This is a genomic window from Curtobacterium luteum (assembly GCF_014646995.1).
GTDB classification, from domain to species: Bacteria; Actinomycetota; Actinomycetes; order Actinomycetales; family Microbacteriaceae; genus Curtobacterium; species Curtobacterium luteum.
Genome location: NZ_BMOI01000006.1, coordinates 112,332 through 168,882, shown reverse-complemented (window position 1 = coordinate 168,882; position 56,551 = coordinate 112,332). Strand labels below are relative to the sequence as shown.

Annotated in this window: 53 protein-coding genes, 1 tRNA gene and 1 pseudogene (2 of these 55 only partly in view); 33 read left to right on the top strand and 22 right to left on the bottom strand. The window is 72.2% G+C overall.

The annotated features are described in order from the left end of the window. Positions 1 to 807 carry the 3' portion of a M23 family metallopeptidase gene (locus IEY20_RS08775; RefSeq protein WP_175327961.1) on the top strand. 471 nt of this gene lie to the left of the window's left edge, so 807 of the gene's 1,278 nt are visible here — the last part of the coding sequence; the start codon falls outside the window, past its left edge; its stop codon occupies positions 805 to 807. 34 nt (positions 808 to 841) lie between these two features. Further along, positions 842 to 2,296 (top strand): C40 family peptidase, encoded by a 1,455-nt coding sequence (locus tag IEY20_RS08770; RefSeq protein WP_175327960.1) that lies wholly within the window; start codon positions 842 to 844, stop codon positions 2,294 to 2,296. Positions 2,297 to 2,406: 110 nt separating this feature from the next. Here the strand turns inward: IEY20_RS08770 and IEY20_RS08765 are convergent, their stop codons facing one another. Further along, entirely contained in the window at positions 2,407 to 2,898 is a 492-nt protein-coding gene (locus IEY20_RS08765) for an inorganic diphosphatase (protein ID WP_022902808.1), read from the bottom strand. A 50-nt stretch (positions 2,899 to 2,948) separates the two neighbouring features. Between IEY20_RS08765 and tilS the strand changes: the two genes are divergently transcribed. The 16 genes from tilS to IEY20_RS08690 all read left to right on the top strand — a co-directional run bounded on the left by tilS (position 2,949) and on the right by IEY20_RS08690 (position 17,517). Then, a complete protein-coding gene (gene tilS / locus IEY20_RS08760) occupies positions 2,949 to 3,968 on the top strand; it encodes a tRNA lysidine(34) synthetase TilS (RefSeq protein ID WP_188889060.1) in 1,020 nt (339 codons plus the stop codon). A 9-nt stretch (positions 3,969 to 3,977) separates the two neighbouring features. After that, positions 3,978 to 4,529 (top strand): hypoxanthine phosphoribosyltransferase, encoded by a 552-nt coding sequence (gene hpt, locus IEY20_RS08755; RefSeq protein WP_031272831.1) that lies wholly within the window; start codon positions 3,978 to 3,980, stop codon positions 4,527 to 4,529. 135 nt (positions 4,530 to 4,664) lie between these two features. Further along, on the top strand, positions 4,665 to 6,650 hold the full coding sequence (gene ftsH / locus IEY20_RS08750; protein ID WP_175327958.1) for an ATP-dependent zinc metalloprotease FtsH: 1,986 nt from the start codon (positions 4,665 to 4,667) through the stop codon (positions 6,648 to 6,650). A gap of 6 nt (positions 6,651 to 6,656) precedes the next feature. After that, positions 6,657 to 7,652, top strand: a complete 996-nt coding sequence (gene folP, locus IEY20_RS08745) for a dihydropteroate synthase (protein WP_175327957.1) — start codon at positions 6,657 to 6,659, stop codon at positions 7,650 to 7,652. Then, positions 7,649 to 8,047 (top strand): dihydroneopterin aldolase, encoded by a 399-nt coding sequence (gene folB, locus IEY20_RS08740; protein WP_031273263.1) that lies wholly within the window; start codon positions 7,649 to 7,651, stop codon positions 8,045 to 8,047. Before folP ends, folB begins: the two co-directional genes overlap by 4 nt. Continuing rightward, positions 8,044 to 8,694 (top strand): 2-amino-4-hydroxy-6-hydroxymethyldihydropteridine diphosphokinase, encoded by a 651-nt coding sequence (folK, locus tag IEY20_RS08735; protein ID WP_175327956.1) that lies wholly within the window; start codon positions 8,044 to 8,046, stop codon positions 8,692 to 8,694. Before folB ends, folK begins: the two co-directional genes overlap by 4 nt. Further along, positions 8,691 to 9,179 (top strand): DUF3180 domain-containing protein, encoded by a 489-nt coding sequence (locus tag IEY20_RS08730; RefSeq protein WP_022903305.1) that lies wholly within the window; start codon positions 8,691 to 8,693, stop codon positions 9,177 to 9,179. Before folK ends, IEY20_RS08730 begins: the two co-directional genes overlap by 4 nt. 16 nt (positions 9,180 to 9,195) lie before the next feature. Next, positions 9,196 to 9,717, top strand: coding sequence for a PH domain-containing protein (locus IEY20_RS08725; protein ID WP_175327955.1), 522 nt, complete (start codon positions 9,196 to 9,198; stop codon positions 9,715 to 9,717). A gap of 9 nt (positions 9,718 to 9,726) precedes the next feature. Next, on the top strand, positions 9,727 to 11,490 hold the full coding sequence (locus IEY20_RS08720; RefSeq protein ID WP_175327954.1) for a PH domain-containing protein: 1,764 nt from the start codon (positions 9,727 to 9,729) through the stop codon (positions 11,488 to 11,490). After that, positions 11,487 to 12,179: a Rossmann-like and DUF2520 domain-containing protein gene (locus IEY20_RS08715; RefSeq protein WP_022903308.1), complete on the top strand. Its 693-nt coding sequence runs from the start codon at positions 11,487 to 11,489 to the stop codon at positions 12,177 to 12,179. The genes IEY20_RS08720 and IEY20_RS08715 overlap by 4 nt, the downstream gene beginning before the upstream one ends. Before the next feature lie 158 nt (positions 12,180 to 12,337). After that, positions 12,338 to 13,864, top strand: a complete 1,527-nt coding sequence (lysS, locus tag IEY20_RS08710; protein WP_175327953.1) for a lysine--tRNA ligase — start codon at positions 12,338 to 12,340, stop codon at positions 13,862 to 13,864. Between the two features lie 237 nt (positions 13,865 to 14,101). Continuing rightward, positions 14,102 to 15,322, top strand: a complete 1,221-nt coding sequence (gene fdhA, locus IEY20_RS08705) for a formaldehyde dehydrogenase, glutathione-independent (protein WP_175327952.1) — start codon at positions 14,102 to 14,104, stop codon at positions 15,320 to 15,322. 106 nt (positions 15,323 to 15,428) lie between these two features. Beyond that, positions 15,429 to 15,632: a hypothetical protein gene (locus IEY20_RS08700; protein WP_175327951.1), complete on the top strand. Its 204-nt coding sequence runs from the start codon at positions 15,429 to 15,431 to the stop codon at positions 15,630 to 15,632. A gap of 76 nt (positions 15,633 to 15,708) precedes the next feature. After that, positions 15,709 to 15,894 (top strand): hypothetical protein, encoded by a 186-nt coding sequence (locus IEY20_RS08695; RefSeq protein ID WP_175327950.1) that lies wholly within the window; start codon positions 15,709 to 15,711, stop codon positions 15,892 to 15,894. A 74-nt stretch (positions 15,895 to 15,968) separates the two neighbouring features. Beyond that, the gene (locus IEY20_RS17295) at positions 15,969 to 16,100 is read left to right on the top strand and encodes a hypothetical protein (RefSeq protein ID WP_268239151.1); all 132 of its coding nucleotides are present in this window, start codon (positions 15,969 to 15,971) and stop codon (positions 16,098 to 16,100) included. Positions 16,101 to 16,446: 346 nt separating this feature from the next. Beyond that, positions 16,447 to 17,517: a sigma-70 family RNA polymerase sigma factor gene (locus tag IEY20_RS08690; protein WP_175327949.1), complete on the top strand. Its 1,071-nt coding sequence runs from the start codon at positions 16,447 to 16,449 to the stop codon at positions 17,515 to 17,517. A gap of 171 nt (positions 17,518 to 17,688) precedes the next feature. Here the strand turns inward: IEY20_RS08690 and IEY20_RS08685 are convergent, their stop codons facing one another. Beyond that, positions 17,689 to 18,621 (bottom strand): NAD(+)/NADH kinase, encoded by a 933-nt coding sequence (locus IEY20_RS08685; protein ID WP_175327948.1) that lies wholly within the window; start codon positions 18,619 to 18,621, stop codon positions 17,689 to 17,691. Between the two features lie 70 nt (positions 18,622 to 18,691). Here IEY20_RS08685 and IEY20_RS08680 point away from each other — a divergent pair, with 70 nt between their 5' ends. Both IEY20_RS08680 and IEY20_RS08675 read left to right on the top strand, forming a co-directional pair. Next, complete coding sequence (locus IEY20_RS08680) at positions 18,692 to 19,183, top strand: Clp protease N-terminal domain-containing protein (RefSeq protein WP_175327947.1); 492 nt, start codon at positions 18,692 to 18,694, stop codon at positions 19,181 to 19,183. Between the two features lie 185 nt (positions 19,184 to 19,368). After that, complete coding sequence (locus IEY20_RS08675) at positions 19,369 to 21,867, top strand: ATP-dependent Clp protease ATP-binding subunit (protein ID WP_188889053.1); 2,499 nt, start codon at positions 19,369 to 19,371, stop codon at positions 21,865 to 21,867. 326 nt (positions 21,868 to 22,193) lie between these two features. On the opposite strand, the gene IEY20_RS08670 is transcribed toward IEY20_RS08675, so the two are convergent. The 5 genes from IEY20_RS08670 to IEY20_RS08650 all read right to left on the bottom strand — a co-directional run bounded on the left by IEY20_RS08670 (position 22,194) and on the right by IEY20_RS08650 (position 25,760). After that, entirely contained in the window at positions 22,194 to 23,219 is a 1,026-nt protein-coding gene (locus tag IEY20_RS08670) for a DUF8805 domain-containing protein (RefSeq protein ID WP_175327946.1), read from the bottom strand. Further along, on the bottom strand, positions 23,216 to 24,157 hold the full coding sequence (locus IEY20_RS08665; RefSeq protein ID WP_175327945.1) for a hypothetical protein: 942 nt from the start codon (positions 24,155 to 24,157) through the stop codon (positions 23,216 to 23,218). The genes IEY20_RS08670 and IEY20_RS08665 overlap by 4 nt, the downstream gene beginning before the upstream one ends. Further along, a complete protein-coding gene (locus IEY20_RS08660; RefSeq protein ID WP_175327944.1) occupies positions 24,154 to 24,612 on the bottom strand; it encodes a hypothetical protein in 459 nt (152 codons plus the stop codon). Before IEY20_RS08660 ends, IEY20_RS08665 begins: the two co-directional genes overlap by 4 nt. Continuing rightward, a complete protein-coding gene (locus IEY20_RS08655; RefSeq protein ID WP_175327943.1) occupies positions 24,609 to 25,082 on the bottom strand; it encodes a hypothetical protein in 474 nt (157 codons plus the stop codon). The genes IEY20_RS08660 and IEY20_RS08655 overlap by 4 nt, the downstream gene beginning before the upstream one ends. A gap of 225 nt (positions 25,083 to 25,307) precedes the next feature. Continuing rightward, positions 25,308 to 25,760: an SRPBCC family protein gene (locus IEY20_RS08650; RefSeq protein ID WP_175327942.1), complete on the bottom strand. Its 453-nt coding sequence runs from the start codon at positions 25,758 to 25,760 to the stop codon at positions 25,308 to 25,310. Positions 25,761 to 25,904: 144 nt separating this feature from the next. On the opposite strand from IEY20_RS08650, the gene IEY20_RS08645 reads away from it, so the two are divergent. After that, a complete protein-coding gene (locus tag IEY20_RS08645; RefSeq protein WP_175327941.1) occupies positions 25,905 to 26,447 on the top strand; it encodes an amino-acid N-acetyltransferase in 543 nt (180 codons plus the stop codon). A 51-nt stretch (positions 26,448 to 26,498) separates the two neighbouring features. Then, complete coding sequence (locus IEY20_RS08640) at positions 26,499 to 27,164, top strand: hypothetical protein (protein WP_188889051.1); 666 nt, start codon at positions 26,499 to 26,501, stop codon at positions 27,162 to 27,164. 216 nt (positions 27,165 to 27,380) lie between these two features. On the opposite strand, the gene cspE is transcribed toward IEY20_RS08640, so the two are convergent. After that, positions 27,381 to 27,587 carry a transcription antiterminator/RNA stability regulator CspE gene (cspE, locus tag IEY20_RS08635; protein WP_022904520.1) on the bottom strand — a complete coding sequence of 69 codons (207 nt, stop codon included), beginning with the start codon at positions 27,585 to 27,587 and terminating at the stop codon, positions 27,381 to 27,383. A gap of 277 nt (positions 27,588 to 27,864) precedes the next feature. On the opposite strand from cspE, the gene IEY20_RS08630 reads away from it, so the two are divergent. Continuing rightward, positions 27,865 to 28,248, top strand: coding sequence for an SseB family protein (locus tag IEY20_RS08630; RefSeq protein WP_022904519.1), 384 nt, complete (start codon positions 27,865 to 27,867; stop codon positions 28,246 to 28,248). A gap of 334 nt (positions 28,249 to 28,582) precedes the next feature. Here IEY20_RS08630 and radA read toward each other — a convergent pair whose 3' ends face one another. After that, entirely contained in the window at positions 28,583 to 29,944 is a 1,362-nt protein-coding gene (gene radA, locus IEY20_RS08625; RefSeq protein ID WP_175327939.1) for a DNA repair protein RadA, read from the bottom strand. Positions 29,945 to 29,954: 10 nt separating this feature from the next. Beyond that, a complete protein-coding gene (locus IEY20_RS08620; protein ID WP_175327938.1) occupies positions 29,955 to 30,920 on the bottom strand; it encodes an SGNH/GDSL hydrolase family protein in 966 nt (321 codons plus the stop codon). Between the two features lie 144 nt (positions 30,921 to 31,064). Here IEY20_RS08620 and IEY20_RS08615 point away from each other — a divergent pair. From IEY20_RS08615 to IEY20_RS08605, 3 genes and pseudogenes are all read left to right on the top strand, one after another. Then, positions 31,065 to 31,154 (top strand) — tRNA-Ser (locus IEY20_RS08615). A gap of 333 nt (positions 31,155 to 31,487) precedes the next feature. Next, positions 31,488 to 32,099, top strand: coding sequence for a DUF3887 domain-containing protein (locus IEY20_RS08610; RefSeq protein WP_175327937.1), 612 nt, complete (start codon positions 31,488 to 31,490; stop codon positions 32,097 to 32,099). Positions 32,100 to 32,128: 29 nt separating this feature from the next. Next, positions 32,129 to 32,698 (top strand): annotated as a pseudogene (locus IEY20_RS08605) (ABC transporter ATP-binding protein); the annotation flags it as partial. Between the two features lie 57 nt (positions 32,699 to 32,755). Here the strand turns inward: IEY20_RS08605 and IEY20_RS08600 are convergent. Continuing rightward, positions 32,756 to 33,610: a DedA family protein gene (locus IEY20_RS08600; protein ID WP_229727956.1), complete on the bottom strand. Its 855-nt coding sequence runs from the start codon at positions 33,608 to 33,610 to the stop codon at positions 32,756 to 32,758. A 265-nt stretch (positions 33,611 to 33,875) separates the two neighbouring features. Between IEY20_RS08600 and IEY20_RS08595 the strand changes: the two genes are divergently transcribed. The 6 genes from IEY20_RS08595 to IEY20_RS08570 all read left to right on the top strand — a co-directional run bounded on the left by IEY20_RS08595 (position 33,876) and on the right by IEY20_RS08570 (position 41,884). Next, positions 33,876 to 35,252 carry a purine-cytosine permease family protein gene (locus IEY20_RS08595; protein ID WP_175327936.1) on the top strand — a complete coding sequence of 459 codons (1,377 nt, stop codon included), beginning with the start codon at positions 33,876 to 33,878 and terminating at the stop codon, positions 35,250 to 35,252. Between the two features lie 184 nt (positions 35,253 to 35,436). Continuing rightward, on the top strand, positions 35,437 to 36,993 hold the full coding sequence (locus IEY20_RS08590; protein ID WP_175327935.1) for a hydantoinase/oxoprolinase N-terminal domain-containing protein: 1,557 nt from the start codon (positions 35,437 to 35,439) through the stop codon (positions 36,991 to 36,993). Next, positions 36,990 to 38,126 (top strand): S-methyl thiohydantoin desulfurase family protein, encoded by a 1,137-nt coding sequence (locus IEY20_RS08585; RefSeq protein WP_175327934.1) that lies wholly within the window; start codon positions 36,990 to 36,992, stop codon positions 38,124 to 38,126. The genes IEY20_RS08590 and IEY20_RS08585 overlap by 4 nt, the downstream gene beginning before the upstream one ends. Beyond that, positions 38,123 to 39,238, top strand: a complete 1,116-nt coding sequence (locus tag IEY20_RS08580; protein WP_175327933.1) for an S-methyl thiohydantoin desulfurase family protein — start codon at positions 38,123 to 38,125, stop codon at positions 39,236 to 39,238. The genes IEY20_RS08585 and IEY20_RS08580 overlap by 4 nt, the downstream gene beginning before the upstream one ends. 28 nt (positions 39,239 to 39,266) lie before the next feature. Then, complete coding sequence (locus tag IEY20_RS08575) at positions 39,267 to 40,346, top strand: DUF917 domain-containing protein (protein ID WP_175327932.1); 1,080 nt, start codon at positions 39,267 to 39,269, stop codon at positions 40,344 to 40,346. Further along, positions 40,343 to 41,884 (top strand): PucR family transcriptional regulator, encoded by a 1,542-nt coding sequence (locus tag IEY20_RS08570; protein ID WP_175327931.1) that lies wholly within the window; start codon positions 40,343 to 40,345, stop codon positions 41,882 to 41,884. The genes IEY20_RS08575 and IEY20_RS08570 overlap by 4 nt, the downstream gene beginning before the upstream one ends. A 154-nt stretch (positions 41,885 to 42,038) precedes the next feature. Here the strand turns inward: IEY20_RS08570 and msrA are convergent, their stop codons facing one another. The 9 genes from msrA to IEY20_RS08525 form a co-directional block, all read right to left on the bottom strand. Then, positions 42,039 to 42,560, bottom strand: a complete 522-nt coding sequence (gene msrA, locus IEY20_RS08565; RefSeq protein ID WP_175327930.1) for a peptide-methionine (S)-S-oxide reductase MsrA — start codon at positions 42,558 to 42,560, stop codon at positions 42,039 to 42,041. Positions 42,561 to 42,642: 82 nt separating this feature from the next. After that, positions 42,643 to 43,254 (bottom strand): biotin transporter BioY, encoded by a 612-nt coding sequence (locus tag IEY20_RS08560; RefSeq protein ID WP_229727955.1) that lies wholly within the window; start codon positions 43,252 to 43,254, stop codon positions 42,643 to 42,645. Between the two features lie 142 nt (positions 43,255 to 43,396). Continuing rightward, entirely contained in the window at positions 43,397 to 44,089 is a 693-nt protein-coding gene (locus IEY20_RS08555; protein WP_229727954.1) for a TetR/AcrR family transcriptional regulator, read from the bottom strand. A 23-nt stretch (positions 44,090 to 44,112) separates the two neighbouring features. Beyond that, on the bottom strand, positions 44,113 to 45,819 hold the full coding sequence (atzF, locus tag IEY20_RS08550) for an allophanate hydrolase (protein WP_175327928.1): 1,707 nt from the start codon (positions 45,817 to 45,819) through the stop codon (positions 44,113 to 44,115). Further along, positions 45,816 to 49,490 (bottom strand): urea carboxylase, encoded by a 3,675-nt coding sequence (uca, locus tag IEY20_RS08545; RefSeq protein WP_204620607.1) that lies wholly within the window; start codon positions 49,488 to 49,490, stop codon positions 45,816 to 45,818. Before uca ends, atzF begins: the two co-directional genes overlap by 4 nt. Further along, positions 49,487 to 50,179 (bottom strand): urea amidolyase associated protein UAAP2, encoded by a 693-nt coding sequence (locus IEY20_RS08540; protein WP_175327927.1) that lies wholly within the window; start codon positions 50,177 to 50,179, stop codon positions 49,487 to 49,489. Before IEY20_RS08540 ends, uca begins: the two co-directional genes overlap by 4 nt. Further along, positions 50,179 to 51,018 carry an urea amidolyase associated protein UAAP1 gene (locus IEY20_RS08535; protein WP_175327926.1) on the bottom strand — a complete coding sequence of 280 codons (840 nt, stop codon included), beginning with the start codon at positions 51,016 to 51,018 and terminating at the stop codon, positions 50,179 to 50,181. The genes IEY20_RS08540 and IEY20_RS08535 overlap by 1 nt, the downstream gene beginning before the upstream one ends. A gap of 77 nt (positions 51,019 to 51,095) precedes the next feature. Then, on the bottom strand, positions 51,096 to 52,706 hold the full coding sequence (locus IEY20_RS08530; RefSeq protein ID WP_204620608.1) for an APC family permease: 1,611 nt from the start codon (positions 52,704 to 52,706) through the stop codon (positions 51,096 to 51,098). 265 nt (positions 52,707 to 52,971) lie between these two features. Next, a complete protein-coding gene (locus tag IEY20_RS08525; RefSeq protein ID WP_175327925.1) occupies positions 52,972 to 53,793 on the bottom strand; it encodes an aldo/keto reductase in 822 nt (273 codons plus the stop codon). 69 nt (positions 53,794 to 53,862) lie between these two features. Here IEY20_RS08525 and IEY20_RS08520 point away from each other — a divergent pair, with 69 nt between their 5' ends. Then, a complete protein-coding gene (locus IEY20_RS08520) occupies positions 53,863 to 54,975 on the top strand; it encodes a 5-methyltetrahydropteroyltriglutamate--homocysteine S-methyltransferase (RefSeq protein ID WP_175327924.1) in 1,113 nt (370 codons plus the stop codon). Between the two features lie 75 nt (positions 54,976 to 55,050). On the opposite strand, the gene IEY20_RS08515 is transcribed toward IEY20_RS08520, so the two are convergent. After that, positions 55,051 to 56,247, bottom strand: a complete 1,197-nt coding sequence (locus IEY20_RS08515) for a hypothetical protein (RefSeq protein WP_175327923.1) — start codon at positions 56,245 to 56,247, stop codon at positions 55,051 to 55,053. 26 nt (positions 56,248 to 56,273) lie between these two features. Next, a protein-coding gene (locus IEY20_RS08510) for a metal ABC transporter substrate-binding protein (RefSeq protein WP_372379195.1) crosses the window boundary here: on the bottom strand, positions 56,274 to 56,551 show its final stretch. The gene runs 646 nt beyond the window's last position; only the last 278 of its 924 coding nucleotides appear in the window; the start codon falls outside the window, past its right edge — the gene reads right to left on this strand; the stop codon is at positions 56,274 to 56,276.

The window sequence follows — 56,551 nt, the reverse complement described above, 5'->3', positions numbered from 1 at the left end:
GAGCTCGGCGCGATGTCGAAGCTCAGCGAACAGGCCGACGGCATCTACGCCCAGGCCTCCCAGGACCGTGGGACCGCCCAGGGCCTCGCGGACAAGGCGGACGTCGCGAAGCAGGCGCTCGGCGCACTGGCCGCGACCGCGCGCTCGAAGATGCAAGAAGCGCAGGGCGCCGCCGAGGCCGCACAGGACGCCGTCAGCGCGCAGACGGACAACCAGACGCGACTCGAGGCCCAGCTGACGCTCCTCACCACGAAGCAACGGGGTGTCGAGGCCAGCTACAAGAAGGGCGTCGAGGAGGAGAAGAAGCGGCAGGCGCGCATCGCCGCCGCTGCCGCCCGTGCTGCCGCTGCCGCCGCCGCGACGAGCCAGGGTGGGACCGGGGGCGGCTCCCCGAACGCGTCGGGCTGGGTCCGACCCGCCGGCGGCTACCAGACCAGCGGCTTCGGCATGCGCGTCGACCCCTACACGCACGCCGTCGCGCTGCATGCCGGGGTCGACCTCGCGCCCGCCTGCTACGCACCCATCTACGCCGCACACGACGGCACCGTCGTCTTCGCCGGGAACGGCGGCGGCTACGGCAACGAGGTCGTGCTCGACAACGGCGGCGGCATCTCCACGGCCTACGGGCACATCGTCGACGGCGGGATCCTCGTCGCGAACGGCCAGCACGTCTCGGCCGGGCAGCAGATCGCGAAGATCGGATCGACCGGCTGGTCGACCGGGTGCCACCTCCACTTCGAGACCCGGATCAACGGCGCCGCCACCGATCCGGTCCCCTTCATGGCAGCGCGGGGGATCTCGGTATGACCACGAGCGTCGCCAGGAGGCGTTGACCCGACCCATGAAGCAGCCCGCTCGCACCCTCACCTGCACCGCGGTGGTCGCCGTCGTCGGCATCGGCCTGTCGATCGCCCTCGCCGGACCGGCGCAGGCGGCACCGTCGGCACCCAGCTGGGCCGACGTGCGAGCGGCGAAGTCGAACGCGGCTGCGGCGCAGCGGACCGTCGACGAGCTCGGGACGCGTCTCGACGCCCTGCAGACCAGTGCGGACCGGGCCTCCATCGTCGAGCAGCAGGCCGCGCAGACCTACGCGCTCGCCGCGTCCCAGCAGCAGCAGGCGCAGGCCGACCTCGACGACCTCGCGGACCAGTCGAAGCGGGCCAAGGCGACGGCTGAGGCCTCGGCGGGGCAGGTGGCCGGGCTCGTGGTCGAACTCGCCCGCACCGGCGGCGGGGACCTGTCGACGTCGATGCTCGTGGACGCCCGGGACTCGAAGGACCTGCTCTACCGGGTCGGGACGATGTCGCACCTCTCCGAGCGGTCGGCGAACGTGCTCGCGAAGGCCCAGGCCGACCAGAACACCGTGGACTCGCTCGCGGCCCAGCAGCGGCAGGCGACGACGGCGCTGGCCTCGGCGACGGCGACGACGAAGTCCGCGCTCGCCGACGCGAACGACGCCGCGTCCGCCGCGCAGGGTCGCCTGCAGCGCGAGCAGGACCAGCAGAGCCAGGTGCTCGAGCAGCTCGCGTACCTCAAGGGGACCAGCGTGGCGACCGAGACGGCCTACTGGAACGCCCAGCAGGCGAAGCAGGCCGAAGCGGCCCTTGCGTCGCACACGGGTGGGACCACCTCGTCCGGGCAGAACGCGTCCGGCGGGAGTGCAGACGGCGGGAGCGCGTCCGGCGGCGACACGTCCGGTGGGAGCACGTCCGGCGGGAGCGGATCCGGCGGGACGACCACCACGAACCCCGGCACCTCGACCAACCCGAGCCCGTCGAAGCCGAGCCCGAGCAACCCGACCCCGTCGCAGCCCACGCCGTCGAAGCCGAAGCCGACGACCCCGTCCCCCAAGCCGACCACCCCCACGCCGACGCCGACCCCCACCCCGGTCCCGAGCAGCCCGTCGAAGGCCTCGGGCGCGATCGCCTTCGCGAGGGCCCAGCTCGGTGACGCGTACGTCCTCGGCGGCGCCGGACCGAACACCTGGGACTGCTCCGGCCTCGTGATGATGGCCTACGGCTCCCAGGGCGTCGCGACCGGTGGGCACAACGTCGTCTGGCAGTACAACTACTTCGCCTCGATCGGCCGGCTCGTCCCGCTCTCGCAGCGCCAGCCCGGCGACATCCTCTTCTACTCGAGCAACGGAACCGCCAGCGGTGGTTACCACGATTCGATCTACACCGGGAACGGCCAGATGGTCGAGGCCGCGCGACCCGGCGTCGGCGTGGTCGAGCGTGCGGTCTGGCTGCCGAACCAGCTCCTGCCGTACGTCGCCCGTCCGACCGGCTCGCTCTAGCGCGACGCCGTTTCGCGCCCCCTGACGAAGAACGCGCCCCGCAGCAGCGGGGCGCGTTCTTCGTCAGGGGGCGCGACCGCGGTCTCGTGTCCGCGGCCCGCTGCCCGTCGTCAGTGACCGGCGGGCACGTACGCCTTCTGGCCGGCCTGCACGATCTCCTCGGCCTCGGCGGCGTCGCCCCAGCCGTCGGCCTTGACCCACTTGCCCGGCTCGAGGTCCTTGTAGCGCTCGAAGAAGTGCGCGATCTCGGCCTTCGTCTGCTCGTCGACGTCCGAGATGTCCTGGATGTGCTGCCAGCGCGGGTCCTTCGCGGGGACCACGAGCACCTTCGCGTCGCTGCCGGCCTCGTCGCTCATCTTGAAGACGCCGACCGGGCGGACCTTCACGCCCACGCCGGGGAACGCCGGGTACTCGAGGAGCACGAGCGCGTCCACCGGGTCGCCGTCCAGCCCGAGGGTGTTCTCGAAGAAGCCGTAGTCGGTCGGGTAGACGAACGACGTGAAGAGCACGCGGTCGAGGTAGACGCGACCGGTCTCGTGGTCGACCTCGTACTTGTTGCGGCTGCCCTTGGGGATCTCGATGACGACGTCGTACGCGGCCATGTGCACTCCTGGTCTGTCGGTGGTTCGGTGAGCGCGGCTAACGTTACCGGGTGAACTCCCCGCGTCCCCGGTTGGACCCTGCGACCGCCGAGACCCGCCGTGCGGTGCGGGTGCTGCTCGAGACGGCCCGTGCCGACGGCGTCGTCACCGACGGCGACCTCGTGCTCGTCGCGCTCAGCGGCGGTGCGGACTCGCTCGCGCTCGCGGCGGCGACCGCGTTCGAGGCGCCGAAGCAGGCGCTGCGCGCCGGCGCCGTGGTGGTCGACCACGCGCTCCAGGAGGGCTCCGCGGAGGTCGCGATCCGTGCCTCCCGGCAGGCCGCGTCGCTGGGTCTCGACCCGGTGACGGTCCGCAGGGTCGCGGTCGGTTCCGCAGGCGGTCCCGAGAACGCCGCCCGGGAGGCACGGCACACTTCGATCGCGGAGGTTGCGTCCGCGACCGGGTCGCCGCTGGTGCTGTTCGGGCACACGCTGGACGATCAGGCCGAGACGGTCCTGCTCGGGCTCCTCCGCGGGAGCGGGCCCGACGCCCTGTCGGGCATGCCGCCGCTCGCGCGCCGCACCGTCGGACCGGCCTACGGACGACCGCTGCTCGGCGTCCGCCGCCACACCACCCGCGCAGCCTGCGTCGCCGCGGGCCTCGCGCCGTGGGACGACCCGCAGAACGACGACCCCGCGTACGGCCGCGTGCGTGTCCGCACCGCCCTGATGCCCGCGCTGGAACGGGAGCTCGGCGCCGGTGTGCCGGAGGCCCTCGCCCGCACGGCCGACCAGCTGCGCGAGGACTCCGCGGCGCTCGACCACTTCGCCGAGGAGATGGCGGAGGACCTCGCCGAGCACTCCGAGGCCGGCATCTCGCTCTCCGTGCGGCAGCTCGCCGCGAACCCGCCCGCCCTCCGGCAGCGGCTCGTGCGGCTCGCGGTCGAGAGCGAGTTCGGGGTGACGCTCTCGCGCGTGCAGACCCTCGAGGTGTGCCGCCTCGTCACCGACTGGCACGGACAGGGGCCGATCGCCCTGCCCTGGGTCAGCGCGTCCCGCGACGGCGACCGCTTGGCCTTCGCCGCCGGTTAGAGTGCTGTGGTGGAACTCTCCGACGTCCAGGCAGACCTGTCCGAAGTGCTCTTCACCCCCGAGCAGATCGACGAGAAGCTCGCCGAACTCGCCGCGGTGGTCGACCGTGACTACGCGGGCAAGGACCCGCTGCTCGTCGGCGTGCTCAAGGGCGCCGTCATGGTGATGGCCGACTTCTCGCGCCACCTCAAGATGCAGGCGCGGATGGACTGGATGGCGGTGTCGTCGTACGGCTCCGGCACGAAGTCGTCCGGCGTGGTGCGGATCCTCAAGGACCTCGACACCGACCTGCACGGCCGCGACGTCATCATCGTCGAGGACATCATCGACTCCGGGCTGACGCTGTCCTGGCTCAAGCAGAACCTCGAGTCCCGCGGTGCCGCGAGCGTCGAGATCGTCGCGCTCCTCCGCAAGCCCGAGGCGGCGAAGGTCGAGGTCGACGTCAAGTACGCCGGCTTCGAGATCCCGGACGCCTTCGTGGTGGGGTACGGCCTCGACTTCGACGAGCGCTACCGCAACCTGCGCGGCATCGGCGTGCTCGCGCCGCACGTGTACTCCTGAGCGCGTTCGGCTGACCCCGGCGGATCGTGGAGTTCGCCCGCAGAGGACACCCATTCTCGCCACAGAATCGCGGCCGTATGCTGACCTGCACGCAACTTCGGCAGAGAAAGGTGTCGGGCTTCCTGCCCGGATCACATGGACTTCAAGCGAATCCTCCGCGGGCCGTACATCTACATCCTGATCGCGCTCGTGGGGATCTGGATCGGGTGGGCGGTCATCAGTCAGGCCGGCACCCAGCAGATCGACACCCAGAAGGGCCTGCAGCAGCTCGCCGACGACAAGGTCTCCTCCGTCGTCGTGAACTCCACCGAGCAGCGGGTCGACCTCAAGTTCAAGGACGGCGCGACCGAGCAGTTCTACTACGCGACCCCGCGTGGTGAGGACGTCATCAAGGCCGTCGACGCCGCGAACCTGCCGGACGGCTACACCGACCGCGTGCAGCAGGGGAACTGGTTCCTGTCGCTGCTCAGCGTCCTCCTGCCGTTCCTCATCATCGGCGCCCTGTTCTGGTTCCTCCTCGCGAACGCGCAGGGCGGCGGCTCGAAGGTCATGCAGTTCGGCAAGTCCCGCGCGAAGATGAACAACAAGGAGAACCCGCAGGTCTCCTTCGCGGACGTCGCCGGCTCGGACGAGGCGATCGAGGAACTCCACGAGATCAAGGAGTTCCTGCAGGAGCCGGCCAAGTTCCAGGCCGTCGGCGCGAAGATCCCGAAGGGCGTGCTGCTCTACGGCCCTCCTGGCACCGGCAAGACGCTGCTCGCGCGTGCCGTCGCGGGCGAGGCCGGCGTGCCGTTCTACTCGATCTCCGGTTCGGACTTCGTCGAGATGTTCGTCGGTGTCGGCGCGAGCCGTGTCCGTGACCTCTTCGACCAGGCGAAGCAGAACTCCCCGGCGATCGTCTTCATCGACGAGATCGACGCCGTGGGTCGTCACCGCGGCGCCGGCATCGGCGGCGGCAACGACGAGCGCGAGCAGACGCTGAACCAGCTCCTCGTCGAGATGGACGGCTTCGACGGCAAGACGAACGTCATCCTCATCGCTGCGACGAACCGTCCCGACGTGCTCGACCCTGCCCTCCTGCGCCCGGGCCGCTTCGACCGCCAGATCGGCGTCGACGCCCCGTCGCTCGACGGCCGCAGGCAGATCCTCGAGGTGCACGCGAAGGGCAAGCCGCTCGCCGCGAGCGTCGACCTCGGGCTGCTCGCCCGCAAGACGCCCGGGTTCACCGGTGCCGACCTCGCGAACGTGCTGAACGAGGCCGCGCTGCTGACGGCCCGCTCGAACGCGCAGCTCATCGACAACCGGGCCCTGGACGAGGCCGTCGACCGCGTCATGGCCGGTCCGCAGCGCCGGACGCGCATCATGTCCGACCAGGAGAAACTGATCACGGCGTACCACGAGGGTGGTCACGCCCTGGCAGCCGCGGCGATGCGCCACACCGACCCGGTCACGAAGATCACGATCCTGCCGCGCGGCAGGGCCCTCGGCTACACGATGGTGCTCCCGCTCGAGGACAAGTACTCCGTCACGCGCAACGAACTGCTCGACCAGCTCACCTACGCCATGGGTGGCCGCGTCGCCGAGGAGATCGTCTTCCACGACCCGACCACGGGTGCGTCGAACGACATCGAGAAGGCCACGTCGACCGCGCGCAAGATGGTGACCGAGTACGGCATGAGCCGTGCGGTGGGTTCCGTCAAGCTCGGGTCCGGCTCCAGCGAACCGTTCGTCGGTCGTGAGATGGGCGGCGGATCGGGCCGCGACTACTCGGAGAACATCGCCGAGACGGTCGACGCCGAGACCCGTGCGCTGCTCGAGGCCGCTCACGACGAGGCCTACCAGGTGCTCAACGACAACCGCGACATCCTCGACCGCCTCGCCGGCGAGCTCCTCGAGAAGGAGACGCTCGACGCGCCGGAGCTCGTCGAGATCTTCAAGGACGTCCGCAAGCTGCCCGAGCGCCCGCAGTGGCTGTCGAGCGACAAGCGGCCGGTGTCGAACCTGCCGGCGATCGAGTTCCCGGGCCGCGCGGCTTCGACCGCGGCCGAGCCGAGCGACACCGAGTCGTCGACGAAGCCCCGTCGTCGTCCGTTCGGCAACCCCGGTATCGCCCCCGCGTAGGCCGGCATGACCGACCTGCCGACGAGACGCTCGCGTCGCCTCGCCGAAGCGGACCGTGTGCGCGCCGAGGAACACCGGGCGCGCGCCGCCGCGGCGGAACCGCCGACGGTCGCGATCGACCTCCGTGCACCTGCCCCGGTGCCGGAGATCGTGACCGGCCGCCGGCGCGACCGCGAGCGCACCCAGACGCCGACCGACGGCACGCGGGTGATGGGCATCCTCAACGTCACCCCGGACTCGTTCAGCGACGGCGGTCTGCACCAGGCCTACGACGCCGCGCTTCAGCACGCGCGGGACCTCGTCACCGCCGGCGCCGACCTCGTCGACGTCGGGGGCGAGTCCACCCGCCCGGGTGCCGAGCGCGTCCCGGTCGAGGTCGAGCAGGACCGCGTGCTCCCCGTCGTGCGCCAGCTGGTGTCCGAGGGCATCACCGTGAGCGTCGACACGATGAACGCCTCGACCGCCGAGCGGGCCGTGGAGGCCGGAGCCGCGATCGTCAACGACGTGTCCGGCGGGCTGGCCGACGACGACATGGCGCGGGTCGTGCGCGACACCGGTGCCGGCTTCGTCGTGATGCACTGGCGCGGCCACAGCGACCGGATGTACCGGAACGCGGAGTACGCGCACGCGGTGGACGAGGTCCGCCGCGAGGTCGAGCACCGCGTCGCCGAACTCATCATCCTGGGCGTGCGTGAGGAGCAGGTGGTCATCGACCCCGGCCTCGGGTTCGCCAAGCAGGGAGTCCAGAACTGGGAGATCCTGGCGGGCTACGAGCGCTTCGCCTCGATCGGGTTGCCGGTGCTCGTCGCCGCCTCCCGCAAGCGGTTCCTCGACGGGGTCGGCAGCGCTGCCGGTGCCCCGCCGCGCGACCGCGACCTCGCCACCGCCGCCATCAGCCTGCTCGCCGCCGAACGCGGCGCGTGGGGGGTGCGCGTGCACGACCCCGCACCGACGCGTGCGGTGCTCGACGTCTGGGACGCCTGGAGGGCAGCACGATCGTGAACGACACCATCCGACTGACCGGGGTCCGCGCCCGGGGGAACCATGGCGTGTTCGACCACGAGCGCGCCGACGGGCAGGACTTCGTCGTCGACGTCGCCGTCGAGGTCGACGCCCGGGTCTCGTCCGGTTCGGACGACCTCGCCGACACCGTCCACTACGGCGTGGTCGCGGAGCAGGTGGTCGCCGAGATCGAACGCGACCCCGTCGACCTCATCGAGACGCTCGCCGAGCGCATCGCCGCAGCGGTGCTCACGCACCGAGCGGCCCGCGCGGTCGAGGTCACGGTGCACAAGCCGCAGGCGCCGATCACGGTGCCGTTCACGGACGTGTCCATCACGATCCGGCGGACCAGGGGCGGTGTACTGCCCGACGACCGCACCGAGGAAGAAGAGTGAGCCGCGCCGTCATCGCGCTCGGCGCCAACCTCGGCGACCGGGGGAGCACCCTCCGCGCAGCCGCGTCGGCGATCGCCGCGCTGCCCGGTGTCCGGCCCGTGGCGGCCAGCCGTGAGGTCGAGTCCGTCGCGGTGACGCTCGCGGGCCGGGACGAGTCGAAGCCGCGGTACCGCAACGCCGTGGTGGTGGTCGACACCGACCTGGAGCCGCAGGCCCTCCTCGACGCCCTCCACGGCATCGAGGACGAGCACGGCCGTACCCGCGAGGTCCGGTGGGGCGACCGGACGCTCGACCTCGACGTGGTCGCGATCGACGACCTCGCGCTCGACACGGACACCCTCACGGTGCCGCACCCGCGCGCGGCCGAGCGAGCGTTCGTGCTCGCACCGTGGGCGGACGCGGACCCGGAGGCCGTCCTGCCGGGTGCCGGACCCGTGGCCGAGCTGCTCGCCGCCCTCGGCGACGACACCGAGCGCGTCGACGAGCCCCGGCTCTTCGACGACGTGACCGGGCCGGACGACACGAGCAGGACCGACGACGTGACCGGGCCGGACGACACGACCCGCGCGAACGACGCGACCGGGCCGGACGACGCGACCCGCACGGTCGACCCGACCCGCGCCTCCCGGCCGGAGACGCGACCGTGAGACCGACCCGCGCCTCCGTCCTCGTGAGCGTGGCGGCCGTCGCCGCCGTCGCGGGCTTCGCGGTCGACGCCGTCCTGGCCTCCCGCGGGGCACCCACGCTCCTGCTGTCCGTCGCCCTCGGCCTGACCCTCGCGTTCATCGGCATCGCCGTCGTGCTCATGGCGCGTCCGGTCCGCCGCCACGCGAAGGAGGGCGTGCTGCGGCAGCGCCCGGTCGACCCGCTGTACGCCACGCGCGTGGTCGTGCTCGCGAAGGCCTCGAGCATCGGCGGCGCGCTCTTCGGCGGCTTCGGTGCGGGCCTGCTGGTGTACCTCCTGACCCGGAGCGTGACGCCTTCGCTAGGCTCGACCCTGCCGAACGCCGTGGCGTTCGGCGGTGCCGTCGTCCTGACGGTCTGCGCACTGGTCGCCGAACGCATGTGCATCGCTCCTCCGGGCGACGACGACCGCGACGACCACGGCGGCGGCTCGACGGCCACCAACTGAGGGAGCGGAGCCCGCGATGCCGAGAGAACGACTCGACGAGCCGGGCCTCGGCCTGACCGGGACCACTTGGACGCGGGTGTCGCCCAAGCTCGTGTGGACGGAGCTCGTCACCACGGTGCTGATCGGCGTCGTCGTCACCGCCGGCTGCGTGCTGCTCGGTGTCGTGAACGGCGGCTTCGGCCGACCTGCCGGGGTCGTCTGGACCTCGGTCGCGATCGTGATCGGCGTCGCAGCCCTGGCCACGGTCGTCCTGACCCCGCGCCGGGTCCGGTCGATCGGGTACGCGCTGCGCGACGACGACCTGGTGTTCCGGCGCGGCCTCATGTGGCAGCGCTTCACGGCCGTGCCCTACGGCCGCATGCAGCTCGTGGACGTCGCCCGCGGTCCGCTCGACCGCGCGCTCGGCATGAGCGAGCTCAAGTTCGTGACCGCGGCCGCCGCGACGAACGTCCGCATCCCAGGCATCCCCGCGGCCGACGCCGACGAGCTGCGAGACCGGCTGGTGGAGCTCGCCGAGTCCCGCCGCGCCGGGCTCTGAGGTGGTGTCGTGACCTTCCGCCCCGGCCCTGCGCTGCCGACCCCGCCGGGTCAGGTGGGCAACGCCGCCGCCGCCGCGCCCCTCACCGACGGCGAGTGGCACCGCCTGCACCCGCTGACCCCGCTGCTGCGCGGTGGCATCTTCCTCATCGTCGTGCTCGGGTACGTGCTCAACAGCCTGCGCGACCAGCTCGTCGAGTTCTTCATCCCCGGGGGCGGCCCGCAGGACGACGGCGACCCGGTGCGCTACGTGTACGAGCACGGCGCGGTGGGCTGGGTGCTGCTCGGCATCGTGGTGCTGCTCGTGGTGCTCATCGGGCTCTTCTACCTGTCCTGGCGCATGCACGAGTTCCGCGTCACGGGCGAGATCGTCGAGGTGCGTTCGGGCGTGCTCTTCCGCAACCACCGCAAGGCCCGCCTCGACCGCATCCAGGGCATCAACATCTCCCGGCCGATCGTGCCCCGGCTCCTCGGCACCGCGAAGCTCGAGATCGCCCAGGCCGGCAACGACGCCAACGTGCAACTCGCCTACCTCGGGTCGAAGCCCGCCGAGGACCTCCGGCGGCGGATCCTGGTGCTCGCCTCCGGTGCGAAGGAGGACGACCAGCAGGGTCCGGAGCGCGCCTCGTACGGTGTGCTGCAGGACCGGCTCGAGGAGGTCTTCTCGCCCGAGCTCGACCCCGAGGCCGTGCGCGCCACCCGGATCGTGAAGGTGCACCCGGGTCGCCTGATCGCGTCGATGCTGCTCTCGACGACGACGGTGTTCCTCGTGCTCCTCGTCGTCGCGATGGTCGTGAGCATCTCGGTGACCGGCGAGTACGGCATCCTCCTCGCGCTGTTCCCGGCGGTGATCGGTGCCGGCGGCTACTACGTCCGGAAGTTCTCCCGCTCGCTGCAGTACACGATCGCCGAGACCCGTGACGGCATCCGCATCGGCTTCGGCCTGGTCTCGACCTCGAACGAGACGCTGCCGCCCGGCCGGATCCACGCCGTGAGCGTCGCCCAGCCGCTGCTCTGGCGGCCGTTCGGCTGGTGGGACATCCGCATCAACCGGGCCACGAACGCCGGCAACGGCCAGTCGACGAACCAGCAGGCGTCGTCGATCGTGCTCCCGGTGGGCCGCGCCGAGGACGTCCGCGAGGTGCTCGACATCATCCTCCCCGGGCTCGTCGGCACGGCCGTCGCGGGACCGCGGGCGTCGCAGGAGCAGCTCCGCGAGGGCTCGGCCGAGGCCGTGGGGGTCGTCGACGACAGCCTCACGACGTCCGGCGACCGCGGCGGCTTCGTGCACTCGCCCGGTCGCGGCGCCTGGTTCCGGCCGCTCTCGTTCCGGCGCAACGGCTACCGCTTCGTGCAGGGCGCGGTGCTGTTCCGGCTCGGCGCCGTGTGGCGCTCCCTCGTCATCGTGCCGCTGCCGCGGGTGCAGAGCGTGAAGGTCTCCCAGGGCCCGCTGGAACGGGTGCTGCGGCTCGCCTCCGCCCACGTCCACACCGTCCAGGGGCCGGTCAGCGCGCAAATCGGCGCGCTGGACGCGCGCGACGCGCAGCAGCTGTGGTCGGAGACCGCTCGGCGCGCGGTCGAGGCGGCCGCCGTCGACACCTCCCACCGGTGGCGCGAACGGGAGGCGCGGCTCGCGTCCGCCACGGCCGCGGCGGGCGTCGACGGGGTCGCCCCCGGCGCCGCCCCGGCCACCGGCCCCGGTGCGCCCGCCTGGCGGGCGCAGGACGGGCCTCCCGGCTGGGACCACGCACCGGACCCCGGAGCGGTCCGGTGAGGGCAGGACGGCTCGGCGTCGGGATCGTCGGCGCCGGACGGGTCGGCCCGGTGCTCGGGGCCGCGCTCGCGAACGCGGAGCACGCGGTCGTCGGCGTGACCGCCGTGTCGGACGCGGGCCGCGACCGTGCCGAGGCGATGTTGCCGGGCGTGCCGGTCCTCGCGACGCCGGACCTCGTCGAGCGGAGCGAGCTCGTGCTGCTCGCGGTGCCCGACGACCAGCTCGCCGAACTCGTGCAGGGCCTCGCGGACGCGGGCATCTGGCAGCCCGGGCAGCTCGTCGTGCACACGAGCCCCGACCACGGCACCGAGATCCTCCGACCCGCGCTGGCGGCCGGCGCGATCCCGCTCGCGATCCACCCCGCGATGGTCTTCACGGGCACCAGCGTCGACCTCACCCGGCTGCGGGACGCGTACTGCGCCGTGACCGCGCCCGGGCCGGTGCTGCCGATCGCACAGGCACTCGTGGTCGAGATGGGCGCGGAGCCGTTCGTCGTCAGCGAGCGGGACCGGCCCGCCTACGCCGACGCCGTCCGGGCCGCCGCGAGCTTCTCCACCGCGATCGTCGAGCAGTCCGCCGGGACCCTCGACGGCATCGGGGTCGAGCACCCCGGCCGGGTCCTCGGCGCCCTCGTGCGGAGCGCCGTCGACAACGCCCTCGCCGCTGCGGACGGTCAGGCGCGGCTGTGACGGGAGCGGTCCCCGTCGGGACGCCGGCGGGAGGCGCGGCTGTGACGGGAGCGGTCCCCGGCGGGAGGCGCGGCTGCGACGGGCACGGTTCCCGTCGGGACGCCGGCGCCGGGTAGCATTTCCGCATCCCCCACGACCCCACCGGAGCCGCACCCTTCATGAGCGAAGCAACCGCCGCCGACGCCACGTCCGCAGACCTCGCCGCCGACCTCGAGGCCGCCGAGACCAGCGAGCAGCGGCAGGTCCGGCTCGACAAGCGCGCGAAGCTGCTCGACGCCGGGGTCGAGGCCTACCCCGCGGCGCTCCCGATCACGACGACGATCCCCGAGGTCCGTGCGCAGTACGCGTCGCTCGAGACCGGCGAGGAGACCCAGGACGTCGTGGGCCTCGCCGGGCGGATCGTGTTCTCGCGCAACACCGGCAAGCTCTGCTTCGCGTCGCTGCAGTCCGGCGACGGATCGCGAATCCAGGCGATGGTCTCCCTCGCCGAGGTGGGCGAGGACTCGCTCGCGCGCTGGAAGGAGTTCGTCGACCTCGGCGACCATGTCTTCGTGCACGGCCGGGTCATCTCCTCCCGTCGCGGCGAGCTGTCGATCATGGTCGACGACTGGCAGATCGCGGCGAAGGCGATCCTCCCGCTGCCGAACCTGCACAACGAGCTGAACGAGGAGACGCGGGTCCGCCAGCGCTACCTCGACCTCATCGTGCGCGAGGACGCCCGCAAGACCGTCCGCGCCCGTGCGGCCGTGATGGCCTCACTCCGGCAGACGTTCGCGTCCCACGAGTACCTCGAGGTCGAGACGCCGATGCTGCAGACCCAGCACGGCGGGGCCTCGGCGCGGCCGTTCGTCACGCACTCGAACGCCTTCGACACCGAGCTGTTCCTCCGCATCGCGCCCGAGCTCTTCCTCAAGCGGGCCGTCGTCGGCGGGATCGACCGCGTGTTCGAGGTGAACCGCAACTTCCGTAACGAGGGTGCCGACTCCACGCACTCGCCCGAGTTCGCGATGCTCGAGGCCTACCAGGCGTACGGCGACTACGAGCAGATGGCCGACCTCACGCAGGAGCTCGTGCAGAACGCCGCCCGCGCCGTGACGGGCGGGTCGCTCGAGGTCACCTGGGCCGACGGCACCACGTACGACCTCGGCGGCGAGTGGCCGCGCATCGACATGTACGGTTCGCTGTCCGAGGCGGCCGGCCGCGAGATCACCCCGGAGACGCCGCTGTCCGAGCTGCAGGCGCTCGCCGACGCCGAGGGTGTCGAGGTCGCCCACGCCACGCACGGCAAGTACGTCGAGGAGCTCTGGGAGCACTTCGTCATCGACTCGCTCGACCGCCCGACGTTCGTCATGAACTTCCCGGTCGACACCTCGCCGCTGACCCGGGAGCACCGGACGCGTCCGGGCATCGTCGAGAAGTGGGACCTCTACGTGCGCGGCTTCGAGCTCGCCACCGCGTACTCCGAGCTGGTCGACCCGGTCGTGCAGCGCGAACGGTTCGTCGAGCAGGCGAAGCTCGCCGCGGGCGGCGACCCCGAGGCGATGCGGGTCGACGAGGAGTTCCTCCGCGCGCTCGAGCACGCGATGCCGCCGTCGGGTGGCATGGGCATGGGCATCGACCGCCTGCTCATGGCCATCACGGGCCTGGGCATCCGCGAGACGATCCTGTTCCCACTGGTCAAGTGACCGCGAGGAGCGGGGGCCGCTCGCGGTGCGGTCTCCGCTCCCGGAGCTCCCGGAGCTCCCGGTCCGGCTGCCGTTCCTCGCGGTCCTGTTGCCGGTTCCCGCGCACGGAGGCCACACACCAGCGTCGCGCGTAGTGTCCGGGACACCGCCCCGTCGGAGACCACTCCCACGACGGCGTGGGTGCGACCGCTGGTCGGTCGTCGGCCCCGGGGCGCCAAGGGATCGAGGAGGATCACCATGGCAACGAACCACGCGGTCGCCTACAAGGGGCCCGGACAGGTCGAGGTCATCGAGACCGAGTACCCGACCTTCGAGCTCAAGGACGGACCCGGGGTCAACCCCGCGAACGTCGGGCGGAAGGTGAACCACGGCGCGATCCTGCGCACCGTGGCGACCAACATCTGCGGCAGCGACCAGCACATGGTCCGTGGTCGCACGACCGCGCCGTCCGACCTGGTGCTCGGGCACGAGATCACCGGTGAGGTGGTCGAGGTCGGTCCGGACGTCGAGTTCATCAAGGTCGGGGACCTCGTCTCCGTGCCCTTCAACATCGCCTGCGGGCGCTGCCGGAACTGCAAGGAGCGCAAGACCGGCATCTGCCTGAACGTCAACCCCGACCGGCCCGGGAGCGCCTACGGCTACGTCGACATGGGCGGCTGGGTCGGCGGCCAGGCCGAGTACGTCCTCGTGCCCTACGCCGACTGGAACCTGCTGAAGTTCCCGGACCGCGACCAGGCGCTGGAGAAGATCCTCGACCTCGCGATGCTGTCCGACATCTTCCCGACCGGGTTCCACGGCGCAGTGACCGCCGGGGTCGAGGTCGGCTCCACCGTGTACGTCGCCGGTGCCGGCCCGGTCGGCCTCGCCGCGGCCACCGGTGCCCTCCTGCTCGGCGCGAGCGTCGTGATCGTCGGGGACATGAACGCCGACCGACTGGCCCAGGCCCGGACGTTCGGCTGTGAGACCGTCGACCTCACCAAGGGCGACCCGGCGGACCAGATCGACCAGATCCTCGGCGAACCCCTGGTGGACTGCGGCATCGACGCGGTCGGCTTCGAGGCGAAGGGCCACGGCGCCGGATCGGACCACGAGGCCCCGGCAACCGTGCTCAACTCCCTGATGGACATCACGGCGGCCGGCGGCGCCCTCGGCATCCCGGGGCTCTACGTCACGGGGGACCCGGGCGGCATCGACGAGGCGGCGCAGAAGGGTGCCCTGTCGCTGAGCCTCGGGACCGGCTGGGCGAAGTCGCTGTCGTTCACGACGGGGCAGTGCCCGGTCATGAAGTACAACCGGCAGCTGATGATGGCGATCCTCCACGACCGCACGAGCATCGCGAAGAACGTGAACGCGAAGGCGATCGGTCTCGAGGACGCGCCGCGCGGCTACGCGGAGTTCGACCAGGGCGCGGCGACGAAGTACGTCCTCAACCCGAACGGACTCATCCCGGCTGCCTGATCGACAGCATCCGTCGGACGACGCAGCCGCGTGCCTGCGCCGTCCGACGGACCACGGCCCCACCGGGGACACCGTGCTCCACGGGGAGGGGCGTTAGGATGCTGCCGTGCCGCATGGAGTCGTGACCGGGATCATCTTCGCCCTGACGCCGACCGTCATCGTCGGCCTCATCTTCTGGTTCCTCATGCGCGCCATCATGCGGGCGGACCGCACGGAACGAGCCGCCTACGCCAAGGTCGAGGCGGAGGAGCGCGCCCGCTTCGAGCGTGAACACGGGCGCCCCGCGCCGTCCCCCGCCTCCGCCGAGTAGCGATCGAGTCGCTCCGCGCGCCGACCCGGCCGGGTCGGTTCACCGGTGGTTCACGCGCCGGTGCTGCACTGACGGCATGACCGCCGTCACGCCGGGCCCCGCCGACCGCGAGAACACCGACCGCCGTTCCGTCGTCGACGCGAACGACGTCGGCGATCTCGACGCGGTCGAACCCGAGGACGCGTTCGGCCACCCGGTGCTCGGCGACCCCGTGCGGGACGAGCCGTGGGCGGACGGCGACGAGGACGACGTCGACGTCTGACCGTCCGGGCATCGTCACCCGCCGTTCACCGGCCCGATGCGCGGCGGTCGCGTCCCGGGGCGACGATCGTCCGCATGCCCAAGACCCAGTTCCCCCTCGGCCGCAGCCTCGTCGGCGACATCGAGAGCGAGTACGACGAGTTCGACCGCGACGCCGACCTCGAGGTCTCGAAGCGCCGGGACGGGTGGGTCGAACCCTCCTGGTGAGCCCCATCTGATCGCTCTTCGGGGTACGACGTCCGGATGTCCACGATCCGGAACGCCGTACCCCTTTTCCGTGTCCACTGGGCGCTGCCGATCGGGGTACACCCTCGGAAACGGGGAAGAAACACCACTGCAACGGCGGAAACATCGCGCAATGCCCTTGATCTGGGGCCATCCGGCGGGCCAGACTGGCTTCACGCTGTACCCCGTGGGGGACGGTTCCGATGGCCAAGCACGGAGATCCCTGGGAATCGTTCGGATCGATTTGTGGGGTACACCTCGCAACCGCTTTACTCATCAGCACCCCCACCGAGGCCCCCATCACCGTCGAACGCAGGGAGAGAGTCAGATGACGATCGCAACGGCAGCACCGACCACGAACGGCACCAGCGCCCGCCGCAGCACGACGAAGAAGGCCGCAGCAGCGAAGGCCGCCGACGCGACCGTCGAGACGACCACCCTCGACACCGAGGTCGAGGCGGACGAGCAGCTCGCCGGTGTCCGCGGTGCATCCGTCGACCAGGTCGGCGACTACCTCCGGCACATCGGCCGGCTCTCCCTCCTCACCGCGGAGGAAGAAGCACAGATCGCCCGCCGCATCGAGGTCGGCCTCTTCGCGGAGGAGAAGCTCACCACCGAGCCCGGGCTCGACAAGACCCTGCAGCGTGAGCTGCGCTGGCTCGTCCGCGACGGTGAGCGCGCCAAGGAGCGCATGATCACGTCGAACCTCCGCCTCGTCGTGAGCATCGCGAAGCGGTACTCGCAGCGCGGCCTCCCCTTCATGGACGTCATCCAGGAGGGCAACCTCGGCCTGGTGCGCGCGGTCGAGAAGTTCGACTTCACGCAGGGCTACAAGTTCTCGACGTACGCGACGTGGTGGATCCGCCAGGCCATCTCGCGTGGTCTCGCCGACAAGGCGCGCACCATCCGCATCCCGGTCCACACCGTCGAGCTCATCAACAAGATCAGCCGCACCGAGCGCGACCTCACCGTCGACCTCGGCCGCGCCCCGATGCCCGACGAGGTCGCCGCGGAGCTCAGCATGAGCGTCGAGGAGCTCCTCGACCTCAAGGGCCGCTCGCACGAGCCCGTGTCGATCCACACCGTGGTCGGCGACTCGGACGACAGCGAGCTCGGTGACTTCATCGAGGACGAGGACGCCGCGAGCCCGAACGAGCTCACCGAGACGACCCTGCTGCACCGCGACATCCGGTCGATCGTCGCCGAGCTGCCGAGCGACGAGGCGAACGTGATCCGCATGCGCTACGGCCTCGACGACGACAGGCCGATGACGCTCGACGAGATCTCGAAGATCGTGCACACGACCCGTCAGGCCGTGAGCCGGGTGGAGTCGCGCGCCAAGCTGCGCCTGTTCGCCAAGGCGGTCTCGCAGGACATGCAGCTGTACCTGACCGACTGAGGTCAGTGGACTTCGGCCGGGGCGACAGCTCCGGCTCGGGGAACCGGGTCGTCCTGTGGGAAGGCGGCCCGGTGGGGTGATGGGAAGGCCCGTCCCGGCGATGCCGGGGCGGGCCACTCGTCGTTCCGGGGCGTCGGAGGCTCCGACCATCCCGTGGTCACCCCGCTCGGCTCACTCCTCGAGGTCGTGCGACAGCTTCTGCCGGAGGTCCTGCGGGATGAGCTCGATGAGCTGGTCCGGCCGCACGGGCAGGTCGAGCAGGCTGAGCTTCACCCGACCGGTCCGACCGTGCCGTGCCGCGTCGAGCCGGACGACGCTCGACGCGTCCTTGCGCAGTCGGACGTCGATCTGGGCGCCCGTCGCGACCTCGCCCACCACGAGCCCGTCGACCTCGAGCGCCGCGCTCCGGGTGCCCTCGGCGTTGTCGAGCCGGTAGCGCTCGCGCGCCGCGAGGACCACGGACCGGTCGATGCCCGCCATCGGGGCGACCGGCGTGACGACGGACCCGGACAGCGCGGGGGAGAGGACCGGGCCGCCCGCCGCGTAGTTGTAGGCGGTCGAGCCGGCCGGGGTCGACGCCACGATCGCGTCCGCGCGGTAGTAGCCGTACCCGAGCCCGCCGACACTGAGGTCCGCCGAGACCTGCCCGGCACCCGGGCGTCGGACCACGGTGAGGTCGTTGAACGCCAGGTACTCGGTCCGCGCACCGCTCCACGACAGCTTCGCCTCGAGGGCGTGGTGCGGTTCGAGCTGGTAGTCGCCGGCGGACAGGCGTTCGAGCGCCGCCTCGAGCTCCGGCGGCTCGATCTCCACGAGGAAGCCCACGTTGCCGTAGTTCACGCCGAGCACGGGCACCGGCCGCCGGGCCACGAGACGCATCGCGCCGAGCATGGTCCCGTCGCCGCCGAGCGCGACCACTAGGTCGACCCGATCGGTGAAGTCGTCCTCGTCGACGACGTCGATCGTGCCGCCGAGGCGCCCGGCGTCCGCCCGTCGCGCGATGAGCTCGCCGCGGCCGGAGGCGTTCCAGCGACGCAGGGTCTCGACGGACTCCTGCACGTTCTTGGTCGGGTGGACGACGAGGCCGACGACGGGCTGCTCCATGCCCGGATCGTACCGGGCGCCGCTGTCGAGTCGGCAATGCGATCAGTCGCTATGATATTCTAGATACATCATGTCGATCACGCTCTCGCCGCCCCAGCTGTCCGTCGCGCTGCCGACCGTCCGCCGGGGGCGTGAACTCGTCCTGCTCGCCGACCTCGAGGCGCACGAAGCCGGGTCACCCGTCGTCGACGTCGAGCACCTCCTGCTCGCCGCGGTGGTCCTCGCCCACGGCATGCCCCACTTCCGGCCTGTCCTCGACCGCTTCGGCGTCACCCCCTCGGCGGTCCGCGCGCGGATCACCGTGCCCGTCGCGGCACGGCACGCGTGCCCCGCCGAGCACGACCGGATCACGTGCACGGTCGCGGTCGAACGACTGCTCGCGCGCGCGACCGTGCTCGCCAGCCCGATCGACCGCGTCCGTCCGGTGCACCTCCTGCTCGCGGTCCTCGACGGCGACTCCGGGGCGGCGCTCCGCGCTCGGAGCACCCTGCTCGTCGAGCACCGTCGCTTCCGTCGCGCGCTGCGTCGTGCCGCCCGACGAGCGGGCCACACCAGCCGCTGACGGCCGGCGCGCCGCGGGGCGGACGGGAGGCACGCGGCGGCCCCGCCACGCGCCTGGCGTCCGCCCTGCGCGCACGAGCGCAACCGAGGTCACGCCCACGGCGAACAGGGGCAGACCACTCGGGGTCGGCTGGTTAGTCTCGATGTACGTCACCGGGCCAGTACCGGTCCGGCAAGGGAGAGCACATGTTCGAGAGATTCACCGACCGAGCCCGTCGTGTTGTCGTCCTCGCTCAAGAAGAAGCGAAGATGCTCAACCACAACTACATCGGCACCGAGCACATCCTCCTCGGCCTCATCCACGAGGGCGAGGGCTTCGCCGCGAAGGCGCTGGAGTCGCTCGGCATCTCGCTCGATGCCGTCCGCGAGCAGGTCCAGGACATCATCGGGCAGGGGCAGCAGCAGCCGACCGGGCACATCCCGTTCACGCCGCGCGCCAAGAAGGTGCTCGAGCTGTCCCTGCGCGAGGCGCTGCAGCTCGGCCACAACTACATCGGCACCGAGCACATCCTCCTCGGCCTCATCCGCGAGGGCGAGGGCGTCGCCGCCCAGGTGCTCGTCAAGCTCGGCGCGGACCTCAACCGCGTCCGTCAGCAGGTCATCCAGCTCCTGTCCGGCTACCAAGGCAAGGAAGCCGTCGCCGTCGGTGGCGAGCAGCAGCAGAATGCGCAGCAGGGTTCGCAGGTCCTCGACCAGTTCGGTCGGGACCTCACCCAGGCCGCGCGTGACGGCAAGCTCGACCCCGTCATCGGGCGCGAGAAGGAGATGGAGCGGGTCATGCAGATCCTCTCCCGCCGCTCCAAGAACAACCCCGTCCTCATCGGTGAGCCCGGCGTCGGCAAGACCGCGGTCGTCGAGGGCCTCGCCCAGGCGATCGTCAAGGGCGACGTGCCCGAGACGCTGAAGGACAAGCAGCTCTACTCGCTCGACCTCGGGTCGCTCATCGCCGGGTCCCGCTACCGCGGTGACTTCGAGGAGCGCCTCAAGAAGGTCACGAAGGAGATCCGCACCCGCGGCGACATCATCGTCTTCATCGACGAGATCCACACGCTCGTCGGTGCCGGCGCTGCCGAGGGCGCGATCGACGCGGCCTCGATCCTCAAGCCGCTCCTGGCCCGCGGTGAGCTCCAGACCATCGGTGCCACCACGCTCGACGAGTACCGCAAGCACTTCGAGAAGGACGCCGCACTCGAGCGTCGCTTCCAGCCGGTGCAGGTGAACGAGCCGTCGCTGCCGCACGCGATCAACATCCTCAAGGGGCTGCGCGACAAGTACGAGGCGTTCCACAAGGTGTCCATCACCGACGGAGCGATCGTCGCCGCGGCGAACCTGGCGGACCGCTACGTGCAGGACCGCTTCCTGCCGGACAAGGCCATCGACCTGATCGACGAGGCCGGCGCACGCCTCCGTCTGTCGATCCTGTCGGCGCCGCCGGAGCTCCGCGAGTTCGACGAGAAGATCTCGACGGTCCGCGGGTCGAAGGAAGCCGCGATCGAGGAGCAGGACTTCGAGAAGGCCGCGAGCCTGCGCGACGAGGAGAAGAAGCTCCTCGGCGAGCGTCTCCGCCTCGAGAAGCAGTGGCGTGCGGGTGACGTCGCCGCGTCCGGCACCGTCGACGAGGGCATCATCGCCGAGGTCCTGGCGCAGGCCACGGGCATCCCGGTGTTCAAGCTCACGGAGGAGGAGACCTCGCGTCTCGTCTTCATGGAGAAGGCGCTGCACGAGCGCGTCATCGGACAGGAGGAGGCCATCTCGGCCCTCTCGAAGACGATCCGCCGCACCCGTGCCGGCCTCAAGGACCCGAACCGTCCCTCGGGCTCGTTCATCTTCGCCGGCCCCACGGGTGTCGGGAAGACCGAGCTCGCCAAGGCGCTCGCGGAGTTCCTCTTCGACGACGAGGGCGCGCTGATCTCCCTCGACATGTCGGAGTTCGGTGAGAAGCACACGGTCTCGCGACTCTTCGGTGCCCCTCCCGGGTTCGTCGGGTTCGAGGAGGGCGGCCAGCTCACCGAGAAGGTGCGCCGCAAGCCGTTCTCCGTGGTCCTCTTCGACGAGATCGAGAAGGCCCACCCGGACATCTTCAACTCGCTCCTGCAGGTCCTCGAAGAGGGTCGCCTGACCGATGGTCAGGGCCGCGTCGTCGACTTCAAGAACACCGTCATCATCATGACCACGAACCTCGGTTCGCAGGGCATCGCCGGTGGCCCGGTGGGCTTCCAGGTCGAGGGTGATTCGGGCGTCGGCTACGACCGCATGCGCTCGAAGGTGAACGAGGAGCTCAAGAAGCACTTCAAGCCGGAGTTCCTCAACCGTGTCGACGACACGATCGTGTTCCCGCAGCTCTCGCAGGACGAGCTCCTGCAGATCGTGGACCTGTTCGTGAAGCGTCTGGCGGACCGCCTGCTCGACCGCGACATGACGGTGGAGCTCACGCTCGCCGCCAAGGAGCAGCTCATCAAGGTCGGATTCGACCCCGCTCTCGGTGCTCGCCCCCTGCGTCGCGCGATGCAGCACGAGGTCGAGGACCAGCTGTCCGAGCACATCCTGCAGGGTGAGCTCAACGCAGGCGACCACGTGAAGGTCGACTTCCACGACGGTGCGTTCCAGTTCGAGACCGGGCGTCAGCCGGGTCGCGAGGAGGTCCTCACCGGCGCTGCCGAGCCGGCCGGCGAGATCGAGTCCTAGGACGCGACCACCTGCTGACGGGAGGGCGGTGCCCAGCTGGCACCGCCCTCCCTCGCAGGCTCGGTCGGCGCGCCCCGCGCAACGCTTCGCGTTGCAGTCGAGCGGGGCGCGCCCGTCCGTCCGGCCGGTCACGGCCAGTCCGTATCCCGTCACGTCCTGCGGATTCGTCCCCACATCTGACGTCTCGGCGCGGTACGGTGGTTCCACATCCGAGGCGTTCCCCCCAGCTCCTCGGATGTGTGCGGTTCGACTGTTCCCCCCAACGTGTCGAACCGCTGACGGCCCCGGTCCTTCGGACCGGGGCCGTTCTCCGTTCCGGGGCGGCCTCAGGCCGGGAGGGACTCGGCGAAGGCGCGCACGGCCCCGTCGAAGCGCTCCGGGTCCTCGTTCCACTCGAGCGTGTGCGGCGCGGTGCGGAACGACACGACGGTCGAGCCCTGTTCCACCGCGTCCGCGACGTCGGCCGCGGCGACGAACGCATCGGCCGTCGAGCGGATCAGCAGTGTCGGGGTCCCGGACGGCTGCCACGTCGACGTCCGCACGGGCGACGCGGCGCCGGCGAGGCGCGACAGGGTCGGCGTGGTCGCGATGCGAGCGGCGACGCTCCCGACGAAGCGGGGGAGACGGAACGCCCCGACGGCACCCCGGAGGGCGGACCGGACGTCGAGCAGCGGCGCGACGCCGACGAGTCCGTCGACGGGGATCCGCGCTGCGGCGATCGAGCACGCGAGCGCACCCGCGGACCAGCCCTGGAGCACCACCCGGCGGGCGCCGCGGTCCCGCGCCGCGCGGACCCGGGCGACGATGCGGTCGGCTGCTCCGGGGTCGAGGGAGCGGAGCGGCAGGTCGGTCGTGTCCACGATCTCGGACGACGCGCCGAGGCCCGACCACACCGGGACCCCGCGAAGGACCTGCCGGGGGCCGAGGGACTGCCCGTGCACGTGGACCACGTGCGTGTCCGCGACCGCCTCGTCCGCTCCCGTGGCGGGACCGGGGAGGACCTCCGCGACGATGTCGTGCATGAGGGCGTCCCACGCCCAGTCGCCCGCGGCCGGCTCGGGACCGTCGACCAGGGCCCGACGGACGGCATCCGGCGCCGACCCGTCCTCGTCGCCGAGGACCGCACCGACCCGGACCGACGTGCTGCCGCGGGTGATCCGGTACGTCCCGGGGAGGCTGGTGTCGCGGGTGGCGGCGAACACGACCTCGGTCGGGGCGGCCGAGCGGACCGTGGCCGTCGCGGTGTACGGGGACGGGAACAGCAGGCGCCGGGCGACGAGCGCGCCGAGGCCGAACGTCCCCGCGGCGCCGACGGCGGTCCCGACGGCGGTGGTGCGTGCTCCGGTGGTCATCTCGCTCCTGACGTGTCGTGTTCGGCGGCCGCCGGGACGCTCAGGCCGGCCTCGCGGGCACGGTCCTCGATCTCGACGGCCAGGCGGTGCAGACGGCTCCGCCACTGACGACGCTGCCACACGATGGTGAAGTACAGGCCCTGGTTGCCCGAGGCGGACTCCAGCCGGTGCAGCTCCGGCTCGAGTGCCCGGAAGCGCCGACGGGCACGGCGCCAGTCGCGGAACTCCCGGACCGCGTCGGGCAGCACCCCGCCCGCCGAACCGAGTGCGAGCAGCACCATCGACCCGAGGAACACCGGGGTGTACACGACGGACAGCGCGCCGACCACGTCGTCCTGTCCGAGGACGTGCATCGCGTCCATCGCGACCGCGATCACCGCGAGCAGCACCATCGCGGCCGCTCCGACGACGAAGAGCCAGTACATGCGACCCATGTCCTCGCCCCGGCGGAACGCGGCGAGGACGGCGACCGCGGACCGGGCGATGACGACCGCGATGTAGGTCATCTCGACGGCCGAGTAGAGCGCGGTCGGGACCTGGTCGCCGTAGACGACCATGAACTGCGCCGTCGGGTGTGGGGCGTCGATCAGCGAGAACAGCACGACGAGCGTGACGAGGACCGCCACGCAGCCGATGATCCGGACCGGACGCAGCAGCCGGGCCGAGCGGGCCGCGGCCTCGACCGACTGGGCGAGCGCGAACATGCCGCACACCATCAGGCAGCGACCGATGACGTCCGCGATGTTCGGGACACCCGTGACCCGCGCCAGCACCGCGAGCACGTCGGGCTGGTTGATCGAGAGGCCGACGGCGACGAAGGCGCAGCAGACCGTCAGCCACGTCACGCTCGCGGACTGCGTGCGGACGACCCAGAGCCGCGCGAGCAGCACCACGAGGACGGCCCACACCGGCAGCGATCCCCAGACGTGCAGGGTCACCGGAAGATCCCGGGGGCACGCTCGTCGGGATCGAGGAGGCCGATGTGCAGCGCCAACTCGTCTGCAACGAGCTCGACCGTGTGCTCGTGCGGCGTGTCGAGGGACCGGGTGAACGCCGTCCGGCCGGAGAGGAGCCCCGTCCACGCCTCGTGGTCGCAGCCGTGGTCGGCGAGGAAGACGTGGGCGAGCTCATGCAGGACCGACGCCGTGCGCGACCGGTCGGACAGCCCCGTCCGGGTCTCGAGCAACGCGTGGTCCCGGCGCTGGATGAGCCGCGCCGAGAGGTCGCCCGGGAGGTCGGCCGTCCGGACCTCGATCCGCTTGCCGAGGGTCGCCTCCGCCCGCTCGACGAGCTGCGGGAGGGTCAGCCGCCGCGGCAGTCCGAGCTGCTGCACCCGCCGCCGGGCGTCGGCCTGGAGCCGGAGGGTCGCCGCCCGGTCGCGCGCGGTGCTCACGACGCGACCCCCGGGCCGTCGACCGCCCGCAGGTGCTCGGTGAACTCGCGGATCTCGTCCGCGGAGGCGAACTCGCCGAGCCGTCGGGTCGCGAACGCCACGACCTCGCGCTTGCGCAGCTCGAGCACGAGTTCGAGCTGCGCCTGCACCCGGGCCGGGACGTCGGTGCTGCCCGCGGCGTCGGTGAGGTACGCCGCCGGCACGCCGAAGAACACCGCGAGGGCCTCGAGCAGTCGCCGATCACGGACGGCCGGCCCGTTCCCGCCGAGCATGTAGCCCCAGCGCGGTCGGCTCATCGACGCACCCTGCGCCTCGATCTCCGCCGCGATCTCCTTGTACGACGGCCGCTGCCCCGAGTTCGCCTCCACCACGTCCATGAGGAGCTGCAGTTTCCGCGACAGCTCGCGACGGTGAGCGTCGTCGTCCGTGTACTCGATCACGAAGTCCCCTCCCATGCCTGTCTCAGACATGGTAAAACGGTCTCGGAAGGATCGACCGCTCGTTCTACCCTGCCACGGACGGCCGGTCCTGTCAGGTCGGCATTTCGTGGGGGGATGCCGAGCCGACCAGCGGACGGACGGGAGGCACGGTGCCAGCTGGCACCGTGCCTCCCGTCCGGATCGTGGTCGCGTCGCGACCCGCTGAGCCCGTCGTGGCCCGCCGGTCCCGTCGCGCCCGCCGGTTCCGTTCCAGGATCAGGCCGGGACGTCGCCGCGCCAGCCGGGCTCCGTCGGAGCCGACTCGACGCGCTCCTTGAAGTTCTGCAGGTCCTTCTTCACCGCGTGACCACCGACGCCGACCGCCGAGCCGAGCTTCTCGAGGAGGCCCGACGGCTGCCAGTCGATCTGCGCCGTCACCCGGGTCGTCGTGTCGGAGAGCTTGTGGAACGTCACCGCGCCGGCGTGGTCGGTGTCGCCGTCCTCGACGGTCCAGGCGACGCGCTCGTCCGGGTGCTGCTCGGTGATGACGGCGCGGAAGTCGCGCTCCTGGCCGGCGACCTCGACGGTCCAGCCCGTGGTGGTGTCGTCGACCTGGACGATCTTCTCGACCTCGTCGAGAAACTCCGGGAACTCCTCGAAGCGGGTCCACTGGTCGTAGGCCTGGCGGACGGGGACGTCCACGTCGACGGTCTCGATGATCTGGGGCATGGTGCTCCTTCTCGTGTTCGGTTCCGATTGCCCCCGTGACGGTAGGCGGGAGCCACTGGGTGTCCGTCCGGGTTCCGCGTCCCCCGGCTCGCTGCCCGTTCGGTGGTCGGGCCGCTCGCTGGCGGGGCCGCTATCGTGAGGTGGATGAGCGAACACGGCCGGCACGCCTTCCACGAACGCGACGAGCACGGGATCCTCGTGCGACCGGCCGTCGCCGCCGACGTCCCGCACATCCAGCGCCTCATCGCCCCGTACGTCGACCGCCGCATCCTCCTCGGCAAGGAGAACGTCGCACTGTACGGCTCGATCCAGCAGTTCCGGATCGCCGAGGGCCCCGACGGCGTGCCCATCGGGTGCGGTGCGCTCGCCGTGTTCTGGGACGACATCGCCGAGGTCCGCACCCTCGCGCTCGACGGCGACTGGATCCACAAGCGCGTCGGGCACCGGATGCTCGAAGCGCTCGAGCACGACGCCCGGGAGCTCGGGGTCGCGCGCATCTTCTGCCTCACGTTCGAGGTCGACTTCTTCGCCAAGCACGGGTACCTCGAGATCGGCGAGAGCGTGGTCTCCCCGGACGTCTACGCCGAGCTCGTCCGATCGTCGGACGAGGGGGTCGCGGAGTTCCTCGACCTCGCCCGGGTGAAGCCGAACACACTCGGCAACACCCGCATGCTGAAGATCCTCTGACGCGTCGCGCGGCATCCCGGCGCACGGGGCGGCCCGCCCTACCCTGTGCGCATGTCGTCGTTCCGTCACCCCGTCGGACCCGAACGTCCCAGCGTCTACTGGCGCCGTCGAGCCATCGCGCTCGGCGCGGTGATCGTGGTCGTGGTCGTCGTCGTGCTGATCGTCGTCGGTCGGGGGAACGGTGCCACCCCCGTGGCCGCGCAGTCGACGGCTCCGGCCGCACGGACCTCGGACCGCGCCACGGCCGCGTCGTCCTCGTCATCCGCCCGTCCGTCGCGCTCCCCGTCGCCGTCCGCGTCCGCTGCTGCGGACGGCGCGACGTGCACGAAAGACCAGATCGACCTCGAGCCCGTCGTCGACAAGACCTCGTACGGTCCCACCGAGGACCCGAAGATCGCGATGTCGATCACGAACACCGGGTCGAACTCGTGCCACATGGACCTCGGGTCCTCGCAGCAGGTGCTCACGATCAGCTCCGGCGAGGAGCAGTACTGGACGTCGAAGGACTGCCAGACGAACGGCACGAACCAGGACGTGACGATCAAGGCCGGGCAGAAGCTCACCACGCCGTCGATCGCCTGGGACCGCACCCGTTCGTCGACCGCCACGTGCGACTCGTCCCGGCCGTCGGTCACCGGCGGGGGAGCGAGCTACCACCTGCAGGTCGCGGTGGGGAACATCGAGTCCGCGAAGTCGGTGCAGTTCATCCTGCAGTAGCGACTGCATCGGGTGCATCGGGTGCATCGGGTGCTCGGGTGCCCGTGCTGGTGCGCGTGGTCTCGTCTCCGTGCCGGTGCCGGTGCCGGTGCCGGTGCCGGTGCGGGGGCCGGTGCGGGGGCCGTGGCGTGCTTGCAGCCGGTCGCTGCACGCTGCCCACATGCAGAACGGGCCCGCCGTACGGAGACGACGAGCCCGTTCAGGGTGTTTCGGTGATCAGCCGATGACCGAGATGTTCTCGGCCTGCGGGCCCTTGCGGCCCTCGGTGATCTCGAACTCCACCTTCTGGTTCTCTTCGAGCGACTTGTAGCCGTTGCCAGCGATCGCGGAGAAGTGGGCGAAGACGTCAGCGCTGCCGTCGTCCGGCGCGATGAAGCCGAAGCCCTTTTCGTTGTTGAACCACTTGACGGTCCCAGTTGCCATGATGGCGTTTCCTTACTTTCTTGCGGGGCGACAATTTCTGCCGCTGATCCGCCGACGGTCGTCGTCGGATCGATGCGTCCCGCGGGCATGGGCCGGCGGAACGGGTTCGGGGCCAGGCGACCTGGGAAGGTCAGTGACCGATGGCGCTCGAGGTGCGCTGCGCACCGGAAGAACGATGGACTCCCGCCGAAGCGGTTGGTACCAACCTACCGTGCTCTGGCCACAACGGAAGAGCAGAGGTCGCAATCGGACCCATGAATCTGGTGGACTAGGGGTGATGGCAGACAAGGAACAGCGCTTCCGGAGCGAACAGCTCGAGGAAGCCCTCGCGAAGCAGGACGTCGCAGCGGTGGCGTTCGCGCTCCGGAACGACATCGTGATCGTCCCCCGGCTCGTGACCGGCAAGAAGGACATGCAGGTGCGGGTGTTCGGGCGCGAGGGGTCCGACAAGCGCATCCTGCTGCTCTTCTCGTCCGCCGACGCGTACACGGCGATGGTGCCGAACGAGAAGATCCGGCAGGTGATGGTCTACGACGGCGCGCGCCTGGAGGCGTTCATCGCCGAGCACCTCGACTCGCTCGAAGGCGTGTTCTTCGACATCGCCGGGCCCAACACCATGCAGTCGACGCCGGAGGACCTGCTCGCCGCGCTGCGCGCGTAGCGGATCACCCGGCCTGGAGGCGCGGTTCGCCTCAGCCATGCCGCTCGCCTCCGCGATGGCATTCGCTGTCCGGTCCCGCCCGGCGGGGTGTGCTCGCGTCACGCGACGCGGTGGGGTCGCGGGACAGCGTTGCGGCGCGGTCGCGGTGCGTCGGAGCGTGGCCCGGCCGTGTCACGGTGCAGTGCCGTCGAGTGAAGCGGCGGCGGGGTGGCGCGACGTGGTGCGGTGCGGTGCGGTGCGGTGCGGTGCGGTGCGGTGCTGTCGCGTCGCGCGTTGCGCGTTGCGCGTTGCGCATCACGGTGCGGTCGCGACGTGGGGCGGTCGCCTGACAGCGTCAGAACGCGCGATCGAGTTCGCGCTCGCGCGCCGACTTCGTCATCGAGAACGCCACCCGGAGCGCTTCACGGAGGTGCTCTGCGCCGGAGCCGAGCACGGTCGTGAAGCCGAGACGCGAGGCCTCGCCCGCCCGCTGCTTCGCTCCTGTCGCCGGACGGATCTCGCCCGCGAGGCTGATCTCGCCGATCGCCGCCAGCGTGTGCGGGTACGGGCGGTCCCGTGCGGCGCTCGCGAGGGCCAGCGCGATCGCGAGGTCGGCGCCCGGCTCGGTCAACTTCATCCCGCCGACCGTGGAGACGTAGACGTCCGCGTCGGACAGCTTCAGCCCAGCGCGGCGTTCGAGGACCGCGAGCAGCATCGCCACACGGGAGGCATCGACCCCGTTCACGACCCGGCGTGGCTGCGGCGCCGAACTCGGGACGACGAGCGCCTGCACCTCGACCGGTAGTGCACGCCGGCCTTCGAGCGCCACCGTCACGCACGTCCCGGACACCGGCGCGCCGTTCCGGGACATGAAGAGGCCGCTCGGGTCCGGGACCTCGTGGATGCCGTCGCCGCCCATGTCGAAGCAGCCGACCTCGTCCGTCGGCCCGAAGCGGTTCTTGAGCGCCCGGACGAAGCGGAGCGCCGTCTGCCGGTCGCCCTCGAAGTGGCAGACGACGTCGACGAGGTGCTCGAGGAGCCGAGGCCCGGCGATCGTGCCGTCCTTCGTGACGTGGCCGACGATGAGCACCGGGAGCGCTCGCTCCTTCGCCACCCGGATCAGCGTCGACGCGACCTCACGCACCTGCGACGTCCCGCCCGCGATGCCGTCGATCGCGCCCGACGAGATCGTCTGCACGGAGTCCGCGATCAGGAGGTCGGGCTGCACCTGGTCGATCTGCCCGAGGATCACGCCGAGGTCGACCTCGCTCGCGAGGTAGAGGTCGTCGTGCATGGCACCCGTCCGCTCGGCCCGCAGCCGCACCTGGTCGACGGACTCCTCGGCACTGACGTAGAGGACCCGCTTGCCGGTCGCCGCAGCCCGGGAAGCGACCTCGAGCAGCAGTGTGGACTTGCCGACGCCCGGCTCGCCGGAGAGCAGGACGGCCGCGCCCGGCACGACCCCACCCCCGAGGACACGGTCGACCTCGCCGATGCCGGTCTGCCAGCGCTGGACGGACGTGCCACGGGCCTCCGTGATCGGGCGTGCGATCCGCGCACCGGCGACCGCGACTGCCGCGGTGCCGCGGGAGCTCGCCGACGCGGCCGCGGTGTCCTCGACCGTGCCCCACGACTGGCACTCGCCGCAGCGGCCGACCCACTTGATGCTGGTCCAGCCGCACTCGGTGCAGCGGTAGAGGGACTGGGGGCGCGCCATGGAGGTCAGGCTAGGCCGAGCCGCCGACATCGCCGGCGTGGCGCTCGGCATGATCCGGGAGTGGGACGGAGCCGGTCATGCGGCGTCGGAGGCGGTCCACGCGACCCGGGCGGTCGGCGTGGTCCAGCTCGCTGGCGTCGTCGGTGTCCTGCTCGGCGCGAGCGGCCGCGACCGCTCCAGCCCCGGTGCCGAGCTCTTCCGCCTCGCGCGCGGAGAGGTACTGCCGGATCGCGGCGACCGTGTCCACCCGGGCGTCCACCGCCGGTTCGAACGCGCTCGCCCAGATCTCGTAGCCCCGGTCGTTCGGGTGGAAGAGGTCGCCGTAGCTGTTGAAGAACGTCCGTCGGATGCCCACGCGCTTGGTGATGACGTGCAGCGGTGCGACGGTCAACCCGAACTCGGTAGCCACCCGGTGCACGATCTCGTTGGCGACCGCGACCTTGCGCTCCCGGTCCGGCACGAACATGCACGGCAGCTCGGCCACGATCGCGTGCGACGGCACCGCGCCGTAGATCTCACGGATGTTCCGCTCGAACTTGTCCGCGTCGAACTCGGCGATGTCGTTCGCCCCGATCGACACGGTGCAGATGTCGGGGGAGTACCCGCGCAGCTTCGGGAGCTGATCCTTCTTCGCCGCCCAGGTCGTGGCCCCGGACACGCTGAGGTTCACCACGCGGACCGTCATCCGCGACCGGTGCCGGATGCGTCGGGCCAGGAGCCCGACGTACCCGCGGTTCGGGACCGTCGCTCCGACCCCCTGTGCCGCGGAGTCGCCGATCGCGAGGTAGGTCAGCTGTCCGTCGTGCTGCAGGTGCTCGCGCCACCACTGGGCGTTCACGGGCAGCATGTCGACCACCCGCTGCGAGGCGGCCCGTTGCCCGCGGATCCCGGCCCGGGCGCCGAACAGCCCGGCACCGACGACCGTCAGTCCGCCGAGGATCGACGAGAGCAGGGCGACGATGGTGCGTGATTTCATGCCGTGGACGGTACGCGGGCCCGTTCGACCGTTCTCGGTGCGATGGCTGAACAGTGGATGAGTCCACCCGATCAGCCACCTGTGGAGGACGGGCGGACCTGCCGGTGGTGCGGCGGGCCTCCCGGATCGTGTAAACTCTTTCCCGGTACCGTGTCCGAGCGGCCGAAGGATCATGTCTCGAAAACATGTGTGGGGGCAACTCCACCGTGGGTTCAAATCCCACCGGTACCGCCAACGCGAAGAGCCCCCGGCCCAAGCCGGGGGCTCTTCTGCAGCTTCGGGGCTGTCCCGTTGCCAGCACTCGTGTTCGGGTAGCGGCGGGTCCCGACCGCGAGCCGGCGCGCTCGCTCCCGAAGCTCGTACGGGGACTGGCTTGCGGGCCTCCATCAGACCCGAGCGGAATCCGACGCCGGTACGGGTGGTACCTCTGATGGTTCCAAGGGCACGAGCTTCCGGGATGGCGGGTTCCACGATCGACGGGGTTCGTCGTTGCACCTTCGGCTGTCGCCCCGGGCGGTCGTCCAGGCTCCTTGACGAATCCTTGAACTGTCAAGGTAGCCTTCACAGGTGTCTGACGATCTCTACGAACTCGCTACGAGGCTGTACCGGGACGTCGGCGGGATCATCGCGTCTCCTGTGCTGCAAGAAGCCGATCAGCCGCTCGACCGGATCGCCGCGGTGCGGGCGCTCGGCGACCAGACCACGGCGATGCTGTCCGCAGCTGTCCTGGCCGCGCGGCGGTCCGGGGTCACCTGGCAGCAGATCGGCGAGGTCTTGGGAGTCAGCCGACAAGCGGCATTCCAGCGGTTCGGTCGACCCGAGCCGGTGTCGGGGCACGAAGCGGAGCCGCTGGCTGCTGCCGAAGGGGCTGCGGTCGAGCGTGCGACGGCGGTCGTCAACGAACTGGCCCGAGGTTCGTGGCAAGCCGTCGTCGATCGGTTCGACGACGCGATGCGTGCCCGCCTCTCGGTGGACGGCCTCGCTGCAGCATGGTCACAGGTGGTGGACGCTGTCGGTGCGTTCGATCACGGTGGTGAAACCCGGGTGTCACGCGCTTCCGGCTTCACGATCACGACCACGCCGCTCCGGTTCGAGCGGGACGAGTGCACCGCCCGGATCAGCTTCTGGGACGACGGTCGCATCTCGGGACTGTTCATCCTGGCGGGATCACCGTCGTGACCGATCAGCAGCGCAGTCGGGCGGAGCCGATGATCGACGTCGACAGGGTGGTGGTCGCTGTCGACGACATGGTCCTGCTGCCGCTGACCACTGTGTCCGTCGGTGCGGGGGAAGCGCTCGTGGTCAGAGGGCACAACGGGGCCGGCAAGTCCACGCTGCTCAAGGTGCTCGCTGGAGTGCGCATGCCGACGGGAGGATCGGTGACGATCGGGGGAGAACCGGTCGATCGGCGGGACCGGACCTTCCGACGACGCGTCGCGGCGCTCCTCGGGCTGCCACCGACCGCGCCGGACCTCACCGTCGAGGACCACGTGCGTCTCGTCTCTGCGACGTGGTTCCGCGAGCAGGACGTCGCTGAGGAGACTGCGCTCGGTGTGCTGGCGGAACTGGGGTTGAACGGGCTCCTCCGTCGGTTCCCGTACGAGCTCTCGTCGGGACAGCAGCAGCTCTTCGCGCTCGCGCTCGTGCTCGCGCGACCGTTCGACGTCCTCATCCTCGACGAACCGGAGCAGCGGCTCGACGACGAGCGCGTCGAGGTGGTCGGCGACGTGCTCACCCGCCGGCGGTCAGGTGGCGCTGCGATCGTCGTCGCGACGCACAGCTCGGCCCTGACCGAGCACCTCGCCGACCGGGTGCGCGCTGGTCGTGGTCGGCGGTCACGGGCGGGCGGTCCCTCCGGTCGGGGTGGCGGTGCGGGTGGAGCGGGTGGGACGGGCGAGCGCGGGTCGCGGAGCGGTCGCCCCGCGCCCACCGCCGGCGGCGACGTCGCCGTCGGTCCGGCCGGTGCCGTGGCCCGTGCGGGCTCGGCCGGTGCCGTCGACGGCGCTCGTTCCGCCAGTGCCGTCGCCGCTCGTCGCGTGGCCGGTGTCGTCGACACTGGCCGCGCGCCTCGCCGCCGCGGCCTCGCGTCTGCGGCCGATGCTACCGATCACCCGGTCGACCGCGATCCCGAGCACGACGGCGACGACCATCGACACGAGGGCCGACACGACGGGTTCGTGCAGCACGGACGAGGCGGCGAGGGCGATGCCCACGGAGGTGGCCGCCCAGGCGCTCCCGGCGACGGCGCTGATGCCGAGGAACCGGCGGTAGGGGAGCCCCGTCGCCCCCGCGGTGGTGTTCACCGCGACGCGGCCGACCGGGATGTACCGACCGATGAGGATGAGGCTCGCGGGACGCCGCTGCACCTGACGCTCGGCGAACGCGAAGGCCGCGGCGATCCTCGGCTGCCGTGTCGACGCGAGCCGCGTCGTCCCGAGGCGTCGCCCGAACCAGTACGCGACCGAGTCGCCGGCGACCGCTCCGGCGACCGCTCCGGCGGCCGCAGCGGCGAGCACGCCGAGGAGCGCGGGCTGGCCGGACGTGGCCGCGACCGCTGCGATCGCGACGAGGGCCGTCTCGCTCGGCACGGGCGGGAAGAAGCCGTCGAGCAGGCAGAGCGCGAAGAGCACGACGTAGACGAGCGGACTCGCCGCCATGTCGACGACGAACGGGGTGATCTGGTCGAACACGGTGCGTCTCCCTCCGCCGACGGCGCTCGTCGACGAGGACGACGCTACGGACCCCGGGCGCCGCTGCCATCCGACCGGGGGGTCGACTGGCCCCTACCCGGGTATGACATCCGGGCTGCCACGGCCGATGCCCCCCGCCTGTGCAGAGTGCACGAGTTCACATGCCCTTCACGACACTCTGCCCGTTCTGTGGATCCGTACCGCTCACTACCGTTGCCCCAATCCGGTCGCCCCGACCGGCTCCCCATCCCCCAGGAGCATCCCGATGGCCAGTGCAGCGTCAGCACCACCAGCCCCGTCCGTCGTCGTCGACGACTACTCCCTGTCCCGTGTCCCCCGCTCGGCCCGCTACGGCTGGTTCCAGGTCGCCGTCCAGCGCTTCGGCCAGATCTCCGCGCTCTCCCAGTTCCTGCTCGGCGCCACGCTCGGCTTCGGCATGGGCTTCTGGCAGGCCTTCTGGGCGATCACGCTCGGCGCGGTGATCCTCGAGGTCGTGTCCGTCTTCGTCGGCGTCATCGGCATGCGGGAGGGCCTCAACACCTCGGTCATCGCGCGCTGGACCGGGTTCGGCAAGGCCGGGTCGGCGCTCGTCGGGCTCGCGATCGGCCTCAGCCTGATCGGGTGGTTCGGCATCCAGTCCGGGGTGTCCGCGGCCGGGCTCGTGTCGATCCTGCCGATCCTCCCGGCATGGGCGTGGTCGCTCGTGTTCGGCCTGGTCGTGACCGCGATCGTGCTGCGCGGGTTCCACTCGATGCAGTGGCTGGCGAACGTCACGGTGCCGCTCTTCCTCGTGCTGGTCGGCTGGGCCGTCGTCGTCGAGCTGAGCCAGCACTCGATCGCCGAGCTCGTCGCCAAGGCCCCGGCCGGTCCCCAGCTGAGCTTCGTCGCGGGCACCACGCTCGTCGCCGGCGGCTTCATCGTCGGCGCGGTCATCACGCCCGACATGACCCGCTTCAACCGCTCGGTCGGCGACGTCGTCAAGCAGACCGCGCTCGGCGTCACGCTCGGCGAGTACGCCATCGGCCTGGCCGGCGTCCTGCTGGCACACGCGGTCGGGTCCTCGGACATCACCCGGGTCATCACGTCGAGCGTCGGTTGGGTCGGCATCCTCGTGATCCTGCTCGGCACGTTCAAGATCAACGACTGGAACATCTACAGCTCGAGCCTCGGCGTCACGAACTTCATCGACGTCGTGTTCGGCCGCAAGGTGAACCGGGGCGTCGTCACGCTCGTGCTCGGTGTCGTCGGGTCGGTGCTCGCCGCGGTCGGGTTCCTCGACGCGTTCACGCCGTTCCTCATCGTGCTCGGCGTCGTGTTCCCGCCGATCGCCGGCATCATGATCGCCGAGTACTTCGTCGTGAAGCGCTGGCGCCGCGAGCTGAGCGAGAGCGAGTCGCTCCCGGCCACGAGCCCGACCTGGGTCCCCGCGACCCTCGTCATCTGGGCGATCGCCGCGGTCGTCGGGTACTTCGTCACCGTCGGCATCCCGTCGATCAACTCGGTCGTGATCGCCTTCGTGCTGTACGTGGTCGCCGGCAAGGCCGGCTGGGTCCGCGGACTCGGCGTCAGCCGCACGGAGCAGCCCGCCGACACCGCCCCGGCAGCCGCCCCCGCCCCCGCCACCGCGCGCGCCGCGCAGTAGCCGCCAGACCGGCGGACGGGTCCCCCTCCCGGCCGCCACCCCCGGCCGGTCGTCCCGCCGCCACCTGATCCGGTGGCGGGGCGGCCGGTCCCCCCGGCAGGGACCGGCACCCCGGACACCACCGCCCCGCCCCGGACACCCCCGCTCCGCCCCGAGCATCCCCGCACCACCGGAAGGAACCCCCATGCGCATCGGCATCGACGTCGGCGGCACCAACACCGACGCCGTCCTCATGGACGGCAGCACGGTCGCCGCCGCCGTGAAACGGTCCACGAGCCAGGACGTCACCTCCGGCATCGTCGCGGCGCTCGCCGGCCTCCGCGAGCAGCGCGACTTCGGGTCGGCCGACGTCGACGGGGTCATGATCGGCACCACGCACTTCATCAACGCCCTCATCGAGGCGCGCGGCCTCGCACCGACCGCGGCCGTGCGGCTCGGCCTGCCCGCCACGGCCTCGCTGCCGCCGTTCACGGACTGGCCAGCACACCTCGTCGGAGCCGTGCAGGCCCGCGCGTTCCTCGCACACGGCGGACACGAGTTCGACGGCCGCGTGATCTCCGAGCTGGACCCCGACGAGCTGAAGCGCCACGCCGCGGCCATCGCCGCGGCGGGCATCCGCTCCGTGGCGATCTCGTCGGTGTTCTCGCCGATCAACGACGAGTTCGAGCAGCGCGCCCAGGAGATCCTCGCCGCCGAGCTCGGTCCGGACGTGGCGTTCTCCCTGTCGAGCGAGATCGGCCGCATCGGACTCCTCGAGCGGGAGAACGCGACGATCATCAACGCTGCGCTCCGGGAGCTCGCGGACGGCATCGTCGACGGCCTGTCCGCGTCGGTGTCGTCGAGCGGCATCGAGGCCCCGCTCTTCCTCAGCCAGAACGACGGCACGCTGATGGACGTCGAGTACGCCCGCCGCTACCCGGTCGCCACCTTCGCCTCCGGCCCGACCAACTCGATGCGCGGCGCGGCCGTGCTGTCCGGGTTCGACACCTGCGCGGTCGTCGACGTCGGCGGCACCACGAGCGACGTCGGCGTCCTGACCGGCGGCTTCCCGCGGGAGGCGACCGGCGAGGTGGCCGTCGCCGGCATCCGCACGAACTTCCGCATGCCCGACGTGCTGTCGATCGGCATCGGCGGCGGTTCCCGCATCCGCGAGGACGGCGCACTCGTGGGACCGGACTCCGTCGGGTACCGCCTCACCCAGGAGGGGCTGGTCTTCGGCGGCGACACCCTCACCGCCACCGACGTCGCCGTGCGCGGCGGGCGCGGGGTGATCGGCGACGCCTCCCGGGTCCGGGGCGTCCCCGCGGAGGTCGCCGAGCGTGCCCTCGCGGTGATCGCGGACCGCGTCGCGGACGTCGTGGAGCGGATGCGGACGTCGTCGGCCCCGCTGCCGGTCGTCGCGGTCGGCGGCGGGTCGGTGCTGCTGCCCGACGAACTGCCCGGGCTCGGCACGGTCCACCGCCCCGAGCACTACTCCGTCGCGAACGCCATCGGCGCCGCGATCGCGCAGGTCTCCGGCGAGGTCGACAAGGTCTACGCCATCAGCGACGGCAAGCGGGCGAGCGTCGTCGACGAGGCCCGGCAGGAGGCCGTCGACCGTGCGGTCGCCGCCGGGGCGGACCCGTCGAGCGTCGCGATCGTCGACTTCGACGAGGTCCCGATCCCGTACCTGCCCGGCAACGCGACCCGCATCCGCGCGAAGGCCGTGGGCGACCTCGCGCTCGGGGCTCTGGTCCGATGAGCACGACCGAGGCCGCTCCGGTCGTGGGAACACGCCGCCGCCTCACGGAGATCGGCCCGGACTGCTCGGCCCTGGCGCGCGGTGCCGCGATCCTCGGCACGGGTGGTGGCGGCGACCCCTACATCGGCCGCCTGCTCGCCGAGGCCGCTGTCCGCGAGCACGGGCCCGTCCCGGTCGTCGCGGTCGAGGACCTGCCCGACGACGCGGTCGTGCTCAACGTCGCGATGATCGGCGCCCCAACGGTGATGGTCGAGAAACTCCCCTCCGCCGGCCAGTTCGCCGAGGCGATCCGGAGCCTCGCGACGCACCTCGGGGTCACCCCGACGCACATCGCCTGCATCGAGGTCGGTGGCGTCAACTCCACCAGCCCGATCGTGGCCGCGGCCGAGCTCGGACTGCCCGTCATCGACGCCGACGCGATGGGCCGCGCCTTCCCCGAGGTCCAGATGGTCCTGCCGACCCTGTCCGGGATCAGCGCGACGCCGATGGCGCTCGCCGACGAGAAGGGCAACACCGCCGTCTTCGACACCGTCGACAACCGCTGGGCCGAGCGGCTCGCCCGGACCGCGACCGTCGAGATGGGCTGCTCGGCGATCACCGCGCAGTACGCGATGTCCGGCGCGCAGGTCAAGGAGTCGTACGTGCGCGGCAGCCTCTCGCGCTGCGTCGAGCTGGGCGAGGCCCTGGCCGACGCCCGCGCCGCCAACGAGGACCCGGTCGCCGCCGTCGCGGCGGTCCTCGGCGGCACCGTCGTCTTCGAGGGCAAGGTCGCCGACGTCGAACGGAAGACCGTGACCGGCTTCGCGCGCGGGACCGCCCGGATCGTGGGGTCGGGACCCGACACCGGCCTGGAGGCACGGCTCCGGTTCCAGAACGAGCACCTGCTGGTCGAGGTGGCCGGCTCGGTGCGCACCACGACCCCGGACCTCATCGTCACGCTGGACGCCGAGACCGGCGAGCCGATCACCACCGAAGGACTCCGGTTCGGCGCACGCATCCGCGTCGTCACCGCGCCGGCCGACGAGCGGTGGCACTCCGCCGGCGGCCTCGGCCTGGCCGGCCCGACCTACTTCGGCTACGACACACCGGCGGTGCGCCACGACGGCACCGTCAGCGAAGGAGCGACCCGATGAGCTGGACCATCGACGTGGACGACCTGCCCGACCTCGCCCGCGGCGCCGCGCTGCTCGGCACCGGTGGCGGCGGCGACCCGACCATCGGGATGCTGCTCGTGAAGGCGGCGATCGAGGAGCACGGGCCGGTCACGATCCTCGACCCGTCCGAGCTCGACGACGACGCGCTCGTCATCCCGACCGCCCAGATGGGGGCACCGACGGTCGTGCTCGAGCGGATCCCCGCCGGGCCGGAACCCCTCGGCGCGCTCCGGCGGCTCGAACAGCACCTGGGCCGGACCGCGACGGCGACCATGCCGATCGAGTGCGGAGGCATCAACTCGATGATCCCGCTGCTCGTCGGCGCCACCGGCGGGCTGCCCGTCGTCGACGCGGACGGCATGGGCCGGGCGTTCCCGGAGCTCCAGATGGAGACGTTCTCGGTGTACGGGGTGCCCGGCTCCCCGCTCGCGATCAGCGACGAGAACGGGCACGGCGTCGTCATCGACACCGGCCACGACAACCGGCAGATGGAGTGGCTCGCACGCGGTGTCACGATCCGGCTCGGCGGTGTCGCCTACATCGCCGAGTACGCGATGACCGGTCGGCAGGTGAAGGACACCGCCGTGCCGCGGACCCTCTCGCTCGCGCTGTCGGTCGGCCGTGCCGTCCGGCAGGCCCGCGAGGAGCACCGCGACCCGGTCGCCGCGCTCGCGGAGGCGTTCAGCCAGACCATCTACACGCACCTGCGGGAGCTGTTCGACGGCAAGGTCGTCGACGTCGAGCGGCGCACGGTCGACGGGTTCGCGAAGGGTCGTGCCGTCGTGCAGGGCGCCGACGGTTCGGCGCTCGAGATCGCGTTCCAGAACGAGAACCTCGTGGCGCGTCGGGACGGCCGCCTGGTCGCGGTGGTGCCGGACCTGGTCTGCGTGCTCGACGCGGAGACGGCGGAGCCGATCACCACGGAGCGCCTGCGCTACGGGCAGCGTGTCCGCGTGATCGGGGTCTCCACGCCCGACCTCATGCGCACGCCGGAGGCCCTCGCCGTCTTCGGCCCGTCCTGCTTCGGCCTCGATGACGCGTTCGTGCCGGTCGAGGACCTGCACGACCGGGTGCCGGCGGGGGCGCGCTGAGGCGCGCCGATGCGCGAGGATCGCTGGTGTGCACCAGGGTGAGCAGCGTGACGGCGGCGTGACGGGCCTCCAGGCCGGCGACGTCGAGGAGTTCGGCCGCGGCACCGCCCTGCTCGGGTGCGGTGGTGGCGGCCAGGTCGACCACATGGTGCACGTGCTCCGACGGGCGATCGGCGACGGACAGGTCCCGGTCATCGCCCTCGGACCGGCGACACGGTCCGTCGTGGCCGTCGGGCTCGTCGGGTCGACGACCGTGCTCGAGGAGAAGACGCCGAGCGGTCGTGAACTGCCCGACGCCCTCGCCGCCGTCGAACGGTGGACCGGTCGACGCGCCGACGCGGTCGTGGCGGCCCAGATCGGCGGGGTCACCGGGCCCGCCGCCGCCCTCACGGCCCACGCCGCCGGGCTGCCCCTCGTCGACGCCGACCTCGTCGGTCGGGCCACGCCGCGCATCGACCAGCTGTCCCTGTTCGTCGACCCGCTGCCCGCCGTCACGGCCGCAGCGGTGACCTCGAGCGGGCTCCGGATCGTCGTCGACGCGCCGGACCCGCGCGACCTCGAGACCGTCTGGCGCGAGGCCGTCTCGCACAGCGGCGGGTGGGCCGCCTTCGCGATCGGCCCGGTCGACCGCGACGTGCTCGCCGACCGGGCCGTCACCGGCAGCATCGGCCGGGCACTCCGCGTCGGTCGCGCGGCCGCGTCGTCGACCGGGGTCGACGACCTCGTGCGGCGGATCGGCGGGCGGCTCCTCGCCGAGGGCCGGGTGCTCGACGTCCAGCGCGGCGGCGACGCCGTGGCGTTCGTGCACGGGTCGATGGCGCTCCGCGACGCCCGCACCGGAGCCGTCGCGCGGATCGAGGCCGGCAGCGAGTGGGTCCACTGCCTCGTCGACGGCGAGCCGGTCGCGAGCACACCGAGCTGCATCGTCGTCGTCGACGCCCGGTCCCTGCGGCCCGTCTCGACCGATCGCGCACGGATCGGCGACGAGCTCGCCGTGCTCGTGCTCCCAGGGGCGCCGTGGTGGTGGGCCGAGCCGCGACGCACGGCCCGCGTGGCACCCCGCGCGTTCGGCATCGACGCCGACCCCGTCCCGGAGGTCGTCGCGTGATCCCCGTCGCCGAGTTCCTCCCGCTGCTCGGTGCGCAGGCGGTCGTGCTCGCCGGACCCGTCACCGGGCGGGTGTCCGTCGTCCGCGGGGTCGCCGGGACCCCGGCCGAGGTCGGTCGGACCATCACCGACGCCGACGACGCGGTCGTGCTGCTCTCGCCGCTCGAGCGGTTCGACGCCCGGTTCGACGTGCTCCTCCGGCGTGCGTCGACGTCGGGCGTGGCCCTGCTCGTCGTCGCCCCCACTGACGACGCACCGCCGGTCGGTGCCGGGACGGCCGCGCTCGCGGACCGGCTCGGTGTCACCGTGGTGGGCACCGCGGACCCCTGGGCGGCGTCCGTCCGACTGCACGAACTCATCGGGACCGGCGACGCCCCCGCGGCCCGCGCCGCCCTCACCGCGGCGCGCGTCGGGCTCGACGCCGGACCCGAGCTCGAGGACCTGTTCACCCGGCTCGAGTCCGGCCTCGGGCACGCCCTGCGCTTCCTCGACGCCTCCGGACGGGCGCTCCGCGGTGCTCCGGTCGCGCCGTCGACCGCCGCGCTCCTGGCGCGCACGTCCGGCACGAGCGAACCGGTGTGGGCGTCGGACGACACGGGGGAGACGGTCGTCGCGGTCCCGGTGCCGACCGGCATCGGCGCGCGGGCGTGGCTCGCGGTCGGGCTCACCGCGCCGCTCCGGGCCGAACGGGCGACCGTCGCGACCGCGCTCCGCGTGGCAGCGGTCGCCACCGGACACCGCCTCGTCCTCACGCGACTCGACGACGAGCGCGACGCGCGGTACCGGATGGCGATGCTCGACGACCTCCGGGCAGCGGACGGCGCACCGGCCCCCGCGCTCGTGCAGCGCACCATCGCAGCCGGGTGGCGGCTCGACGCGTGGCACGTGGGCATCCGGCTCGTGGCGGCGCGCGGCTCCGGGGAGGCGGTGGACGCGGTCGCCCTGCGCGGGGCGGTGGAGTCGGCCTTCGCAGCGCACGACCTCGCCGTCACGGTCGTCGAACAGGCCGACGGGTGGGCGCTGTGGACCTCCGCCGAGGACGAGCTCGACCAGGCCGCCGTCGCCGCGCTCGCCGCCGGTGCCCGCGCGGCCCAGAACACCCTGCGGCAGGCGGTCGACACGAACGTGGGCGTCGGGAGCGTGCACGCCGGCCCCGCGGGACTCCTTCGGACGCTCGGCGAGGCCGGCGACGCGGTCCGTCTCGCCGCGGCCCGACCCGAGTCCGGCTGGTTCGTGCACGTCGACCGGCTCGGGCTCGCCCAGTTGCTGCTCGCGTGGACGCAGACCGACACGTTCCTCCCGGCGGCGGAGCAGCTCCTCGCGCCGCTCGAACGCGGCGGTGGGGCGCTCCGGGAGACCCTCGCGGCCTACCTCGACGCCGAGTCGTCGATCGCCGAGACCGCTGCGGTGCTCGGGGTGCACCGCAACACCGTGGCCGACCGCATCGACCGGGTGGAGCGACGGGTCCGGGTCGACCTGTCCGACCCGGAGACCCGCCTGGCGCTGCACCTGGCGACGCGGGCGCTCGGCGGTGCGTGAGCGGACCGGCGCCGGACCGCCGGACCGCCGGACCGCCGGACCGCCGGACCGCCGGCCTGCTTCCGGACCGCGCCGGGAACGGACCGGAGGCCCGTGGCGGGTTCGCCACGGGCCTCCGGTTGCGTCACACGGTCACGCCGTCAGGCGTGCGCACTCACGCCGAGGCGGTCGCCTCGTCACGGTGCGGGAGCTTCCAGCCCGGGCGCACGAAGTGGCACGTGTACCCGTGCGGGTGCTTCTCGAGGTAGTCCTGGTGCTCCTCCTCGGCCTCCCAGAAGTCACCGGCCGGCTCGACCTCGGTGACGACCTTGCCCGGCCAGATCCCGGACGCGTCCACGTCGGCGATCGTGTCGAGCGCGACCTGGCGCTGCTCGTCATCGGTGAAGAACACCGCGGACCGGTAGCTGCGCCCGACGTCGTTCCCCTGGCGGTCCTTCGTCGACGGGTCGTGGATCTGGAAGAAGAACTCGAGCAGGTCGCGGTACGAGATCTGCGACGGGTCGAAGACGATCTCCACGGCCTCGGCGTGGTCACCGTGGTTGCGGTACGTGGCGTTCGGGGTGTCGCCCCCGGAGTAGCCGACGCGCGTGCTGATCACGCCCGGGCGGCGACGGAGGAGCTGCTGCGCTCCCCAGAAGCACCCGCCGGCGAGGATGGCGGTCTCGGTGGTGGTCATGCTGGCCTCCTGGGCTTCGTCGTTGCCGCTGGCTGCGGCATCACCCGGTGCAACCGGCGACGGCTGCCGACTGTTCCCGCGGTCAGTCCATCGTGCCCGGGGCCCGGCGCGGACGGAGGGCTGCCGTCCAGCCGAGGGACGTCACCCCCGCGCCGACCAGGGCTTTCGCGAGCCCGCCGAGCACGAAGGGGTACAGGCCGTACTCGAGGGTGTGCCGCAGGTCGAGGCCGAGCGCCACGGCGAGCCAGACCATCCCGACGGCGAAGGTGGCGACCGTGCCGAGGAGGAACGACAGCAGCGCGGCAGTGAACCGGCGGTCGCCGAACCGCTCGGCGACCCGACCGACGAGCGCGGCCGCGGCGACGAACCCGAGCAGGTACCCGCCGCTCGGACCGAGCAGTACGCCCGCGCCGGACGCGCCGTCGGCGAACACCGGCAGTCCGACGAGCCCGAGCAGGACGTAGAGGACCATCGACAGCGCGCCACGCCGGGCCCCGAGGGCGCTGCCGACGAGCAGGACGGCGAGGGTCTGGCCGGTGATCGGCACGGGCCAGAGCGGGACGGACACCTGGGCGGCCCCGGCGGTGAGGAGCGCTCCGCCGACGACGAGCGCGGTGCTCACGGTGGCGGTCCTCGGGAGCAGGGCGTCGGCGAGGGGACGGGGTCGGGCGATCGGGCTCATGGCGGTGGTCACGGGGTCCTCCACGTGGTCGGGGCGTTCGGGGCACCCGCGCAGGGCGCGGGCATGTGGCGGGGCACCCGCGCAGGGCGCGGGCATGTGGCGCGGGCGTGCGGCGCGGGCCTCCGGCGGGGGGGCTCGGTCGGGGTGGTCGACGTCAGACGGCGACCGTCGCGAGGAGCGACGCCGCGTCCCGCTGCGCGGCGTCCACCGCGGCGGGGTCGAGGCCGCACACCCGCAGGCAGCTGCTCGTGATGGCGGTGCGGTCGTGGTCGCCCACCTCGCCGACCCGGCGCAGCTGGATGACGGTCTCGACGAGCTGGATGAGGATCCCGCCGAGCTGGGCCGCTGCGACGGTCCGGGCCACGTCCGGGCTCGCCGCGAGCGTGCCGAGGCGGCCGTACACGTCCTGCAGCGCCTGTCGGTCGGCACGGAAGCCGGCGAACCGCTCGCCCTGGGCCTCGGGCAGCAGGTAGAGCGTGCCGACGTTGTGCGGGGTGCGCGCCAGGGTGCCGACGTCGAACGCGACGAGCGCGGCGAGGGCCACGGCCGCCGGGACCGACCGGGGGACCCGTTCGTCGAGCTCGCGGGCGACCACGAGGCTCGGGCGGACCGACGTCTCGAGCAGCTCGACGAGCACGTCGTCCTTGCCGGCGAAGTGGTAGTACAGCGACGCCTGCCGGATCCCGACGCGGTCCGCGATCGCCCGTGTCGAGGTCGCCCCGAACCCGTGCTCGACGAACAGCGCGGCGGCGGCGTCGAGGACCTGGTCGCGGGGGCTCAGTGCCGAGGAGGCGTCCGGGACGGCTCGCGGTCGGCCCGGGCGGGCGGGGCGGTCGTCGGCGGGCACGGTCCCATCCTCGCAGGCCGACCTCATGCGGGTGCTCCGGCCGGCTGCTCCCGGTACGCGCGCCACCCGCCGTGGTGGGTGATGTCCTCCGCGCCCTCGACCGCGTACGGCTCGACGAGGAACCCGGTGACGTCCGAGCCGTCGTCGAGCGTCACGGTCCCGATCGTCATCGGCGCGGGCAGTGCGGCGACGAAGGTGGCGAAGCCCCGCGCGGGCAGACGCCAGACCTCGCCCGCGATGCCGGTCGCCGTGTCGGTGGTCGCGGTGTCGGTGGGCGTCTCGTCGGGGCGGTGGACCAGTCCGGGCTTCGGCGGCACCGTGTCGAGCGCGTACAGCCGGTAGTCCGGTGCCGTGCGGACCTCGCGCACCAAGGTGCCGCCGGCCGCGACGAGCTGCCCGTTGAGCGGCTCGTCCCGGAGGTGCGCGCCGACGACGAGCAGGTCGACGGTCGGGTCCGCGAACGCCGCGGCGAGGGCCGCGAGGCGGCGGTCGGTGAACGCCGGGCCGGTGAGCATCACCCCGAACGGCAGCCCGTCGACGAACCCGGCGGGGACGGCGAGAGACGCCATGTCGAGCAGGTTCGCGAAGTTCGTGTAGCGACCCATCCGGCTGTTCGCACCCACCGGGTCGGCGGCGACCTCGGCGAGCGTCGGGTGCCACGTCGTCGTCGGGGTGAGGAGCGCGACGGTGCCGTCGAGGGCGGCGCGTCCGGCCGCCCCGAGCGTGTCGAGGCGCTCCTGGTCGGCGAAGAGCTCCGCGGCGGTGGGGCGGGCGCCGCCGAGCACGATCGACGCGACGGTCGGGTCGAGGTCCTCGCCGACCCGGTCGCGGTGCGCGTCGATGTGCGCGCCGACCGCCGCGTACCGCTCGGCCACGAACGCGCCGTCGTAGAGCAGGGTCGCGGCGTCGAGCAGCGGGGCGATGTCGACCTCGACGACCTCGTGCCCGAGGGCCCGGAACCGGTCGACGGCCCGCTCGAACGCCGACGCCCAACCCGGTGCCAGGCCCTCGAGCTGTGACGGCAGGGGCACGGCGATGCGGGGGACGGCCGGCAGGTCGGCCAGCGCGAGGTCGGCGCGGGCGAGGGGGTCGCGGCCGTCCGGTCCGGCCATCAGCTCGGCGGCGGACCGCGCGAGGTCGAGGGACCGTGCGAACACGGTGACGCAGTCCTGCGACCGGCAGGCCGGCACAACACCGGTGTTCGGGACGAGCCCCTTGGTCGGCTTCACCCCGACGAGGTGACCGAGCGCCGCCGGGACCCTGCCGGAGCCGGCGGTGTCGGTGCCGAGTGCGAAGTCGACGATGCCGAGCGCGACCGCGGTGGCGGAGCCGCTCGACGACCCGCCGGAGATCCGCGTCGGGTCCCAGGCGTTCCGGACGGCGCCGAAGGGGGACCGCGTGCCGACGAGGCCGGTGGCGAACTGGTCGAGGTTCGTCTTGCCGACGACGACCGCACCGGCGGCCCGGAGCCGGGCGACCGCGGTGGCGTCCTCGTCCGGTGTGTACGCGTAGGACCGGGCGGCCGCAGTGGTCGGCAGGCCGGCGACGTCGATGTTGTCCTTCACCGCGAAGAGCAGTCCGGCGAGGGGGAGCGACGGGTCGACGGCCGACGCCTCGGCAGCGACGTCCGCCCGGTCACGCAGTGCGATCCAGACCTCCGGTCGGTCGACGGCTCCGATCCGGTCGAATGCGTCGTACACCCGAGCAGCCGCGTCGTGGGCCCCGCTCACGCCGCCGCTCCGATCGCGGCGAGGACCTGCCCCGGCGCCACCTGGTCGCCCGGCTTGATGTAGACCTCCAACACGTGTCCCTCCACCGGTGCGTGCACCATCGACTCCATCTTCATCGCCTCCACGGCCAGCAGCTTCTGGCCCTCGTCCACACGGTCGCCCGGGCGGACGTCCACCTGCCACACCGTCGAGGTGAACGGCGCGGTCACCGCGGTCGCGCCGGCAGGCAGGACCACCTCGTCCGGCAGCACCACGGCGGGCTCGTCGCGGACGTCGAACTCGCCGGAGGCGCGCCAGCGCTCCTTCTCCTCGTCGAACGCCCGGGCCTGCTGCGCGCGGAAGTCGGCGATGGACGACGCGTTGGACGCCAGGAAACGGTTGTACGAGGCGATCGAGAACTCGCCGTCGACGGTCTCGAAGTGCCCGCGTCCGGCGTCCGTCTCGGCGCGGAGCTCGAGCAACTCCTCGGCCCCGACCGGGTACCACTCGATCCGGTCGAAGAACCGCAGCGCCCACGGGTCCTCCTGGAACAGCCCGCCGCGGCGGAACCGGTTCCAGATCTGCACGGTGCGGCCGACGAACTGGTAGCCGCCCGGCCCCTCCATGCCGTAGATGCAGAGGTACGCGCCGCCGATGCCGACCGAGTTCTCGGCGGTCCAGGTCCGCGCGGGGTTGTACTTCGTCGTGACGAGCCGGTGCCGGGGGTCGAGCGGTGTCGCCACCGGGGCGCCGAGGTACACGTCGCCGAGGCCGAGCACGAGGTAGCTCGCGTCGAACACGGTGCGGAACACGTCGTCCACGCTGTCGAGCCCGTTGATCCGCCGGATGAACTCGATGTTCCACGGCGTCCACGGTGCGTCGTCCCGCACACCCGCCACGTACCGCTCGATCGCCAGCCGGGTCGCCGGGTCGTCCCACGACAGCGGCAGCTTCACGGTCCGTGAGGGCACGACGAGCTGGTCGGTCGGCGGGATCTCGTCCTCGAGCTCACGGAGGAGCCCGGCCATGGTGCTCGCCTTCAGCACGCTCGTGTCGGTGTGCACCTGCAGGGACCGGATGCCGGGCGTGACGTCGACGATCCCCGCCGGTGCCTCCTCCTGCAGCTTCGTCATGAGCGCGTGCACCCGCATGCGCAGTGCGATGTCGAGCGTCATGTCGCCGTACTCGACGAGGACGTTGTCGTCGCCGTCGCGCCGGTACGCGACGCTCGGACGTGCGTCCGTCGCGTCGAGGCGCGCCAGGACGCCGTCGTCGCCGTCACCCCCGGTGCGCGGCACCGACCGGGAGGCACGGTGCGCGTCGAGCGCGGCGGCGTCGGCCTCGCGGACGGGGACGAACCGCACCGTGTCACCGGGGCGGAGCTGGCCCAGCTTCCAGAGGTCGCCGCTGGCGACGACCGCGGGGCAGACGAACCCGCCGAGCGAGGGGCCGTCCGGTCCGAGGATGATCGGGGTGTCCCCGGTGAAGTCGATCGCACCGACGGCGTACGGGGTGTCGTGGATGTTCGACGGGTGCAGCCCCGCCTCACCGCCGTCCGCCCGCGCCCAGCCCGGACGGGGGCCGATCAGCCGGACCCCCGTGCGTGCGGAGTTGTGGTGGACGACGTAGTCGGTGGCGTAGAAGACGTCGAGGTCGTCGCGCGTGAAGAAGTCGGGGGCGCCGTGCGGGCCCTCGGTGACGGCGACCTCCCACGCGTCGGTCAACGCCGTGCGGCGGTCGGCCGGGGTCGGGCCGCCGACGAGGCCGAGCCGGGCACCCGCGGGGAACGCCGGGTGCGGGACTTCGGCGTCCGGTGAGCCGGGCCGCAGGACGTCCCCGGCCAGGAGCGCACGGCCGGCGTGACCGCCGAACCCGCCGAGGGTGAACGTGGCGGTCGAGCCGAGGTACTGCGGCACGTCGAACCCACCGCGCACCGCCAGGTAGGCCCGGAGCCCCGGGCCCACCGCGGTCCCGACGGCGATGGTCTGTCCGGCGGCGACCTCGACCGGCTCCCACATCGCGACGGTCTCGCCGTCGAGCGTCACCGGCACCGGGGCGCCCGTGACCGCGACCACGGCGCTCGCCGAGAAGCGGAGGGTCGGTCCGGACGCGGTGACCTCGAGCGCGGGTGCGCCGTCCGGGTTGCCGACCGCCCGGTTCGCCTCGGCGAAGGACGCGCCGTCGAAGGGGCCGCTCGGCGGGACACCGACCTGCCAGTACCCGGTGCGGCCGGGGAGGTCCTGGATCATCGTCATGGTGCCGGGCACGACGACGTCGATGCGGGGGTCCGGGTCCTCGGTCTCGTCGAGCGTCGACGTCGAGTGCGTCGCGGTCCGCAGCTCGAGGTCGTCGGTGAGTGTGCGGAGGAGACCGGCGTTCGTCACGATCCCGTCGATCCGGGTGTCCGCGAGCCCGTCGCGGAGCAGGTCGAGGGCGTCGTCGCGGGTCTCGCCCGTCGCGATCACCTTGGCGAGCATCGGGTCGTAGAAGGCGGACACCTCAGAGCCGGTCTCGACCCACCCGTCGACCCGGAGGCCGGCACGGTCCGGGAAGACGGCCTGGGTGACGAGCCCGCTCGACGGCAGGGAGCCCTTCGCCGGGTCCTCGGCGTACACCCGGGCCTCGACCGCGTGACCGTCCGGCGTCCACTCGCGCTCGAACACGTCGTCGCCGATGCCGGCGGCGCCGTCACGGGCGAGCCGCAGCATGAGCTCCACGAGGTCGACGCCGAAGACCTCCTCGGTCACGGGGTGCTCGACCTGCAGGCGCGTGTTGACCTCGAGGAAGGACGCCTCCTCGCGCACCGGGTCGTAGACGAACTCGACGGTCCCCGCGCTGCGGTACCCGACGCTCTCGGCGAGCCGACGGGCGGACGTGTGCAGTGCCTCCCGGACGGATCGGGGGAGTGCCGGGGCCGGCGCCTCCTCGATCACCTTCTGGTTCCGGCGCTGGAGCGAGCAGTCGCGGTCGCCGATCACGGCGACGCGACCCTCGCCGTCACCGAAGAGCTGGACCTCGACGTGGCGCGCCGGCCGGACGAGCCGTTCGAGGAAGATCCCGGCCGAGCCGAAGGCGGCGGCCGCGGTCCGTTCGACACTCGCGTACGCCGTACGGACCTCGTCGAGCGTCGCGCACGCCTGCATGCCGATGCCCCCGCCGCCCCCGGTGGCCTTGAGCATGACCGGCAGGCCGATGCGTCCGGCCTGGTCGACGGCGTCCTCGACGCTCGCGAGCAGCCCCGTGCCGGCGAGCATCGGGACGCCCGCGGCGGCTGCGAGTTCGCGCGCGGTGTGCTTGGCGCCGAACTGGACGATCTGGTCGGCGGTCGGGCCGACGAAGCGGATGCCGGCCGCCTCGCAGGCAGCGGCGAACTCGGTGTTCTCGGAGAGGAAGCCGTAGCCGGGGTGGACGAGTCCGGCGCCGGTGTCGACCGCGGCCTGGACGACCGCCTCGATGCGCAGGTACGACTCGCGAGCGGGCGCGGGGCCGAGCCGGACCGCGGTGTCGGCCTCGCGGACGTGCGGGGCGGCGCGGTCGGCGTCCGAGTAGACGGCGACGGTGCGCATGCCGAGCGCCTTCGCGGAGCGGATCACGCGGCGGGCGATCTCACCGCGGTTGGCGACGAGGACGGTGTCGGTGGAGAGCGGGGGTGTCACGGTGTCGGTCCCGGTGGGGTCGGGCGCGGTGGTCACGGCTGGACCACGATCATGCGCAGCGGCGTGCAGGAGAAGTCGTTGCAGGGGTTGTTCATCTGCGGGCAGTTGGACACGATCACGAGGACGTCCCGCTCGGCCCGGACCGCGACGCGCTTCCCGGGGGCGCTCATGCCGTCGACGATGCCGAGGGCGCCGTCCTCCTCGACGGGGACGTTCATGAACCAGTTGAGGTTCGACACGAGGTCGCGAGCGCCGAGCCCGTGGCGGCCGGCCTCGGCGAGGAAGTTCTCGCGGCAGCCGTGCTGGTACTGCGTGTGGTGGCCGTAGCGGAGCGTGTTCGACTCCTTCGAGCACGCCCCGCCGATGGTGTCCTGCCGGTCGATCTCGTTGCCGACGACCGTCATGAGCGGCCGGCCCTCGTTCGACATGAGGACCGTGCCGGTGCGGACGTAGGCGTTGCCCTGGGCGACGAGGGTGTCGGGCACGCTGTACCGCTCGTCGGGGTCGGACGCGTCGTAGAGCAGGCAGTCGGCGCTCTGGTTGCCGCCGACGTCCACGATCGTGAGGACCTCGCCGGCGCGGACCACGGCGGACCACGGTGCGAGCGGTGCCACCCGGTCGTCACGGACGACGGTCCCGGGGACGAGGGACGTGCCCCAGTCGAGCGCTACGTCGGGCGCATGGACAGCGCCGACGGGGACGGAGGTGGTCAGGGTCGCGGTCATCACAGGCCTCGCGCTTCCGCGTAGTCGATCGAGTTGAGGTGGGCGCGGTGCAGCTCGGGCGTCGCCGTGGCCCGCGGGTCCGTCGCCGCCGTGGCCGACCCGCGCCAGGCGTGCACCCGGAGCGGACCGACGGTGTACCCGGGGCGGGGGTCGAGCGGGTGCGCGACGTTCGCCACGAGGACGAGCAGCGGCAGCTCGGCGACGAGGGTGACGTGACGGTCCGGCCCGGCGGAGCCCGTCGGCGTCAGGGTGCCGTCGGGCTCGACGTGGACGCCCTGGAAGAACGAGACGCTCGGCGGCAGGTCCCGCTTCGACAGGCCGTGCTTGGCCGCGGCCTTCGCGAACAGGGAGCGGCCGCTCGGGCTCGGTCCCTCGGGAGCGGCGTCGCCGTACTTCTCGTCGTTCCACGCGTCGGTCGACGTCCCGCAGAAGGCGTCGTGCTGCCCGGACGTGTCCTCGACGATGCTCGCGAGGACGCGTCCGTCGCCGCTGAGGAGCGGCGAGCCCTGCCCGAGGTACGCCTGCCACGGGATCTTCTGCGTGTCCGCGACGTTGAGGCGTTCCCACGGCTCGAGGGCGTTGAACACGAGGACGTTCGCGCACGCGTCGCCGGTCGGGTCGTCGAGCCGGAACCGGGTCCCCCGCGCGAGCACCCGGTGCGTGTAGCCACCAGGGGCCACCGTCTCGGCCCACACCAGTTCGGTCGGGTCGACGCCCTTGGGGATGAACGGGGACGTGGACGCGGGGAGGTACGGCATCCAGTCGGAGGTCGCGCCGCCCTGGGCCCGGGCGTCGGAGCGCGAGGCGGTCACGCTGTCGGTCTGGTGGAGGTCACGCACGGTGGTGCCTTTCGGTGGTGCGGGTGCTGCGGGGGTGCGGGCGGTGCGGGAGGGGCCGGTGCCGGTGCCGGGTGCCGTCAGGCGTCGACCGGGGTGGGGGCGGTCTGCGGCACCTCCGCGAGGGTGAGCGGACCGTGTGCCCGGTGGCGCCAGGAGGACCACGCCCAGCCGACGAGCAGCACCCCGCCGATGAACAGCAGCGCGCTGTACTGCAGCCACCACGAGTTCCCGGTGAGGTCGTAGATCTCCGGACGGGGCCAGATCAGGTTGACCGCCATGCCGATCTGGAAGAGCACGGCGAGGGCGTTGAGCGGGATGCCCCAGCGGCCCAGCGTGAACAGCGGCTTCCCGTCCTCGTCGACCCCGGTCGGCAGTCCGGTGCGACGGGTGCGGATGCGCTCGACGAGGAGCGGCCCCGTGACGCCGAGGTACGCGAGGTAGAGCATCGCGATGCAGAGGCTCGACAGGGCGGTGAAGATCGCGGACTGGCCGATGTTCACCGCGAGGGCCAGCCCGGCGCCGACACCGACGACGATCGACGCGGCGATCGGGGTGCCCGTCCGCGGCGAGACCCGGGACAGGACGCGGTGGAACGGCAGCGCGCGCTCCCGGGCCATCGAGTAGACCATCCGGGCACCGGCGGTCTGGACGGCGAGCGTGCAGGCGAAGACCGCGACGGCCACGCAGCAGAGCAGCAGGCGACCGAAGACGTCACCGAGGGTCGAGGTGATCACCCACGCGAGTCCCTGGGCGGCGAGCTTGCCGTCGGTCAGGCTCGGTGCGGCGACGAGCGCGCCGATGATGAGCAGGCCGCCGCCGAGGCCCGAGACGGTGAGGGCACGGACGATCGTCTTCGGGGTGGTGCGGCGCGGGTTGTGGGTCTCCTCGGCCAGCTCGCCGGCGGAGTCGAACCCGACCATGACGTACGCGGCCATGAGCGAGGACGCCAGGAACGCCCACACGTACGGCTCGGTGCTCGTCGAGCCCTCGGTCGAGAACACCACGGCCGGGGAGCGGTGCGGCAGGACGAACAGGGCGGCGATGAGGACGACGACCCCGACGATCTCCACGAGGACGCCGAAGCTCGTCACGCGGGCCATGAACCGGACGCTCACGATGTTCACGACCGTCGTCAGCACGAGCATCACCAGCCCGAGCACCACCGCGTTCGCGGCACCCGCCGGCGAGGCGACCGAGGCGTTCGCCCCCGGGCCCCCGACGATCTGGAAACCGTTCCAGATCGACGGCAGGACCGCCTGCACGGCGATGGCGGCGACGGCGACGGTCAGGATCTGCCCGATGATCATCGTCCAGCCGGTGAACCAGCCGAAGCGGGCACCGGCGAGGCGGCTCGACCACTGGAAGATCGCGCCGGAGATCGGCCAGCGCGCCGCGAGCTGCGCGAAGTTGAGCGCCACGAGGAGCTGGCCGGCGAAGACGAGCGGCCACGCCCAGAAGAACGCGGCGCCGCCGAGCATGAAACCGAGACCGAACAGCTGGAACACCGTGGTCAGGATCGACACGAACGAGAACCCGGCGGCGAAGGACGAGAACGACCCGACACCGCGGTGGAGCTCCTGTTCGTAGCCGAGGGCGGCGAGGTCGGAGGCGGCGGTGGACGGGCCGGCGGCGGGGCCGGAGGACGTGGTGGCGCGTGGTGCGTGGAGCGGAGCTTCGGGAGAGCGCATGGCTGCAGGACCTTTCGCGGCAGTACCTGTCGGGCGACAGGTAGTACGAGTGTCGTGCGGCGCTGTGTCGGCCCCGTTGCCCGTCTGTTTCGTCCTCGTGTCGTGCGCGCCCGGCATGTAAACAGTGCGCGACGACAGAGGGAGGACGGTGCCGGCTGGCACCGTCCTCCCTCGCGGGCTCGGTCGGCGCGCCCCGCGCAACGCTCCGCGTTGCCGCCCAGCGGGACGCGCCCGTCCGTCATCCGGTCGCGTCAGCGACCGCCGCTCACGCGGTCGTGTCCTCCAGTGCGTCGAGCGCCGCGACGTCCTCCGCCGACAGCACGAAGTCCACGTCCGCGTTCTCCGCGATCCGGGACGGCGTCGTCGACTTCGGCAGCGGCAGCACGTCCTGCTCGAGCAGGTAGCGGATCGCGACCTGTGCGACGGACTTGTCGTACTTCGCGGCGATCTCTGCGATCGTGCCGTTCTCGAGCAGCCCACCGGTCGCGAGCGGCGAGTACCCCTCGGTGAGGATGTCGTGCTCGCGGTCGAACGCGGTCGTCGCGTCCTGCGTGTTCCCGACGAACCAGCGGATCTGGTTCGCCTGCGGCACGACGTCGGTGCGGCCGAGGAGGTCCTCGAGGTCGGCGACGGCGAAGTTCGAGACGCCGATGCTCTTCGTGCGGCCGGCGTCGTACAGCTCCTCGAACACCTTCCACACCTCGACGTTGCCGTCGCGGTGGTCGGACCCCATGTCGCTCCAGGGCCACGGCGCGTGGATCAGGTACAGGTCGACGTGCCCGAGGTCGAGGTTCCGGGAGGACTCCTCGAAGGCCTCGCGTGCGCCGGACGCGGTCTTCACCTCGGCGGGGAGCTTCGTCGTGATGAAGAGCTCGTCGCGGGGGACACCGCTGTCGCGGACGGCCTCGCCGACGCTGGCCTCGTTGCCGTACGCGAGTGCGGTGTCGATGTGGCGGTAGCCGGCCTCGATGGCGGTCTTCGTGGCGTCGTAGGCATCGCTGCCGGACGGGATCTGCCAGGTCCCGAAGCCGATCTTCGGGATGTGCAGACCGTTGGACATGGTGAACGTGTCGGTCAGTGCGGGCATGCGCCGCACACTACGCCGCGCGACGCAGCGGACTCCCGGCTGCTGGTTCCGTCTCGGTACCATCGGCCCATGTCCTCCCGACCGCCGTTCCGAGCCGACGTCGTCGGCAGCTTCCTCCGCCCCGCCGCCGTGCAGGAGGCCCGCGCCGCCCACGCCGCCGGGACCCTCGACGACGACGGACTCCGCCTGGTCGAGGACGAGGCCGTCCGGGCGCTCGCCGACGCGCAGCAGTCCGCGGGGCTGGAGGTCGTCACCGACGGCGAGGCCCGTCGCAGCTGGTGGCCCCTCGACTTCTGGGGCGGTCTCGACGGCGTCGAGGTCGTCGAGCTCGACCACGGCATCGCGTTCCAGGGCACGAGCACCACGCCGAAGGGGCTCCGTGTCACCGGGCCGGTGTCGTTCCCGGTCGACCACCCGTTCCTCGCGCACGCCCGGTTCGTGGTCGAGGAGGCCGCCCGTCGCGGGGTCACGGCGAAGTTCACCATCCCGTCGCCCACCGTCTTCGACTTCCGCCTGGACGCCGACCAGGTCCGCACCGACCACTACGCCGACCGGGCCGCCATCACCGAGGACCTCGTCACGGCGTACCGCGACGCGATCGCCGCGTTCCACGCCGTCGGGGTGCGCTACCTGCAGCTCGACGACACCGCGTGGGCGTACCTCTGCTCCGACGTCGAGCTCGAGAAGGCCCGCGACCGCGGGATCGACACCGAGGGCATCGCCGCCCGGTTCTCGTCGATCGTCCGGCGGGTGCTGGACGGCCGGCAGTCCGACCTCGTCGTCACGACCCACGTCTGTCGTGGCAACTTCCGCTCGACGTGGATCTCGTCGGGCGGGTACGAGCCGGTCGCCGAGGAGCTCCTCGGCAACACCGGCTACGACGGGTTCTTCCTCGAGTACGACTCCGGCCGTGCCGGCGGCTTCGAACCCTTGCGGTTCCTGCCGCAGGGCGACCAGGTGGTCGTGCTCGGCCTGGTCACGTCGAAGACCGGCGAGCTCGAGGACCCGGCGGTCGTCGAGCAGCGCATCCGGGACGCCGCGCAGTACGCGCCGCTCGAGCAGCTCGCGCTCAGTCCGCAGTGCGGGTTCGCGTCGACGGAGGAGGGCAACGTCCTCTCCGAGGACGAGCAGTGGGCGAAGGTCCGCAGCGTGGTCGCGATCGCGGACCGCGTCTGGGGCTGACACACCCAGGACACGGACTGGAGGCGCGGTGCCGGTCGGCACCGCGCCTCCAGTCCGTGTCGGATCGGTCCGTCGCTACGCGACCGCGATCTCGTTGGGGACGCCGGGGAGCTCGTCGCTGGAGGCGACGACCTCACCACTGGTGAGGTCCACCGCGTGGACGGTCTTCGTCGCCGGATCGGTGACGAAGGCCGTGTCACCGACCACCTTCAGGGCGGGGTGCGGGTCCTGCCACTCGACGGGGCCCTCCCACGCGTCGATCACCGGGACGGTGCCGAGACGCGCACCCGTCGTCACGTCGAAGGTGTGCAGGGATCCGTCGGAACCGAGCACGACCGCTTCGTCGTCCGGCCCGCGCGCGAGGTCGCGGAAGGTGAAGCCGACGCCCTCGGGCATGTCCGCGGTCTCGTAGGAACCCTGCTCGGTGTCGATCAGTGCGAGCTGGTCGAGGAGGTAGCCCTCGCTGTCCGGGTCGTCGTTGTAGTCGCCGACGGCGATCGGGCTCGAGTCGGTCGTGAACAGGTTGCCGGTGCGGCCGTACTCGGTCGGGGCGTCGACCTTGGCGAAGGTGCCGTCCCGGTACACGAGCGCGCCGTCCTCGCAGCCGAACACGGCGACCTCGTCGGCCACGGTGCCCTCGCCGTGCACGCCCGGGCAGACCTCGGAGCGTGCGACCTCGGAGCCGTCCTCGTCGAGCGCGCGCACGCCGGATCGCGACTCCTCGGTGCCGATGGTCGTGAGGAGCGTGCCGTCCTCGAGCTCGATCGCGACGCCGTGGTGTGCCGTCTCCGAGCGCGTCGTGTCGACGTCGGGCAGCGTGCCGTCCGCGACGGCGTCGGCGAGGTCCTCGTGGTCGAACGCCGTCACGTCGCCGGAGCCGTCGGCGAAGAGCGTCGTCCGGTCACCGTGGACGACCGCGTGGCCGCCGGCGTCGGCGGGGAAGACCGAGTCGGTGAGCGCCGGGTCCGACGCGGTGTCGAGGACACGGAAGCCCTCGGGGACGGTGACGAGCACGTGACGGCCGTCCCCGGCGGGGTTGACGCGGGTGAACCCCTCGATCGGGTCGTCGGACACCACGCGGAGGTCCTCGTCGAGGACGAGCACGCCGCCGTCGTAGGTCACGGTGACGCGCGTCCCGTCTGCGCCGCTGGTCCGTTCGGTACGGTCCTCCGCGTCCGCGGGGTCGGTGGAGCACCCCGTCAGCGCGAGGGCGGCGACCCCGAGCAGCAGGGCGGGGGCGACCGCGGTGCGTCGCTTCGATGGTGACGTCATGGTTTTCACTGGTTCCGTTCTCTTCCTCATTCGTGGGTCGACAGGCCGTCGACGATGGCCTCGGCGTTCGAGCTGGTCATGCCGAGGTAGGAGCTCGCCGGCCCGGTCGCGGTCAGCGACTCGGTGGCGAGCGGGGTGATGGTGACCTGGATGCCGGCCTCGTCCGCGAGGACCTCGGCGAGCCGGGCCGGCTGGGAGAGGTCGGCGAAGATCGTCGGGACGCCGGCGTCCTCGATCACGGTCGCAAGGTCGCGGAGGTCTGCGGCGCTCGGCGAGGCCAGGGTCGTGCCGCTCGGGATCACGG

What these genes read in the sequence shown, in the direction of transcription:
- IEY20_RS08770 (WP_175327960.1), top strand. Translation starts at nt 842, where the DNA reads ATGAAGCAGCCCGCTCGCACCCTCACCTGCACCGCGGTGGTCGCCGTC.
- IEY20_RS08765 (WP_022902808.1), bottom strand. Translation starts at nt 2,898, where the DNA reads ATGGCCGCGTACGACGTCGTCATCGAGATCCCCAAGGGCAGCCGCAAC.
- ftsH (WP_175327958.1), top strand. Translation starts at nt 4,665, where the DNA reads ATGGACTTCAAGCGAATCCTCCGCGGGCCGTACATCTACATCCTGATC.
- folP (WP_175327957.1), top strand. Translation starts at nt 6,657, where the DNA reads ATGACCGACCTGCCGACGAGACGCTCGCGTCGCCTCGCCGAAGCGGAC.
- IEY20_RS08725 (WP_175327955.1), top strand. Translation starts at nt 9,196, where the DNA reads ATGCCGAGAGAACGACTCGACGAGCCGGGCCTCGGCCTGACCGGGACC.
- lysS (WP_175327953.1), top strand. Translation starts at nt 12,338, where the DNA reads ATGAGCGAAGCAACCGCCGCCGACGCCACGTCCGCAGACCTCGCCGCC.
- fdhA (WP_175327952.1), top strand. Translation starts at nt 14,102, where the DNA reads ATGGCAACGAACCACGCGGTCGCCTACAAGGGGCCCGGACAGGTCGAG.
- IEY20_RS08695 (WP_175327950.1), top strand. Translation starts at nt 15,709, where the DNA reads ATGACCGCCGTCACGCCGGGCCCCGCCGACCGCGAGAACACCGACCGC.
- IEY20_RS17295 (WP_268239151.1), top strand. Translation starts at nt 15,969, where the DNA reads ATGCCCAAGACCCAGTTCCCCCTCGGCCGCAGCCTCGTCGGCGACATC.
- IEY20_RS08690 (WP_175327949.1), top strand. Translation starts at nt 16,447, where the DNA reads ATGACGATCGCAACGGCAGCACCGACCACGAACGGCACCAGCGCCCGC.
- IEY20_RS08685 (WP_175327948.1), bottom strand. Translation starts at nt 18,621, where the DNA reads ATGGAGCAGCCCGTCGTCGGCCTCGTCGTCCACCCGACCAAGAACGTG.
- IEY20_RS08680 (WP_175327947.1), top strand. Translation starts at nt 18,692, where the DNA reads ATGTCGATCACGCTCTCGCCGCCCCAGCTGTCCGTCGCGCTGCCGACC.
- IEY20_RS08675 (WP_188889053.1), top strand. Translation starts at nt 19,369, where the DNA reads ATGTTCGAGAGATTCACCGACCGAGCCCGTCGTGTTGTCGTCCTCGCT.
- IEY20_RS08670 (WP_175327946.1), bottom strand. Translation starts at nt 23,219, where the DNA reads ATGACCACCGGAGCACGCACCACCGCCGTCGGGACCGCCGTCGGCGCC.
- IEY20_RS08655 (WP_175327943.1), bottom strand. Translation starts at nt 25,082, where the DNA reads ATGTCTGAGACAGGCATGGGAGGGGACTTCGTGATCGAGTACACGGAC.
- IEY20_RS08650 (WP_175327942.1), bottom strand. Translation starts at nt 25,760, where the DNA reads ATGCCCCAGATCATCGAGACCGTCGACGTGGACGTCCCCGTCCGCCAG.
- IEY20_RS08645 (WP_175327941.1), top strand. Translation starts at nt 25,905, where the DNA reads ATGAGCGAACACGGCCGGCACGCCTTCCACGAACGCGACGAGCACGGG.
- IEY20_RS08640 (WP_188889051.1), top strand. Translation starts at nt 26,499, where the DNA reads ATGTCGTCGTTCCGTCACCCCGTCGGACCCGAACGTCCCAGCGTCTAC.
- cspE (WP_022904520.1), bottom strand. Translation starts at nt 27,587, where the DNA reads ATGGCAACTGGGACCGTCAAGTGGTTCAACAACGAAAAGGGCTTCGGC.
- IEY20_RS08630 (WP_022904519.1), top strand. Translation starts at nt 27,865, where the DNA reads ATGGCAGACAAGGAACAGCGCTTCCGGAGCGAACAGCTCGAGGAAGCC.
- radA (WP_175327939.1), bottom strand. Translation starts at nt 29,944, where the DNA reads ATGGCGCGCCCCCAGTCCCTCTACCGCTGCACCGAGTGCGGCTGGACC.
- IEY20_RS08620 (WP_175327938.1), bottom strand. Translation starts at nt 30,920, where the DNA reads ATGAAATCACGCACCATCGTCGCCCTGCTCTCGTCGATCCTCGGCGGA.
- IEY20_RS08595 (WP_175327936.1), top strand. Translation starts at nt 33,876, where the DNA reads ATGGCCAGTGCAGCGTCAGCACCACCAGCCCCGTCCGTCGTCGTCGAC.
- IEY20_RS08590 (WP_175327935.1), top strand. Translation starts at nt 35,437, where the DNA reads ATGCGCATCGGCATCGACGTCGGCGGCACCAACACCGACGCCGTCCTC.
- IEY20_RS08585 (WP_175327934.1), top strand. Translation starts at nt 36,990, where the DNA reads ATGAGCACGACCGAGGCCGCTCCGGTCGTGGGAACACGCCGCCGCCTC.
- IEY20_RS08580 (WP_175327933.1), top strand. Translation starts at nt 38,123, where the DNA reads ATGAGCTGGACCATCGACGTGGACGACCTGCCCGACCTCGCCCGCGGC.
- msrA (WP_175327930.1), bottom strand. Translation starts at nt 42,560, where the DNA reads ATGACCACCACCGAGACCGCCATCCTCGCCGGCGGGTGCTTCTGGGGA.
- IEY20_RS08540 (WP_175327927.1), bottom strand. Translation starts at nt 50,179, where the DNA reads ATGACCGCGACCCTGACCACCTCCGTCCCCGTCGGCGCTGTCCATGCG.
- IEY20_RS08530 (WP_204620608.1), bottom strand. Translation starts at nt 52,706, where the DNA reads ATGCGCTCTCCCGAAGCTCCGCTCCACGCACCACGCGCCACCACGTCC.
- IEY20_RS08525 (WP_175327925.1), bottom strand. Translation starts at nt 53,793, where the DNA reads ATGCCCGCACTGACCGACACGTTCACCATGTCCAACGGTCTGCACATC.
- IEY20_RS08520 (WP_175327924.1), top strand. Translation starts at nt 53,863, where the DNA reads ATGTCCTCCCGACCGCCGTTCCGAGCCGACGTCGTCGGCAGCTTCCTC.
- IEY20_RS08515 (WP_175327923.1), bottom strand. Translation starts at nt 56,247, where the DNA reads ATGACGTCACCATCGAAGCGACGCACCGCGGTCGCCCCCGCCCTGCTG.